This is a genomic window from Pedobacter sp. SYSU D00535 (assembly GCF_017355855.1).
Classification (GTDB): Bacteria; Bacteroidota; Bacteroidia; order Sphingobacteriales; family Sphingobacteriaceae; genus Desertivirga.
This window is the reverse complement of the sequence record NZ_JAFEWD010000010.1, coordinates 115,085-172,755: the sequence shown is the minus strand read 5'-3', so window position 1 is coordinate 172,755 and position 57,671 is coordinate 115,085. Positions and strand designations below refer to the sequence as shown.

Sequence of the window (57,671 nt, the reverse complement as noted above, 5' to 3'; positions counted from 1 at the left end):
CGAGCTTAGCGGCAAATCAAACGCAGTCACCGACGCAGGTGTTATCCGGATTAAGAACAATACTAAGACGCTGAAGGATGTGGTGGTTACAGGCAAGAAGAGCCTTATCAGCCAGGACATTGATAAGATCAGTTATGATATCCAAGCCGACCCGGATAGTAAAGGTCAAACAATGCTTGAAATGATTTCGAAGATCCCCTTACTTACCGTAGATGCCGACGATAATGTACAATTAAACGGCCAGTCAAATTTTAAGATCCTTATCAATGGCAAGCCCTCAGGACTGACCGCCAGAAGTCCGAAGGAGGCCTTGCGGAGTATGCAGGCGGCAAACGTCTTAAAGGTTGAAGTGATGACCATGCCTCCCGCGAAATATGAAAGCGAAGGAGTGGGAGGAATCATAAACATCATAACCAAAAAGCCTGCTGAAGGTTACAACGGATTAGTCGGTGTATTTCATAATACGCTGTTTGGCGGCGGGCCCTGGGTAAATCTGGGTATTAAAAAAGGCAGGTTTGGAATGTTCGGCTATGCTGATAGATATTTCACGGGCAACCCCGGCTACAGTTTTGAAAACAGCCGCAGGACGGTATCCCCACAATCCTACGATCAGTTCCACAGAGGTACATCAGACAGAAGCGGCAACGTCTTTTACTACAACACAGAATTTACCTATGAGCTCGATTCTTTGAACTTACTGACAGCTTCGTTCGGTCGGTACAACGAAGACAGTCGCCAGACAGCTGAACAGGAATTCAACATTTTCAGCAATGAGGGGACGATAAATTCCGATTATAATTTGTTTAGCGAAAACCAAAACGATTTTAGCAGTCTGGACTGGGGTGCCAACTATCAGATGGGATTTAAAGGGAATAAAGAAAGACTGCTTACAACATCTTATAAGTATGTAAGATCATCATCTAATGGTATCATCGATAATAAATTCAACGGAGGAAACTTACAGGACCTTTACCAGCAGAATGAGTCGGGAACTGAAGAACAGACCGCCCAGTTAGACTATTTTCATCCATTCAAAAAAATCACCGTCGAGGGAGGAATTAAATACATCACGAGGGAGAATTTCAGCAGATCAGATGCAACAACCGCATCACAAAATGACGATCTGCAGTATCTGCAAAACGTGCTCGGCCTATATAACTCTTACCAGATCAAGCTAAAGAACTGGGGCATCAAAGCAGGTGTTCGTCTCGAGCGGACAAATGTGAAAGCCGACTTTATGTTTGCTGATGATTTCAAAACGACTTATACCAATCTCATTCCTTCGTTTTCTATTCAGCGCAAGTACGGCGTCAGCAGCATCAATCTGGGCTATACACAGCGGATAGAACGACCGGGAATTGGTCAGCTTAATCCCTTCGTTAATAAAAATAACCCGCTGAACTACAGCTACGGAAATCCTTCGCTCCAGGCCGCCCTGACTCACAATTTCGAGCTCCGCTATAATCGTTTCAAAAAAGCTAATACCACCTTGTCGCTTAACTATGCATTCGCCGATAATACCGTTCAAAATGTAGTTTTCGTCCGGGAAGATTCGATCAGTGTTACAACCTTCAGCAACATCGGAAAATATGATAATTATGGGTTCAACTTCAATTATAAGTATCCGGTAACCAAGAAGTTCAACACCAGCTTCAGCGGTAATGTCAGGCTGCTTAGCTTTGAGGGAATATCAGAAGGGCGAAGCTTTAAGCGCGAAGGCCTGCAGGCATTCCTCGGAACTAACTATTCCTTCAATTCGGAAAAAGGCTGGAACCTCTCCTCTTCTGTTAATCTGGCTAGCCGCTTCATAAAGATACAGGGCGAGACGAGTGGCTATATTTCACATTCTCTGAATTTCAATAAGGACCTGTTCAAAAAGAAGGCTACATTCAGTATCAACTTGAAAAACCCCTTCCTCAAATACAGAAATGTGATTACCGAGCTAAGTACACCATCTTTTGCTCAATACAACAACAATCATAACTATACTCGGGGACTAATGGTCTATTACATCCAACGTTTCGGCAAGCTAAAAGAAAGCATCAAGAAGTCGAAACGGGGAGTTGTAAACGATGATGTAAAAAAAGAATCATCGACCGATTCGAACTGATGTCTTTATGAACTTTGACTTTGACTAAAAAAATACCGTTGAATGAACCTCTAATCTTTAATAAAGACATGCATAGATTGCTGGTAAAATACATTACAAAGCAAGCTACCGAATCGGAATACCTAGAGGTAAAAGCATGGATAAGGGAAAGTGAAGAGAATAAGCTCGTCTACATCCAGATGTATGAAGCATGGCATGAAAGCTTGGTTGCTAATAAGGAAGTCGTAAACGCAGATGCAGCTTATGACTTGTTTTTGAACAATATTAAACGTTCAAAGGCAGAGTATTGATTTGAGAACAAGAGCGCATCAGCATGTCGTACTCTGTCACCAAAATAATAAGCCCAATGCTGGCGCTACCAGCATTGGGCAGTATGTACCCGGTAACTGAGCCTATCAATAATTCCGAAATATTCCTGTCAAAACTGTTTCAGCAAGAATATGGCCCTTCATTTTCTTTAGCAGGTCATCTTTAGTCAGGCTTTCTTTAGACTCAATTAAGGTATCTAAAGCATACAATTTGAAATTGTAGTGATGGCTTCCTCCCGGCGGACAAGGTCCTTGATAACTTTTTCATTCCACCCATTTTGACCGTCAATCGCATTGATTTTTGCGATATCGATTTGTTCTGGAAGAGATGTCACTGATGCGGGAATATTATACGCTACCCAATGAACCCAGGTTCCATTTGCGTCGGGATCATCCATAATGATAGCGAAGCTCCTGGTTTTTTCTGGAACACCGCTCCAACTAAGTGGAGGCGAAACATTGGCACCGTCGCAGGTGTACTTCTCTGGAATAGTTTTCCCCTCAGCAAAAGCAGAGCTTATCAACTTTAGGCTATTTTCGGTTTGCGAGTTTGAAACGGTCGAGAAGCAGATTGAGATTATTAAAAGGATCGTTTTGAGAAGTTTTGGTTGCATAAGATTCAAATCATTTTTCATACAAGCCGATATACCAAAACTACGCCCTTCCGAAAAAAAGTAGGCAGCATGACGGATACTCGGTTGAACATAGTATTACGGTATCATAAACGGACGGCAACTGTGCGATTTTGATGTTGCTTTCATCACATATTAAAGCTGGCTCCTTGTATAATACCCCTCCCGTTTTTGCCATCTACGTTTTGATGCTGACCCTACGCTGGCTCGAAAAATGGGTGGGGTCCTGGAAATTGAGAAGCCCAATCAAAAGAAAGCCGTCAAATTATCGCAATTTAAACCATCGCAAATATGTTTATCACAGGCAGTTATACCCTATTAGAGTACCATAAAAGTAAATACTAATATTTGGTACTCTGATTGGTACCAGACAGATAGGGAAACTTTGGGAAAGATTGGTAGGCGTTAAAACAGAAACGCCTGTAAATTATCTGATTTACAGGCGCTTGACCCTCTTTGGGAGGTACTTTGGTGCGCCCACCTGGGCTCGAACCTAATTATGTAAATAGCAATAAATCAATACTTTATAAAGAAAGTCAAAACACAGGTAGTTACTTAGGTAACACCTAACTGACTGATACAAAGGTAAGAAAATACACTATAACAATTCAATATTACCATTTATCATACAACAGCGGACGGGAGTTGAGTAACGCGGTCCAATTTTCTGCGCACTGCTAAAGATGTTGTTTTCAGTTTCTTGATTCCCCAATCAGTAGCTCCTTGTTTGCCTTTAATTAATCTTTTAGAGATTTTAAAAAGTATCTTTAATAAGCAGTATCGTATCTTAAATAAAGGGGGCAAAACAAGCTAAAGAAATCGTTAACGCAAACAGCTATTAAGTTCTTATTTTATGGTTAATTCTAAATTAAGATCCAATTGAAAGCTCACGATCAATAGGATCTAAACCTTACCATTTCAAGCAGTGTAGGAAAATTATAGAATTTCATTAATTTAGTTACTTAAAAAGAAATGAGTATGTGTAGCCGCAATCTAAACTATGAACGCAGTTAGCCACCAAGCGGTAGGACCAGCTTTAGGTTACTACTATCAGGCAATATATGCACTCTTAACCCTATTTGACTCCCATAACTTAGGTGCATATATAAGTATTGAGACGTTCGATGATGTGTTTCTGAGTGACGGTTCAAAAAAAGAATTACATCAATTGAAGCACTCCGTAAGTGAGGATACCACCATTTCAATAAAAAGCGATGAACTTTGGAGGACGATAAAAGTCTGGTGTGATTATCTAAGTATCAATAACGCAAGTGATGGAATTTTTACTCTTTCTACTGTTGCAGCATTAGATTCAGAAAGTGAATTAAAAGTCTTGCTAAGCGACAACTCTCCAAGAGACAAGCTGGAAGCGGAATTAATTGCCGAAGCAATGCGTGTTATGGATAAAAGAAAAGGTGTCGCGATCGAAAACTCAAACAAATTATCAAGGGGAGAAAAGGAAGCTACTTTGCCCTTTGCGAAAAAATATAAAGGCTGTCAGGCATTCTTGGCTCTAAATCCTCAACAACGCACAGCTTTGTTGAAAAATATAAGGATGAAAACCGAATCGTTCACTGTTGCCCAGGCAACCGATGAAGTTTTGAAAAGAATTAGGCCCACTACAGATTCTAAAATTCAGCAATCTCTCGCTGAGCGAATTTTGGAGTGGTGGGATAGACAAGCTGTTCAGTCATTAACTGGCGAACGACATCAGTGCATATATCAGTCCGAACTACAAGAATTTATCACAAGAAAAGGTGCGGAACTTTATGATGATGGTTTTACTAATGATCTTCCAGATATGGAAATACCACCAATAATTAGCCCAAACCCTATTCAGAAGAAGCAACTGGAACTGATCGGGGCAAGTAAAACACAAGTCAACAGGTCTTATCAAACCGAAATTAGGGCACGTATTCAACGAGAAAAATGGATAGATGACAATCTTCCTGCAGCAAAGAAACTCGAAAAGTATGATCAATTGCTTATTCAAGAATGGTCCTATAAGTTTGACGAAATAGTTGACAAAAAAAACAACTGTACAGAAGATCAGATTAAAGAAGAAGGCAGATTGCTTTTGGACTGGACACATCACGAAGCACATCAACAGGTCGGAAAGATATCCAAATCATATGATAATCCAGATTTAATAAGGGGAAGCTATCAGATGCTATCTTCTTGTAAAAAAGTTGGGTGGCATTGTGATTTTCAAATGCTCTTAAATGCCGATACAGATGAATAAAAGCATTGACGTTTTTGCCGCAACTAATCCGGCGTTTTTATCCCTGGTGTTACTGAGTTTTATTGAAGGTTATAATGAGGAGGCCGGAGCAGGACTACCATTTCCCTTGGCGATTCTTCCAATACCGATCGTCTTATCAGGCGACCTTGATCCCACTTTTGACGGTACAAATATCAGAACCGGCTTTTATTCGTGGGTAAAGCAAAACCCAGGCATTGTCGTAAATCTTAATAATAGAATTAATGATTCAATTGAATATATACAGCCTGCCATATCTTATGGAGTTGCTAGGAAAATCATAAAAATTGATGACAAAGGCAGCCTTTGGGGCCTTTCACAAAATACAGCTAATATCTACGGGTCGTCAAAACTGGGACCCTTTTTCAAAAAGTCAAAAAGATTGGGGAATTGGATCGGCCAAATAAAATCAACTAAAACGGTATTTAACCTTTTGGGTTTAGAAGTATGAGTAGATGGAATATCAGCCACTTGGCGTTTTATAGTAAGAATAATCTTTGTCGGACGATAGAGTTCAACGTAAATGGTGTAACTATCATAACAGGAGCATCCAATACCGGTAAATCAGCGATAATAAGCGCAATTGATTACTGTCTGGGATCTTCAACATGCAACATTCCTGCATTTGTATCTGCGCGAGTAACCCACATTGCTACAAGATGGTCCGATGGAACAACGGCATTCATTGCCGCAAGAGAGCTTTCCAAAACAGGCAAAGCTTCGGGAAATATGTATTTTGAGTACGGATCTGATGTTGAATTGCCGGAGTTAGCAGCTGCACTTAGGGGGGCAGGAAATATTGAAGAGGTAAAGGGCTTGATGGAGAATCTCTTTGGATTCAAGGAGGTAAACGAAACGGATAATCCATTTAATACGAATAAAATTTCTATCCGCCAGATTACTCCTTTCATGTATCTGGATAAAAATGTCATAATCTCTGATACTACCTTGATGTATGGCTTAAACGATTCAAATGCATCCAAGCGTATTATTGATTCATTACCTTACTTTTTAGGGGCAATTGATCTTGATGAATTGGACGCTATGAACAGATTAAGGGGGCTAAAAAAAGGGGTAGAAAACGAAGAGAGGAAAAAGACGCTGTTTGAACAGCATCAGGTCGAGCTTTTAGAAAAATGCCGATCGCTTTTTGCTGAAGCTTCTCAGGTGGGTTTATATCGGATGAATGATGAGCTTAATGCTGCATCAAAAGAGCAGCTTATAGATAAGCTGAAAAACTTGACAAATTGGGAATATAAGGTAGTTAATTTCGAAAATGAGGATACGGTAAAGGCGCTACAGGAGAAAAAGACATCTGAGCTAAATCAGTTGAATGCACTTCGACGAAGAAAAACTGCAGCGTTACAGCTGAATACGACTACATCAGAGTATGATTCTGCCGTTGACAAACAGATATCAAAGCTTGATTTAGGTAAGTTCTTTCAGCACACGGAAGAAAAGTGCCCGGTGTGCAGTTCAGATTTCGCAGAGCCGAACGAACTTTCAAGGCTTATAGAAAAGTCAATTACAGAGCTTAAACGGGAAAAAGCTGTTGTTAAACAACATAGACCTTCTATAACTGGATTTGTTAAAGAGCTTGATGCGCATATTGAAATATTACAAACAAGCATCAATAAAACTGATGGAAATATTCGTAACCTAATCAAAGAATCTGCAATTGCTCAACAACAGTTGGTGTTGAACCAGAGTATCACCCGAGTTATTGGTAGAATTTCTTATTTCCTGGATAACCACACCTCTGTAGATGTATTTGATCAAAAAAAACTCAATGAGTATAATCAGGACATTAATCAAATAACTTTAAAATATGGTAAAAGCCAAAAAGAGGAGAGAATTGCACTAGCTGAAAGAAAAATCTCTATATATGCCACGGCTAATCTCAAAGACCTCCTAGGGGGATACCGATAGAAAATTGTGACGTAGATTTCTTTTCAAAACAGCCTAAGCTAGTCATAACTGATTCTGAGTCTCAGAAGAAAACCCAGTTTGAGAACATCGGCTCCGATGAGAATTATCTAAGTCTTCACCTTTCGTTTGCCTTTGCATTGCAAAGGTTTCTAGCTGAAAAGCAATCATCCGTTCCTGGACTTCTCATACTAGATCAGATCAGCAGACCTTACTATTCAAACAAAAAGGAAAGTGATGAATCTGACCTAAAGGAAATTGTAAACAGAGATGATGACAGTTCAGCACTGGAAAAACACTTTGATTTTATTTTTTCTCAGGTTGCAAGTCAAAGTGGACTTCAGGTAATTGTCTTGGAACATGCTTATTTAAGCTATCACGAAGAATATAAAAAGGCAACTAAATATCGATGGCCAAAGGTTTCCAACGACAAGTTGATACCATCAGATTGGCCTGAGAACTAAATGGAAATTATCGGTAATATTTGAATGACGCCCGCACTGAAAAAACACATTTATGACTACTATATTGCTTACCTTTACTAGAGACTAAATTTTGATCAAGCTATATTATCAAAACTCAGGCAATCAATTAGCATTAAATAAACCTTTTTATGCAACAAGCTAATAGCATTTGTTCGATTTCCTCGACTTCCCTTAAAAATTAAAGGCATTGACTACGTCTGTTGTTTTTTCTCAAAATCAAAAATATGGGCTGTTCCACCAGGCCAGTAGATGGCATTTATACTGATAAAGAAGAAATCGAAAATATCTTTAAGGTGGCCGTCGCCAACCACTTTGAACAGTTCGACCGTTTTATTGCCCCGCTCGACGCACGGACGACTTTTCGACATTGGAGGGAAGTTATTCGTAGTGTCGATGAATGGATCAATCTTCAATTTGAACTACCTGATCCGAAACTATTTCTAACGTTACCCATTAAAGGGACTAAAGGGGAAACGCTGAACGAATTTGTTAAAGTCTTGACACAGGTAGATGAATATTTTGGTAAGGAAGTGGGGTTTCGTTTTTCCATGCTCGCCGATAATACTGAGACTCTCCTCGATCGATATGTCGCGAAGGGGCTACTGAAAACACTGGGAGACGGCATCACCCTGGCTGACAGTAACAGTGCAAGTTGTTATTATCAGACCCGTCGCCAAGCATACGCCGGGATGCTCAATCTTATACCGGCAAGAGCAAAGGGTCAACGAAAAATCCAGCGTGTAGACCTCCTTTACCATTGCACCGAGTGTATCGATATCTGCCTCGTCGGCTATGGCCAGGCTTATTTTCATTTACTGGTAAATGAATGTCTCAATGATTATGAAATTACCGTCACGGGCGACTTGTTGAAATCGAATTATGTGCACCAGAACTTGGAGGGCTTTTACTTGGAGCCAGAGCGGCTTTCACTCTTGGATCAGCTGGAATTACGAGCAGCTCAGATTGGTGACATGCCGGCAATTATCAAGCCCCGTGGAAAGGTATTCTCTTTCAACGAGCTGGACGTGACTATGGCTATTTTCCGTACAGCTTTTCAGAAATACGACGTCGGACAGTTGCCGGAATATATGGAAATAAACCAGTTGTTCTTTAGTTTAGCACGCTTTTGTGATGATGGCTACGATATCGAAATGGATGAGGACGAACTGGACCAAATACAAGCTGGTTTAAAGAAGCTTAAGCTTAAACTGCGGGGAACGACTTATCAGGAACTGATGAACGATTATGCGCCATTCACTATTTTTGAAGGCAAGGCGTACAGCACAGTACCGCTGTTGCAACGATTTGCTTCCCGAACACTCAACCATGCACTAACACGCAAGCGCAGCTTTATCATCAATTCTGGCTTTGTTTTCGAGGATAAAGTGCAGAAAATATTGGAGAAGCATGGCTATCACTATGAAGGTCACAAACGAATTGCACGGCAAGAATTCGACTTAATAATGACGAAGAATGGTAAGGTTTATAACTTTCAATGCAAGAATAACCGAGCTAACACCGCTCGAGCCGGCTTCAATTATAAGCTGATCGCTCGTTATAATCGCTCATTGATTTACTATTACCGCAAAGCGATTAAAAATGAGGTTGATCGCGAACACTCGATCGCTGAAAAGACAGGTATCCATGACATCACTAATTTCGTAGTCTCGCGTTTTCCAGTGATAACTCGAGATTTCCATATTATCAATTTTACTGATCTGGAAGAATGGATAAGTAAGCAAAATCACTGAGCGAGCTTCCTACAATTAGCCGTATGCCAAGAGTATGCTACTAAATTAATCTTTATAACTAAATAGATTCTAGTGAAAGTTAAAAGACTCAAAATTAATAAGTAGTAAATAATTTAAAAAGTGCGTGGAACTATCTATCTACCATTTAATAGTTCCATTTTTACTGTCTATTGAATTTGCCACGATTTCACCTATCTGCCTGAACCCTTTCTTGTTACCTTCTATGGTGTAAGCTAAAAATTCGTCCCTCATCGCACCCAGTAACGTGATGTTATCTTCCGTAATAAAGCGATTGTTAAATGCAAAATTTACTCCTTGCCCATTAAATGGGACGCTCGGATAATAAACTGCATCAACCTCGAAGGGAATCTCAAAAAGAGCACTATTACAATAAGCGGAGGTTATGAGATATGTTAATGGGTCTTCATATGCAAGTTTACGAAACCGTTCAAATAAATATCGGTAAAGCATTACATTGGCTTCGCGAAAATCCCCGTCATACTTGTTAAGAAAGTCATCTAATACTGGCCCATGTTCTCTATCATATTTTGAGATACGTTTTTCAGGATCAGGAGAGGTAATTATCAGCGCCGAAAAGTTTCGTTTTATCTTCCAACGACCTATTGTGACATATAGTTTTTCACCCTCATTCCTTTCTTCCGTCCAATAATTTACTAACTCTATGTAAGAGGTTGGTCTATTCTCTCCGCAATAAAACTTCGATTGAAACGGCCTATTACATCGGGCAAAATTCCTTATAGCTGAATGTGGTGCTAAAGCTATCTCTGATTTAGTAGAATAAAATATGTCTTCCAAGTGAGTCCTCGCTCTAAACACTTCAATATCGCTATTAAAATTGTAAATAAGAACGGGTAACTGTTTTATTATTTTGTATGCCATAAATGCCTTTTCATAGGCAAATTCGTCTTTGGGATCAATGGCCTCTAACTTATCAATTGCCTTTTGTACATTATCAGGCGTCATAGTTGTCATTGGCTGGTTACAGCATTTGTTAAAACTTGTAGGCAATCTATTCCTATATTTATGATAAACTTACAAGAAGTTTATCATAAATATAGCCCCGGCTTTTTGTTAAGCCACTCGCCTAAACACAATCTCCTTAAAACACAAGACTTTATGACAAAAAATACTATCCGAGCGAAGCGAAGTGTGGAGATTTTTCTATCGGCAAACCAGCAGGGCATGGTATTGACGTTAGGCGTATTGTTCAGAAATTTGCTAACCAAAAAGCTCGGGAGAGAATTGATAGATTATTTAGATAGATTTCAGACGGTATTTCTGAGAACTGGGGCAACGGGTGAGCGGAGGCACGGAGCTCACTTGTTGTCCAATAAAGCGAAGCAGCTGAAAGAGGAACGAGTGGAGCGGCTGGAAGCTGTTGAGGTATCACAAATTAAACGACCCGCTTTTCTTAACAATTAATTTCTTTTTAAAATGGTAGCACTGATCTTAGGTGGCATGGAAAAAGGCCTCTTTCGTTTGTTTTCAATTGATATTTCGTCTTTGAAACCCAATCCAGAAAAATAAAGCTCGTCAAATATTTTTTGATTGGTGGGGGCAAACTCAGCCGATGCATCTTGGTTTTGAGCAATTTCTTCGAATAGCTTAGGGTTGGATAGAAATGCACCACAAACGTCCATCTCGTCTGAAGCATATGCTCTTCCGTGCAACATTCTTCTTTGCCTCAAAAACTTTTTGAATTGAGGAATTGGATTTGAATGAAGTCTTTTTAAGGCAAGAAGGAAAGCCTCCAAATCGTCAATATAGACGGACCATGGAAGATCTTTATCTTCATCAATATCCATCATTAAATTAAGATCTGATTGGACTGGTCCAAAGCGTTCAAGTGTGACAACAATAGAATAAATTTCATGAAACCGACTTGGATCGATAGTATATAAGGTCGCGTGGCTTTGTCAAAAACAGTAAATGGAGTATTTTCGAAGACCTTATCTTCAATCCTGAGACATTGATCATAACCATACTGTATCGACTCTTTAAAATCGGATTTCAAACGCGTAAATCCCTTAACTGGGTCACGGAACGGCTGTCTATATTTCGAAGCTTTTATTTCAATAATGAATGCAGCATTTTTGGATAAAATCAGAAGATCTTGTTCAGTATTCGGATTAGAATGATAATTTGTATAAAAAAAAGTTCGTGACTCTTTTCGAAAGAACTGCTTAAAAACATCTTCTGTTTTTCTCTCTAGGGACATATTTCTATGTTGGCGAAGCTTTTCCACTAAATTTGGCTTTGAAAGAAAATGTTGATAAAGAAGGCGAAATAAGGCAATGGGTACTTGTTTTTGATATACGTGTATATATTCACCGGACGGAAGCAGGACTATGGGCTTCTGATCTAAAGGATTTTGCTGAGCAAAGAACAGAAATTTGTCATCTTGCTTCGGAATGAAGGTCAATAGCCCCAACATTTTTTTTTACTTGATGCTTCGGAAAAGCAGTATAGTAATCATTTGGAACAAATTTAAATGCAGTGTAAGTGCAGTTTTTAAACTTATTCATCTGCTCATAAATATCTTCTGGCAGCTCTTCAATTCTTTCTTGGAATGTTTTATTGGTATTAAGCAGGAATTTAGCAAAATCATCAGTTTCTGCAAATGCCATAAGATCTTTATTCTTCCTTGCTGTTACTAGTTCAGAAAACTTATAAAAATCAGTTAAAAAGTTTATATCAAATCCGAATTCTTCCTCTATCTGATTTTCGAACGGTTGAAAAACTCGCTTTAACCTATCTAAATCTTGTTCCACATAACTCAGAGTACCATTTTCAAAATAAGTGTGAAATGATATGTAATTAATTACTTTTTGTATGCTTTCGTCATTCCTCTCTAAGTTGTCCAGATCGCCGACCGAATTATTCTGATAGAAATTTTTAATTTTTCGTAAATCTTTTGCCCACTTCTTAATTACAGGATCTGTAACCTCTATTTTTTTAGTACCAGTGCCGCTTCCTGTCCCGTTCAAAGCTATTAAATAGGTGAAGTCTTTTAGCTTCGAATCGAAATCATTAAGAGCCCCTTCTGTAGCCAATGGTTGGTTTTTAATAAAATATGTAAAGAAACCGATAAATTGTTCTTGCTCGTATTCTTCCACTTCTAATTTTAAGCAATTGGATAGAATCTGAAATTCTTGGTTAGTCAGATTACTGTCGGAAATAATTTCTTTAATAAAAGTACGATGTCAGTCAAGTATTTTAAAAAGAAGTGTTCAACACTGGAAGTATTAATCAGTATAGCAAGAGCCTGACTGTTAGTCAAGCTCTTGCTATAAGTATTATCCGCTTTTTATCAAGGATTCCAGCAATTAGCGTTTTGCAGGACTAGCCAGTTGCCAATTGAGTCTATGTGCTTGATAAGGATTATTTAAAAATAGCTTGAACTATTCATTCTCACTAATAAACCTCTCTGTGGCGGCAATTATCTTGTTCATATAGCTATTTAGCTCCTTTCTGCCATCGTAAATGTTGTGGGTGACCTCTGGCATTAGTGATATAACTATTTCAAATATTTCCTTTTCTTCAAAATCTATAATTGATCCCTCAAATTTGTCATCCGGCGTACATATGAAGCGATTGATCAAGTTAAAAGAAGGAGAAATGTTCTGCGGTAGGTAAGTGACCAGTTTAAAAAACGATTCCCGATTTACTACATCGAATACAAATTTGCAATTGAAGAACGTATCATCGTTTAACTTAATTTTTTCAATAAGGTCAGTCCAGTCTAATAATTTATTAAATAATGGAAGTTTTTCTATCTCACAATTTGCAGACCTCAACAATCGCGCGCAAGCTAATCTTTTAAAGACCTTCGTCAAATCATTAAAAATACTGTTCCTATTGTCCTCTCTATATTTATCTATTGCTAATTCTACTGACCAAGATTGTGTTTCGGATTTAAATTCGGTTGCTCGCTCTATTCCATTTTGGTAGTTTAATAAATAAGGACTGTAGTAATCATAGTGATCCCGATCATAATGATCACTGAATTCATTATACGGCCGGGTTAAAACATCAAATGAATAAATCTGACCGTCTTCAAGCGCCCAACCATCACCCAATTTATGTGCGATTATTTTTCCGTGAGTAGAAGGCTTTAAGTTTTTATCATACATGTAATCCAGAAACCAATTATAACCTCCGACTTTGTCATTAAAATAGACTGCTCTTATTCTTATAAATTCACCTTTAGGAAGCTTTATCCCTTCGATATCATTTATCCTACTATCTATGCTATGAAAATGGAAATCGACTTTCGACCCGATTCGATTCGATAAATGAAAATGATAGCCACGGTAATTTGCGATCCATTTATTAGGTGATTCCGTAGCATAAATTTCCCATGCTGAGTTACGGCTCGATATAGGGAAAAATCTTTGCGCGATCCTCCATAGCCTTGGAGTAGATAGTAATTGTTCAATTTTTACAGAGTCCCAATAAGTAGCTTGTATGTCGTTTTTTTCATTCTCGCTTATTTTCTCTAATCTAGTGATTACTGCTGCTGAAGGGTACGTATCACATACTAGCAAATACCCTTTTGCTTTGTGCTCAGTGCATGAATCAACGATGTCATCTAAATCATCTTTTCCAACAGCTCCTTTATCCTTGTGTTTGCATTGTATCAACCATGTTTTACTATCTGATAGAAATTCGCTCGCTCGGTCTTCAAAACATAAAAGGTCTTTTCCTCCATCGGGTCCTTTCCCACTCCATTGTACACGATAACCTTTTGTGAGTAATATTTCTCTTACTAGCAATTCGAGGTCATTTCCATCCTTCGATAATTCTTTAAAATCCAACATATTATTAGGCTGTGGTTAAATATTGGCAATATTATTTAAATGGGCCTTCGGTAATCATTGCACTTAATTTGACAAAGTCGATCAATGACATTTGATGCTCAATTTTTGATTGCAATGCTATAGCATCAGCTGAGAAATACGAGCTAGTTACTACAAGCCCGGCGGTCACGCGGTCGGCTAAGATTCGACCCGCCAAATGGCTTATAACGCTGACGCCGACAGGTCGATCAGGAGCATTTCGTTTACACTCTACATAAAACATTAAATTGCCTAGCTCACGATGATCAGCAATTATTAAGTCTTTTCCACCATCACGAGTTTGTTGTGTCAACTGGACTTTGTATCCACGCTCGTCGAAGAGCTCTGCGACCATGATCTCAAATTGTCTTGGAGTTAGCTGGTAAATCGCGTGAGGCTGACGCTTGATCTTATTGAGTATTCCAGTATTAATAACACGGATATCGGTAATGATTTTCGGCGCCTCTTCTACAATGAGGGTAGGCGTCTCCATCTCTTTTATAATAATCGGGTTCTGGTAGATGAATGGTCGTTCAGCGTTCGCAGAAAGTCCGAAAAAGATGTTTAAGGCCGATAAAATCGCACGTGGGTTTCCATTGAACTCGTCCATCATGCCGCGAATGGTCGAAACCATATCGGGATGTTCCCCGGTATGATGATCATAGATTGCCACCATCTTATTAACCTCTTGGTCCGTTAGTCGGCGCAGCCAAATGGAATGAGATAATTGTCCGAATACCTTTTCGTTGATCTGTTGTCGCGCTGATAAAATAACCCGAAGCCCGTATTTACGTCCCTCCCGCATAAGGCGTTCGATCCTTTCTTTTACTTTCGGTGATAGGATTTCTTCGAAACCGTCAATAATTAGTAGATCGGGCCGTTCATCATGCCTCGGAATTCGCCTGCCTAACAGGTATGGAAGCAGTGCGGATTCATTGGCTTCCACCTCGTAACCACTTCGAAAATCAATTTTTCCAAATCCAGGAGTGTTTAGGTTCTGAAAAGCTTTCAAAAAAGCTGTTTTACCAATGCCCGCTTCGCCGTAAACAATAGCATGACCATAGGCTATCAAAATCGTATCGAGATCGAAAAGCTCACGAGATCGGCTGCCACTTATCACCGGCCTAAGGTGCTCATCTAAGATGACATCAACAATCTTGCTATGGCTTTCTATTGACATACTTTAAAGGCATTTATGAAATAATTGTGTATATCAGGATATAACCCTCAAATCTAATAATAATATTTCCTTGTAATAGAACATAAGAGTCTGTGGTCAAATTCCAATTGTTTCGATCCGCTAAAAAAGCAGTTAGCTTTCAAAATTAGAAAGGGACCTACTAAAAGGCATTTTCTTAATAGCTAATATGTAATATGCAGAAGGGCTATACCAGCCCTTCATCTGCAAACGAGTAAAACCCTTCAGCTGTCACTATCAAATGATCTAACACTGCTATATCCAATAATTCTCCTCCATCTTTAATTTTTCTAGTAAGATTTAAATCCGCCTGACTCGGTCTCAAATTTCCAGATGGATGATTATGAGCCAGAATGATTGAACTAGCACATCCTTTTAAAGCAGTTCCAAAAATTAACTTAGGATCAGCTATCGTTCCCGCCATTCCTCCGGTTGAAACTTCAAATATTCCTAGAACCTTGTTTGCGCGGTTTAACAGGATGACTTTAAACTGTTCTTGTAATTCCATCTTATTCATATCCCAGTTTTGATACAAGATTTCATAGATGTCTTTTGAACAGCATATTTTTGGTCTTTCTGAAGCTTTGAACTTTGGTCTGTAAATAACTTCAATTTCTGATACCTGGAACAATGAAATTTGATTTAACAACGAATCTTTATTTGATTTTTGTGTTGTTGAGCTCGCTTTCAGCTCGGTTTGTAGCTTTTCCATAATTAGCTGATTTAAAAGTTAATGAATTAATTATGGTGCTACTGCAGGCTGAGGGCGATCAAGGGCAAAAGGAAAAGGAATAAATGGCTACGAGCGAGTGATCCGAGCGTTTATGCCGGAAGCTTTTGCCCGCTTCAGCAGCCCTCAGCCTAACTTTGTGCCGATGATTAATGAATAATCTCACGCTTTTCCGTTTTCAACAAGTCTTTTCATACCTGCATTTTCGAACTACCTTCGTAACAATATGGGAATGCCACTTAGAATTACTTTTCGAGATACCGACTACAGTTTTCAGGTAATAAATAAAGAGCCAGTTACTAAGAGCACAGTAGAAATACCGATTATTTTAAATGGGAAAACTGTGAATCTGGTAAAAGGGTCAAATGGATGGGTTATGAAAGAGGAGGTTTCAGGAATAGACCCCGAACTGATTCAAGCTATTGGTCGGGCAATAGAACTTCGGTTCAGACTCTAAAAAAGGACCGTTGACCTGGTCTCCGATCAGGGATAGAAGACACTACTAATGAGACCGGATCGCTTTTTACGAAAAGTAAAGTAAGCTATAGTGAGTCCAATAACCGTATAAATCCTTCTTGGTTTAGAATTGTTGATCTAGGGATTCGCTCTCCTTGTTGCCTTCATTCTCTTACATCTTCGATAATCAATCTCTCTGGATATCCAAAGGCAGCTCTATATAGAATTCCGTGCCTTTATTCACTTCGGTTTCAAACCAGACTTTACCCTGATGCATTTCAGTCATCGATTTTACGATCCACATTCCCAGACCTACCGACTCTTCGCCCATTAATCCCTCCCGGCCGGCTTTGGTATATTTATTAAACAGATACCGTTGAAGTTCCTTTGGGATCCCTATTCCATTATCACTTACAGGAAATAAAACCGTCTGCTCCAGTTTTTCAATATGAATCTTAATCACTCCGTCTTCTTTGGTGAACTTTACTGCATTGGATAACAGATTATTAAAAATCTGCGTAAACTTCATACTATCTATTTCTGCGAATATTTTATCATGAGAATGGGTAAACTCAACCCTCCTCGAAATGTGACTTTCTACTTTTTGATAAATGTTTATTACCTCGTTTATTTCCCAAACCACATCTACTCTTTCCAGGCTTAGCTCCACCACTTCTGTTTCCAGTGATTCATTTTTAAGCAGACTCTTGATAAGATCAATATTTCGCTTACATATCTTATTGATAATGGCTGTCCATTCATGGACCTTTTTATGTTCTTTGCCCGGGAAGTGATCATTGATACTAGAGCTCAGCATTTGAACGATGCCAATCGGTCCCTTCAGATCATGCGCCGGAATTTCCAGTGTTGAATCTTTCCAGGAGTTAACCCTTTGCATGTTGAAAATACTTGTCTTCCTGGCCGCATCATCTTCGAGTATTCCGCCTACATATTGCAGTTCATCGTCTTCAACGACAGGATAGATTTTTAATCTGGCCCAGCGCTCGGTATTGTCGGGCCATATAATTCTGAAGTCTAAAAGGGAGCGATTTTTACGCTTAGCGAACTGCTTCAAGGTGATCTTAACGTATTCCCTATCATCAGGATGGACGATGTCCAATAGATGGCCAGATTTAAGCTCGAAATCTTTTCGATCTCTTTTTGTGATTTCTTCGAAGGCGGGATTTATATATTCAATTTTGTCAGTTTGGACGTTATAGAAGAAAAACAACTCATTTGCCTGCTCTGCTACTTGCTTCAAAAAATCAAACTCTGTTTTTTTCTCCATGATACGTCCGATTAAATTTTATTAACCCTCAAACTTTTCTTTTGTTCCTAAACTAAATGGTAGAGCTGAATTATATCATATCCTAAGAAGCGACTAGATTTTTTAACACGCTTCAACGACGAGAATTATTATATATTCTTTCACCATAACTACTCTCCATCTTGACAGCTGAGTATGAGATATGCAGGATTCCAACGATGAATGGTAAAAACGCTTAAAATAAAAAAGAGCCTTTCGGCTCTCTCCCAAAACAATACTATTTTATCTATTTCTCTTGATTTTTCAGTTCAGTCACTTCTCTTCTGATGTCAGCGGCGAGTGTCTTTATTTCTTGCATTGCTTTTCGAAGACGAGTCCCGGCTGCGCCGTTTTGCTTGTCGTAGAATTTCTCAGCATCTCCTCGGGATGAATTAAATAAGTCTTTAAGATGATTAAATTTTTCCATGTCTGTGATTTTAGAGGGCTAGTATACGTTATTTCAATTTTATGCAGTGTAGTTTCTAGACTAACCAGAATTGATTTAGTTGACTCGTGTTACCAGGAGGGTGATCGCGCCCCAGCTTTTAGAATAGCTTCTATAGGAGTGAATTTACCTCGACACAATTTAAGTCTCTGAATGCATCCCTAAGACGTTCCACAAATCTCTCTTCTCCTTTACGTAACCAGACTCGGGGATCATAATATTTCTTATTCGGAAAATCTTCTCCTTCGGGATTGCCGATCTGAGTTTGTAAGTAAGGTGCTTTTGATTTATAGTAATCGTTAATCCCCTCCCAAAAAGCCCATTGCATATCAGTATCGATATTCATTTTTACTGCTCCATAAGAAATAGCTTCGCGAATTTCCGCTCGCGTCGAGCCAGAACCACCATGAAACACAAAGTTGACAGGCTTCTCGGCTTTCAGGCCGAATTGCTTGCGGATATGCTCTTGCGAGTTTTTAAGAATGACCGGCTGTAACTTAACATTTCCGGGTTTATACACGCCGTGCACATTGCCAAATGCAGCTGCAATGGTAAATCTATGGCTGACGGTGGCAAGTTCGCTATAAGCGAAGGCTACTTCTTCAGGCTGCGTATATAACTTTGAACTATCTACATCTGTATTATCTACACCGTCTTCTTCCCCCCCTGTTACGCCGAGTTCAATTTCAATTGTCATTCCCAGCGCTTTCATTCGCTGCAAGTATTTCTTGCATGTCTCGATATTCTCTTCAATAGGCTCTTCAGAAAGATCCAGCATGTGTGAGGAGAATAGAGGTTTGCCAGTCTGCTGTTGAAAATGCTCACCTTGAGTCAGCATTCCATCAATCCACGGAAGGAGTTTTTTTGCCGCGTGATCCGTATGAAGAATCACGGCTACCCCATAATACTTCGCCAGCAGATGTACATGTTTCGCTGCTGAAACAGCTCCCAAAATACAGGCTGCATAGTTTTCGTTATTCAGCGACTTTCCAGAATAAAACTGTGCTCCCCCGTTTGACAGTTGTATAACTACTGGCGAATCAACAGCCCGCGCTGTTTCCATTACAGCGTTGATTGAATTTGTGCCAATAACATTTACTGCAGGCAATGCAAACTGGTGCTTTTTGGCACATTCAAATAATTCCTGCACAGCGTCACCGTACAAAACGCCTTTGTAATTCTTTAAATTCATTGTGATTTTCTATTCAGCTTTTTTGTCTCCGGATGTCTTTATCTTCCGTAATCATCTTGTACTCTTACAATATCGTCTTCATCTGATGGGCTGTCGAAATCCGTATGCTGCCAAATTTCCGCGAGTATAGCGTAGGAGTCTAGTCCTACAAGCCTATGTCTTTCTCCTTGTTGAAGTTTAACGTATTCTCCAGGTCCTATCTTTATAACGTCCTTTTCCTCGTCTGTCTCACTTTTCACCACGCCGGCTGTGCCCTTAATCACCTTCCATATTTCTGCCCGTCTTAGATGGTACTGCCAGGAAAGCCGTTTTCCCGGCGCAACTATCAAAATTTTAGGACTCAACTTCCCTGATATCCTCAGGTCGCTTACATCCACAGCGTCGAAGAAAATTCTGGCGAAGTCCTCGGCTTGATCCTCACGAATTACAAAAAATCCGCCCCAAGGGCGCGTTTTGTCGGATTCTTTAATACCAAGACTATGGCCTTTCAGCATTGTTTCAACTTCTGTAAATATGTTTTCTACCATTTTTCAGTTCATTATTTGATTAACATTCTTTACTGTTTCCTCCATGGCGGTTGCTCTTTTTATGATTTCAATACATGCCCTGCTATTGTGGTAGGGACATTTCCATAAACCAACCTTATCCTGGTTCATCATAACGGAACCATCGTCTAAAACACCCCAGGTCCACTCGCCATTTTCCTTATCGAGAATACTGTTCTTAATAAAGTCCCAGACTTTTAGAGATCTATTTAAAAAAAACTCGTTCCCGGAGAGCTGGTACGCATTGAAAAAACCGACCATTGCCTCAGCTTGTACCCACCAATGCTTTTCTGTTATTAAGTGATGGTCGGATGGCGCAAATTCGTAATACAAGCCTCCTTTTACTTCTAAATCAAACCCTTCTGCTGCTGCCTGAGTCAACGCTATGGAGGCATTTCTGACTTTTAGAATCAAGTCCTGGTCTTCGATCGCTTCGGCCGCTTCGAGCAGAAGCCAGGCAGCTTCGATATCATGACCATATGAAATGATGTCAGATTTTTTAGTCCAGTTTTCATCCAGGAAAAGTACTAAGTGCCGCGTCTCTGGATCGATGATGTGGTCAAGAAAATTTCGGATAAGGAGTTGAATCTGCCTTTTTAAACCTTCATTTCTCCAAACAAGATAGAGTGTTGTGTAGGCTTCCAAAACATGTAAATGAGTGTTCATTGTCTTCTTCTCATTGGCGTCTTTAAGGCTTAACCGCAAGTCCGGCAACTCATCCCATTCGCGAGTAAAAGCTTCAAAATAACCGGTTTGCCTCCTGTCAAAAGCCTTATCTACCAACAGCTCATAAAGTTGAATTGCCTTACTTTTTGCATCCTCATTTTTGCTGGCGATATAGTATTCGCTCAAACCGTAAATGGTAAACGCTATTGCGTAAACCTGTTTCTTCGTATTCAGTAACTTTCCCTCTGCGTTCACGGTCCAGAACACTCCCCCAAACTCCTCATCGATCAGGTGCTCCTGAATATAATTGTACGCCCTGCCAGCAGCTTCCAGATAAACTTCTTTTGCCTCCAGATTATACGCAGCAGAAAAAGACCAAAGGATGCGGGCATTCAGCACCGCTCCCTTTGGTGCGGTATAATCACCTACATTATCGTTGTCGATTTTTCCAATAAACCCGCCGTTGATGTTGTCTGGAGCGTACTGCAACCAATAGTCCAAAATATTGTCCAACTCTTGTTTTACCTCTTTTTTATACGCTCGCAACCGGGAGCTTAATTGAATCGTCGACATTGAAATAATGCTTACCGCTTATTTATTTGTTATTGTGATTTTTCTTTACCAGCCATCGCATGCTGCCTGGCTTCTATCTCTTATTCTTGTCAATGATGCTGTAGATCGTTTCCACTGATTTTGCCGAACGCAAGCCATCTTCAGGAGTATTAATGGCATAATCGAGCAGCTGATCAATGGTAGAAAGAGCAACATGCTGACGGGTATCAGAAGAAGCATAATAGATGAATACTCTTCCGTCCTCGTCGGCGATCCACCCATTGCTGAAAGCCACGTTGGAGACATCCCCAATTCGCTCTCCTCCTTCAGGGGCGATGAAGTAACCGGTCGGCTTATGGATCACTTTTGCGATGTCGTTAAGATCCGTCATAAAAACGTAGAGGACATAGCGCAGGCCCGCCGCCGTGTTTCGTACGCCATGAGCCAAATGCAACCAGCCTTTTTCGGTTTTAATAGGAGCTGGTCCTAAACCATTCTTAGCTTCGTACACCGTATGGTACTGCTTCCTGTCGATCACGATTTCCTCCTCAATTACTGCGTTTTCGATGGTATCACTTAAGCCAAAGCCTATTCCTCCCCCCTTTCCGGCCTCAATGAAACTATCCTGAGGACGGGTATAGAAAGCGTATTTGCCATCAACAAACTCAGGGTGCAACACCACGTTCCGCTGTTGTGGCGAAGGTGTTTTCAAATCTGCCAGACGCTCCCAAGTAAGCAGATCTTTGGTGCGCACAATTCCACACTGGGCAACTGCCGCACTTTGGTCACCCTCAGGCGCAGAAGGATCGCGGCGTTCAGTACAAAACAGGCCGTAGATCCAGCCATCCTCGTGCTGAACCAATCGCATGTCGTAAATATTGGTATCCGGCTGATGGGTCTCGGGAATCAAACAGGGATACTCCCAGAACCGGAAATTGTCGATACCGTTATCACTTTCCGCGACAGCGAAAAAAGATTTCCGATCATAGCCTTCTACGCGGGCTACCACCAGGTACTTTCCATTCAATTTAATCGCTCCCGAGTTGAAGGTGGCATTGATCCCGAACCGCTCCATCAGATAAGGATTAGTTTCCGGATTCAGATCATAGCGCCACTCCAGGGGAGCATGAGCTGCTGTTAAAATAGGACTTTGGTAACGGGTAAAGATGCCGTTTCCCAGCTCTTCCGGCTGATTAGGTTTACTCAACAGCGCCTCATGTACTCGGCGAAGTGTTCTTAAACGCCTTTCAAAAAATGTGTTTGTCAGTAGTGATTCTTTCATTGATTTATATTCCTTTCTATTCAAGGAGGGAATTATGTTTGATTTTACTTCTGAAACTCGACCACTTTTCCGGTCTCCGGGAAAGCTGGCATATCCGGGGCATCATCTGTTGCGGATACCTGAGGTTCCTCGTTCAACTTATCCCACCAGGTCTTCTTTAACACAATTACCAAAACCGTGAGAATTAAAACGGTTACAGCTAATGGTGCCTTCATGCCAAGGATTAAATACATGGGCAGTACGGTGAGACAAAGCTGAGCAGCGATTCCAATCACCACGTTGAACATATCCAATTTGAAATTTTTATTTGGTTGAAATGAAGGATTCTGAGTCTTTATCTTTTGATAAACGGGATTCCAAAACCCCCAGGGACGAACGGTTTTATAGAAGTTCAACAAGATAGTCTCATCGGTGGGAGGAGCAGTATAAGTTCCTAGTATACAACCTGCAACAGAAATCAAAAACAGTAGTGGCCAGACGTAGAGCGGCAAGACGTCAGTAAAAATAAAAGGAAACACTAACGCCGCTGTAATCCCTGCAGCCATACCCCAAAAGAAGCCGTGCGCATTGAACCTCCACCAGTACCATTTTAGTACATTCGAAGCAATGTAACCTCCGTAAAGAGCACCTACGATCCACTGGAGAATACTATTCACATCTTTTGCAAAGAAGCCGAGAATTACTCCTATTGTCACCACTACAACACCAACGAGATAGTTAGCTGTTATAATTTTTTGAGTAGAAGCTTGCGGATTTATGTATTTGAGGTAAATGTCGTTCACAACGTAAGCTTGTGCAGCATTCAGCGTTCCCGAAAAAGTGCCCATGAAAGCACCCAGCAATCCGGTTAGTACTAGTCCTAAAACCCCAGCCGGTAAAAAAGTATTGATTGCCGCCGGTAAAATACGTTCAAAATCAGAACCGCCTGTTTCGCTGGTGATATCTAACTGACCAAAATACAACAGAGCTAAAACAGTAAGACCAATAATCATGGAGTACCGGATAGGAAGCAGAACAATAGAAACGAAGCCGGTCATCTTAGAAGCCTCTTGTGGTGAACGCGTCGATAACACTTTTTGCATATCATAACTCGGGGATGGTCCAGCCATACTGGAAAGAACACCTTTGAAGAGCATCATCATAAAGAAGATACCGAACAGGCCGAAGCCGTCCTCCTCAATCTTTTGGTTCGCCGCAGGTACAATACTACTCCAGTCTAAATCCAATTGCCACCCAAAAAACGGATCGTCCCACCCTGCCGGGACTAATAGTTCCTTACCGTCCAAATGGGTTACTGCAGTAAAGGCAATAGCCATACATCCCACTGTCATTATCCCATATTTAATCGCATCTCCTAATACAATGCTGTGCATTCCTCCAAGAATGGAGTAAAACATGGCAAATAATGTGAAGATTATACCATAAAAATGAGGCACGTAAGCTGCGGGTATATAAAAGGGTAAATACGGCTGGACGACGTCCCATGGAATAAAAATTTCCATAAACTTCCCTAATCCTACAAAGCCATAGGCGAGGAATCCGAGACAACCAATCAGGGCGAAGGCGACTACAATATTATGAGAACCTTTTACTCCCTTGCCCTCTAATCCAAAACGAGTTGCAAGCCATTCAGCCCCGGTATCCGCATTAGAACGGCGCAGCCACTTCGAAAGGTACATCATATTAAAGACCTGATTGAAAACCGGCCAAAGCCATGGAATCCAGATACTCTTAAAGCCATATACAAAACACAGGGATACCATCCACATTGTGCCACTGATGTCAAACATGTCAGAAGCGTCGCTTAACCCCAGCATGTACCATGGTAATTTCTTACCTCCCATCAAATAACTTTCCTTGTTCTGGCGTGCTTTATTACGGTAGTACCAGCCAATCATCACCATCATGATGAGGTAGAAGACGATCATTGAAACGTCAATAACTGTTAAATTCATTTTCCTAAATCGAAAGTATTTTGTTTATAAAGGTGAGCTGAGTATAACCGCAACCTGAAGTACGAATTTCTATAACCTGCTCTTCTCTCTGTTCTCGATGCCAAAAGTCAGCCGTAGCAGTGGTTTAATTTGACTAAAAAAAGGTGCTCGAATGTTTATAAAGGAATAAAAAAGCTTTCAAAAACGACATTCTTAGGACATCATCTGCAATAATTAAGGCCACAGCTAAAACAGGACCCCTCATAGGTCCTGTTTATTTTCCGTTGGACTAATTATTTTATCTTCCCTATTCTCAAGCAAAGTCTCTTGCTCATCTATTGCGGATGCTTGTACATGGGCCGCTTCAATTCATTTGCAAACATCACGTAGGAACTACTCTTAAATTGGAGAAAATCTGCTTCTGCCGAGTGGTTCTTGTAGGGGGTCCAATAGGAGGAAGTTGTATTAGCCCACACAAGCACGTATGCCATTTCTATTTTTTGCGCTTCCATACTTGCAAGTAACTTCTCCGTGTACCATTTATTGTTCGTCAGGTTCTGCTGTCCGGTTTCAGTAAAGGCAGCGATTTTACTCTTTTGCTTGGCGTAGTCGGAAACGATTTTCAGCTTATTTGAGATTGTTGTATTAGATACATTTGCATTTAGGCCATAATTATCTGTGCCCAATATATCTACAAAACTATCCCCAGGATAAAACTCCAGGTATTGCGTCAGGGTCGTATAATCTCCTCCCGGAGACCAGCAATAAAGGAAATTGCGAACCCCCAACTCATCTCTTAGGTAAGTAACAGTAAACTGAAATAGTTCCTTATACTGAGCCGGAGTACAATGGCCTTTCCCCCACCAAAACCAACCACCGTCCATCTCATGAAATGGTCTGAATATTACAGGAACTAGCTTTCCATCCGCTGCAATAAGTGATTTCGCATAATTCGCAACTTGTTGTAGGGAACCTTTGAATACTTCATGGTGTGATCCCCCTGGAAGAATTCTGCTTACCGCTTCAACAGGCGACTCATTCCAATTAAAGCTACCTTTTGAAACAGGATTACTATAGTGCCAGGAGTAGGTGTTAATCCCTCCCCTATTGTAAGCTTCGATAGTTAGTTCTTTTGCAATTTGCCTCTCGTAATCAAACCAACCACCTTCTGCCCAGCCGGCGATGTAGTTGAAATCATGACCGTAAACTACCGGATATGAACCCGTAACCTCCTTCACATCCGACTTTTCTTTCGAAACTGCCGGAAGGTGCTGTTCGTTTGCCCACGAAGTTGAAGAATTAATAACCCCCCTTTTGGTGGCATCCTGGTGTCCAAAAAGAGTGTGTTTCCTGGCTACCGTTTGCATGTTATAAAAAAGCCATGCAGTTTCATCGGTCGCGCTCTTGTCTACCAAGCCTGACTTGATGGTGGAAAGAGCCGGCACAACTTCTTCCTCCACTGGAGGCTTTTGTACTGTATCTACTCCTTCTTTCTTTTTACATCCAATAAAAAACAGCAGCGAAATAAGTGCAGCGTTTCGGATAAATCTTAATCTATTTAAATACATCATCTAGCCCCTGTCTTTATAATTAAACCGCCCGTGAGTACGCGCAGCATTATCGTTTTATCAATCTTAACATCAAAACATCTTGCCCCGGAATACTTGCTTTCAATATTCCCTTAGTAGTGCCCATGTCTTTCTTAGTCCATAGGTTTCTTATTCTATAGGTATCCTTTTTGGTGTTTAACTCCCGTTTGGCAAAAGAGTCCTCTACAGAATGGTCAGCCCACTTGAGTTGTAAAGGCTTTGGCGATTTTGATCTATTCAGGAAGCAGATCGCCCAGTCACCATTCTTCAGAGGTTTATACCAGGTTTCAACACTATCCAGAGAGCTTGATTTAAAACCTTGTATTCCAAGTTCGTCCTGATCGATTGCAATCACTTCCCGGTTTGTCAGAACATCTTTTGTTTGCGCAGACATAGATCTTAAATCGTTCCCTGCAATGAGAGGAGCAGCAAGCATAGCCCACATAGAGAAATGGGCGCGCTCCTGATGAACCGGCATTCCGTTTCCAACTTCCAGCATATCAGGATCATTCCAGTGGCCTGGTCCTGCAAACTCACGCAGACCTTCCTGTTTATCTAAGATTTGCATTACTCCCCATGACTTCCAGGTGCCGTGATCTTCTACACAATCAAAACAGTTGTAAATATCACCGGTCGTTCTCCACAAATGACCTACTGTTTTGCCCCACTCCCAGGGTTTATCATCACCCCACTCACAAATACTCAGCACTATCGGACGACCAGCCTTCCGTAACGCTGCTGCCATAGTCTTATAAGCTCCTTCGGCCTTAAGGCCCTCTGTATTGCACCAATCATACTTCAAATAGTCAATACCCCAGCTTGCATAAGTCTGCGCATCCTGAAACTCATAACCCCTGCTACCTGGTCTTCCGCCACAGGTTTGAGAACCAGCATCAGAATAGATACCTAACTTCAAACCTTTCGAATGCACGTAGTCTGCAAGTGCTTTCATCCCCGAAGGGAAGCGTTGCGGATCAGGATGAATAAAGCCGAGGCTGTCGCGGTCGCCATGCCAGCAGTCATCGATATTTACATAAGTATATCCGGCATCTTTCATTCCCGACGACACCATTGCATCTGCAATTTCACGGATCATCTTCTCATCCACATTACAGCCGAACTTATTCCAGCTGTTCCAACCCATTGGCGGCGTTAGGGCCAGCCCTTCAAACTTTGTATAATTCTGAACATAATTATTCCCCTGCGCCGAAACCGTTACGGAAAAGAGGATAGCTAAGAGTGTGTTTAAAATTTTTTTCATTACTGTCTGTTCTTGTACATTTCTCGTTTTATTTCATTTGCAAAAGCTGCATACTTGTCGTTTCTTCTATCCAGCTGCCTGATCCATCTTGTCAACTGCGTTACTAATGATCAGATACTTAAATCATACTTTTATCGGCAGATTGTAGAGCGGAATAATCGTCCGGTCCAGACAGAACCGGACGATTTAGATTATTTTACCAGGAGGACATTATCGAGGTAAAAAGTAGCAGGATCACCGTTAACCTGCATAATAAAATCATCTAGATTGGAAACCCCTGCCCCCTTGAATAAATCGAGGTCGAACTTGAAATAGGTCCATTTATTAGCAGGGACGTTAATTGCCTGTGTATTTGCCCAATTGAAATTGAAGCTTATTACCTTATCAACCTCTGCTCCCTTGATCCAGAAGGTAACATACTTGTAAGGAGCAAGACTAACCGCATTCTTCATATGCAGCTGTAATCCACCCCAGGAACCGGTATATTCTGCTTTTAAAGAATTTGATCCGCTTATGGAAAAAGCGTTCGAAGTACTATATCCTATGCTCCAACCCCAATAATCAACATTGGCAGGCTGAGACTCTGTAAAAATTGGATATGCATTTGGAAGGTAAACGAACTCCTGCTCAGTCACTCGCGTTCCCGACGAGTTTGTGATTGAAAGCTTCGCTCTGCTTTTAGTGCTTGCGGGCATTTCGAGTACCAGCTCTTTCTTTGATTTTGATACAATTGTAGCGGCATCCGTTGTACCATCGATTTGCACCTGACTTACATCTTCAAGGTTAATTCCTGTTAGTGTTACCCGCGTGCCTGCGTCTACCTCTATCGCTGAAACCTGACTGACAGTTGGCAACGCAATAACTTTGAAAGGAACTTTGACAACTTTGCCTGCCCTATTGGTAAATATAATATTTTGAGGGCCGCCCCCTGCTGTATCAGGAATCCGGAATACAAGGGCATTCTCATTGTTGAAAACAGGATTAAAGCCAGCCGGAACACTGTCTTTTTCGAATACGACGCTTTGAATGCCGCCTAATCCAGAACCTTTTACGATTAGAACGTCACCGCCCGAACCTTCTCCGGGATCTATTTGACTCACATTAAGGTCGCCGGGCTCCGCTTCGTTCATCCCGTTAGGATCCTTTTTGCAAGCGGTAAAAACAAGACTGATAGCTGCTATTGCCACTATGTGTTTGGTCCGAATATATTTTAAGAAGTTCATCTCTATTTTTTTTAGGTTAATAATAGTTTACAGCTGGTTGTGATAGTAGAGGGTTCAATAGAACCTCTGCTGCTGGAACCGGCAGAAACAACTGACTCTCTGATGTGAAGTAGCCTTTTACGTCAGCATGGTTAATCGTCCTTACTCCGTTGCTCGTTGTATATTCACCGCGCTCCTGCTTTTCCAAAATTTCTTTTGCTTTAGCAAAACCCTGGCGCTGAACATCGAACCAGAACTCCCCCTCGAAGTTAAATTCGATCATCCGCTCATGCAGGATCATGTCCTTTGTAATCGAGGTTTTGTCGTTGGTGAATCCCGCTCTTCTCCGAACCTTATTGAAAGCAGCCAGAGCTGTCGCGTCCGAGGTAGAAGCATTATCAGCGAGAACCGCCTCTGCATAAATCAATAGGATATCAGCGTATCTTAATACATATGTGAACATATTATTGCTGACACCTATGACCTTCGTTACAGCGTCTCCAGGTCCAACAACGTATTTAGCTGTATTTGTACGGGTAGCTGTGTAGCTTCTTTTTGGATTATCAGTAGTTAATGTATCGTAAGTGAAACCGTTCGGAAAATTTTTATTTTTCCAGTCAGCCCGATGGAAGCCGTGCTCCATAATGCTCTTCCTTCTTAAATCGCCTGGTTCAAATGCAGTAAGTAAATTGATTGAAGGCACGACAGAGGAATACCCTCCGGCCCCAATGGGATCAAGCAGCGCTCCGGGACCAACATTCGTTTGTACGTGATTTGCAGACGACCAATCTCCATTTTCGATCCACTGAAAAGCAAAAAGAGACTCAATATTTCCGTTTGCCGCTGCAGTGGAAAACATCTGGTAATAGTCCGGATACAGGTCGTATTGCCCGGAGCTGATCACCTCCCAAGCCTTCGTCTTCGCATTTGCGTAATCTTTCATGTAGAGGTATACTTTCGACATCATTCCTTTTGCTGAGTACGCATTGACGCGAAGTCTGGGAACCGGAGTAGTTAGTGGAAGTCCGTTCTCAGCTGCTTTTAAATCCTCTATAATGAACTTTAGTACATCCGCTTGCTTATAACGAGGAACATTGAAGCTTGAACCGGCTGCCAGGGCGACAGGATCTGTAACGATCGGCACGTCTTTAAACACGCGGGTGAGATAGAAATATGCGACCGCCCGCATAAACTTTGCCTCGGCTATTCCCTTGTTCAAGAAGTCCTGGTCCCCCAGATCCGCCTTTCTGTCTTCAAAAGCATTAATCAATATGGTCGACACACCTGCTACTTTGTAGAACGAACGCCATGCCCGCATCACTTGTGCATCGGTTTCCGAGACGGTGAAATTCATATAAGGAGCGTAATCCCCGGGGCCGGAGGTGATCCCCGTGCCACCCATTATATCCCCAATACTTAGCCATGCTCTATCCATAAAAGGCTGCCAGGCTGCTCCGTATAGTAATCCAGTAGCTGCGTCAACTTGTGCCGCGTTAGTATAATAGGTTTCTAAAGTTGGAGCATTCGGATCAGGTCTTTCTAAAAAATCTTTACTGCAAGAAACCATAAAGGTTGCTGCGGTAAGAAGGGCAAATAACTTATGTTTCATTTTTGATTTTGTTAAATTGGTTAGAATATGATGTTAGCGCCAATTGTGAAAGTCCGAGGATTTGGGTAGTTACCATTATCCACATTAGACATCAGGGCATTATTATTATAAGAACCCAACTCTGGATCTAAACCGGTGTATTTGGTGAAAGTGTACAGGTTTTGGCCCAGGACAAAAACCCGTGCATTTGAAATCTTAGCTTTGCTTATTAGACTTTTTGGAAGGTTGTAACCAAGCGTCACATTTTGAATCCTTAAATAGGACCCGTCCTCCACGAACCGTGAAGAAAGAGCGACGTTATCTCCGTGCCATTGGTTGTACCTTGGAAGCGTACCTGCAGGATTAGAGGGAGAATAACGATTGTTGAAAACGTCTACTGACTGGTTGTGATACACATTGTAAGAACCTTCAGTCAGCAAGCGGGTGAAGTTGAGAATATCGGCTCCATAACTTCCCTGAAGGAAGAATGACAGATCGAAGTTTTTAAAGGTAAAGTTATTCGTTAATCCGAATGTGAATTTAGGATTGGGGTTTCCGATAGCGGTTACATCATAAGAATCGATTTTACCGTCGGGACTTCCTTCCGGACCACTGATATCCCTATACTTTACATCACCTATCCAAATACCCTTAGGACCCTTTGTGATAAGCGGATTTTTGGCGCTATTATCTATATCCTCTTCTGACCGATATAGTCCATCGGCAATGTATCCGTAGAACTGCCCAACTGGCTGTCCAACCACCGTTCTTGTAACAATCCGGTCAGCGTTTAGCGCATCTGTAGCGGCAATAGTAATGGCGCTGGTGCCCGCGTTTAGCTCCTTCAAAACGTTCTTGTAATGAGTAATATTGAAAGAGGTCCTCCATGTGAAAGCGCTTTTTTGGATATTATAGCTGGTTGCTGAAACGTCTATACCTGTGTTCTCCATCTTACCAGCGTTTGTAATTGGCGACTGAATATCATCCCAGGCTGTTCCAATACCGGTATATGCTGGTAAACTGGAGGGTAAAAGCATATCGGTGGTCAACTTCCGATAAACATCCACTGTCAACTCCAACTTCTTATTGAACAATGTGGCATCAACAGCAGCGTTGTAGGTATTAACTGACTCCCACTTCAAGGCTGGGTTAGGAACGTTACTTGGCCAACTTCCTGCGCCAAATGCTCCTGTTTGCTGTCTGAGTCCTGCAGTATATGCATTTGAATAGTTTGTAACTCCCCTGCCAACAGCACCTGCACCCAATCTAAGCTTCAAATAGTTCAGGACGTTTAGATTGTCGGCGAATTTCTCGTTCGTCACAGTCCAGCCTACAGACACCGCCGGGAAGTAACCGTACTTATTATCGGGACCGAAGTAGGACGTCCCGTCTCTTCTAAGAGATACGTTAAGAGAGTATTTATTGTCATATGTATAACCTGCCCGACCAAAGTAAGAAGCCATGGCCTGCTCACTTAAACTACCACCAGTTTCTTGTCCTACAGTTGAGCCTGCACCAATAGACTGGAAATTTAAATTTAAGTCTCTTCTTCCAGCGCTTAGTCCATCCCATTTTGACTCCCAGGCCTCTTGTCCTAGTTGTGCTGAAACGTTGTGCTTGTTGAAGGTTTGATTATAGCTCACATAGTTAGTTATGCTCCAGAATGAAGCAATCCCTCTGGACATATTAATCCTGCTTACGGGAATTATAGCCGTGCTGCCATATGTTAGCTCAGGTTCGAAGAAGTTGCTTTCGTTCACAGAGTAATCGATCCCCACCTGAGACCTGAATGAAAAGTTCTTATTGAACTGTACTTCGCCGTAGAGACTGGCGAGTGCCTTAGCCTGAATGTTACGAATATCTCTCAGGGATGCCAGGGCGATGGGATTCCGATTATTTCCGAAATTATAACCACCGATTTGAACTGCGGGGGCAAATTGGCCGTTCACAAATATTGGGGCCGCCGGGCTGTTGGAAACTGCAACGCTGATTGGGGTAGCTGATCCGTTGGTTAATGATACTTGTTGGTTCGAACGAGTAAATGTTGAATTTAGCCCTACCTTGAACCAGTCTTTCACTTGCTGGTCTAAGTTAACCCGGACAGCATATCGTTTTATACCCGAACCAATGACAACGCCTGACTGATTAAAATAATTTGCGGAGGTATAATAGGTCGTTTTATTGGCTCCTCCTGAAAAAGCTACCTGATGCTGTTGGGTAGTCCCTCTTTGAAATAAGGCCTCCTGCCAATTCGTTCCCTCTCCCAACACGCCTGGCTCCCGGTACTCAGGAATAGGCACATAGGGATTTTCGTTAACCGTTGCAATCTCTTCAAGTACCTCATTTTCATATTGGGCAAACTGTCTTAAATTCATCATGTCCAACTGCCTTTGAACCTGAGAAACACCAGTAAAGACGTCGTATGATATTTTCGATTCCCCAACTCTTCCCTTTTTTGTTGTAACGATCACTACTCCATTGGCTGCACGTGATCCATAAATGGCTTGGGCCGACGCATCTTTCAGAATATCAATAGAAGCGATGTCGGCGGGATTGATATTCGCAAGTGGGCTTTGAGTTGTCTGAGCGGCTCCAGCACCTCCCTCATTGTAATTGGTACCAGGAGCTCCACCAATCGGAACACCGTCAATTACATATAAGGGTTCGTTGCCATTTACTGAAGTCACTCCCCTTACCCGGACGGAAACACCGCCGCCAGGTTGACCGCCGTTCGTGTTAATAGTTACTCCTGAAATTTTCCCCTGGATGGCCTGATCTATACCTGCCACAGGAGTATTTTTAATGTCCTTTTCAGACACCGAAGCAATCGAGGAAGTTATTTCAGCTCTTCTTGCTGCCCCATAACCAATAACTACTACCTCGTCCAGAGAAGTTGTATTACTGGTAAGCTGAATGGTGTATTCGGAACCGGAAGTAATTGCGACTTCCTTTGTATTCATCCCTAAGAAGGAAACAACTAAGGTTTTACTTCCTGCTGGAGGAGTAAGGGTAAACTTACCATTTATATCTGTTACCGTTCCAACTTTAGTTCCCTTGACGTTAACTGTTACGCCTGGAAGAGATTCTCCATTTTCGTCAGTAACCCGACCAGTGACAACCCGATTAGTTTGAGAATATGCACTGAGGACTGACAGCATGGTCACCAGCAGGCATAGGAATGGTATAAACTTCTTATAATTATCTTTTTTCATTTTGATTAGCATTTTTCGATTTTTTCATAATTGGTTTGATTGATCATTGTAACTGTTTACCTCATACTTTCATTTGTTTAGTTAATTAGTTATTAAATTTCCAGATGACTTGGCTTAGTCGCTTACTATCGAGATGTACAGTGTAACCTGATAACTTCGGCTAGTAATTGGTCGTGAAGTAAAAGTAGATGAGGCGAATTGCTGCTTTTTAAAAGAAATAGGCACCCAAATGTTAACCAACAGAAAGTCGCTAATAATGAGGAAATTAACACTAAAAACAGGAATCAAAGCAGTCAATAAGGTGCCGTTTTATAGTATTTTAACTGAAAAGTTTGAAGTGTTTTTTAGTGCCCGAGCGGGCGGTGGTATAGCCAAGACGAATTATGAATTTCACAAATCGGTTATCCTTTTCGATGCTTTTGCTGGAAAGCAGGAACTGCAGCGCCAATAGCATTAAAGGTAGGCTTGTGAGGTACTGAGAGGACAAAAAACAGTTCTATGAACGTGAATTCACTCGCCTCCAAATCCATGGGCTGGATGAAAGTTACGAGTTAATTTCTCCATCCCCAGGCCCTCGGAGCAGCATTGTCATTGAACAAGGCACTTCCATTACCCTAAAAAAGGCGAAGTGTCGTTCGACTACCTCGCAGCAGCTTTTAGGCCTGTGAAATGTAACATCCGCTATTTTTAGGATCACTCACTAGCACTCACATCCTTACTTTGCAGGTACTTCGATGGTACAACCCCAAACTCCGTTTTAAAAGACTTCACAAAGTTCCTCGCAGTTTTAAATCCTACTTTATACGAAACTTGTGAGATAGTGAAATCGCCTCTCTCGAGTAGCTGAACGGCTCGTTTCATTCGGTAAGATTTTAAAAACTCAAGCGGCGTCTTTCCTGTAAGATTAAATATTCTTTTATAAAGCGTTACTCTGCTTACATATAAAAGAACACTTAATTCATCTATCGAGAAGTTGGTATTCGAGATATTCTTTTCTATAATCTTAATGGCCTCCTGCAAAAACTTCTCATCTGCCGATTCGATTTCCACATCTGCAGGTTTTACCTCCACCTGTCGCTGGTAAGTCTTCCGAAACGATTCCTGCTGCTTGAGAAGGTTACGCAATTTGGTCTGCAGGATTTCAAAACTGAAGGGCTTCGTCATATAATCATTCGCTCCCGAGCCTAGTCCTTCCAGGTGGCTCTGTTCGCCAGTATTAGCGGTAAGTAAGACCACCGGAATATGTAGTGTCCGGTTGTCGTTCTTTATCTTTTTACAAAGTTCAATCCCATTCATTTCTGGCATTGATATATCCGTTACCACTATGCTGGGATGATAAAATAAGGCCTTCTGCCAGCCCTCCTTGCCATTGCCGGCCTCGATCACATTAAAATCTTCCTTCAGGTTGTCTTTTAAATAAAACCTAAAATCCGCATCATCTTCGACTATAAGTACAGTAAGTTTTTTAGTGGAGACCGGAGAATCTTCAGGTTTTACCAGCTCAACGGCTTCGCTGTCTCCTACTATTATTTCTTCCAGGGGTTCCTCAGTTTTAGCGTCGATTGTAGGACTGGCTGATGGTAAAAGTAGTGTAAAGCAACTACCAAGGTTTACCTCACTTTCTAGAAGAATATCGCCACCATGCAATCGTGCGAACTCTTTGGCTATTGATAAACCTATTCCACTTCCCTGGTTTATGATGGCGTCAGGTATTTCGTTCTGGAAAAAGCTTTCGAAAATCTTCGCTTGCTTGTCCCTTTCGATTCCAATTCCCGTATCCCGAACTTTTATTTCCAGCTGTTTGTCCGTTGTAATATCTACTGTGACACTTACCCTGCCGCCTTCAAGAGTAAATTTGAAAGCATTGGAGAGTAAGTTAAATAGGATACGCTCCACTTTATCCTGGTCAAACGAGATGACCAGTTCATCAAAAGCAGAGTTGAAGGTGAGCTGGATTTTTTTCTGTTCCGCTATGTCTTTAAAGGAAAAAGCAATTTCCTTTACAAACTTTACAATGTCGCCCGAGCGTTTCTGGAGCTTGAGTTCCTTAAGTTCCATTTTCCGGAAATCCAACAACTGGTTGACCAAATGCAGCAGTCGCCTTGCATTTCGCTTAATCACAGCAATTTGATCGAGGGTTTTAGGATTTTCCTGATTCTGTTTTAGCAGCTTTTCAATAGGAGCTAGTATGAGCGATAGCGGGGTCCGAAACTCATGACTGATATTTGTTAAAAACTTAATCTTCAAGGCATCCAGTTCTCTGTATCTCATCGCTTCGAGACGTTCCTGTTCAATCAGTCGTTTTGCTTCCGCCTTCTCCTGATCGATCACCCTTTGCATTTCTAAACGATCCTGCTCTGCTGCAAATTCGCTCTTCAACTTCCTTATACCCCTTTGTCTAATAAGATATAAGCAACCAAAAAAAGCGAGCGCATATAGCGTGTAGGCCCATGACGATTTGTAGAAAGGAGGAAGTACACGCACCCGGAGTTCAAGCGGATCCTCTGTCCAGCCTCCATCTGGAGATGACACTCTTACTTTAAAGGTATAATCGCCCGCGTCGAGATTGGTATATGTTGCTTTCCGTACACCGGTTTCAGCAGTAGTCCAGGTCCGGTCAAAACCCTCCATCATATATTGATGTTTTACTTTGTGCGGCTCCAGGTAGTTTAAGGCAGCGAAGGCTATCGTGAAAACGTTCTGATGACTTTTTAAAATCAGCTCTTTAGTGTCCAATATCGATTGGTCAAGAACTACGTCACCATCAATAACTTCCCCAACCTTAACTGACTTGTTAAACAATTGCAGGTCGGTTATGAATAAGGGACTTCTGTTTTTATTGATCTTGATTTTAGCCGGATCAAAGATGTTAAAGCCGTCGGCGCCTCCAAAAACGAGCTCACCGGACTTTAGTTTAAGGGAAGCAGCTCTATTAAATTCCTTTCCCTGAAGTCCGTCACTTTCATCAAAATTGGTAAACTTCAGCGCGAATTCGCGCCCGTATTGTACGGATGCCTTTGATAAGCCATTAGACGTGCTAATCCAAAAATTCCCTCCCTTATCACTTTCCAACTCCTGAATATTATTATCTGGGAGACCGTCCGCCACAGAATAATTAGCAAACTTCTTCGCTCGGGGATTATAAATACTCAAACCCTCTCTCGTTCCTATCCAAATATTCCCTTTGCTATCTTCGCGAAGACAATTGATGGAATTGTGAACTAAGCTATTCCCGTTTTCCCCACGGTTGACAACGTGAAAAAACTTGCCCGAATTATAGGGCAGAACACTCAGTCCATAGCCGGTACCAATCCATATATTTCTTCGCGAATCTTCGAGGATACAAAAAATATAGTTTGAATTGAGGTGTCCCCCTTGTACGTTGAAGGCCTTAAAGCGCTTAGTGTCCTTGTCAAAGAGATTTAAGCCCCCACCCATCGTAGTAATCCAAAAGCGACCTGAAGAATCTTCTAAAATTGCCGAAATCCTGTTGTCGCTTATACTTGTAGCATCCGTCGGGTTGTGCTTGAAGTGATGAAATTTCGTTCCGTCGAAATAATCAAGACCGCCCGAGTAAGTTCCAACCCATAGCTTCCCGGCTTTATCAAAATACGTACACACGACAGCATCATGTGCCAAACTATTGGGATCTGATGGTACATGCTGGTAGGTCTTAAATGTCTGCAGCTTCCTATTATAATGGGTCAAACCTTTCCCATTTGTAGCTATCCAGAGATTGCCAGCCCTATCCTCAACAAAGTCGTTTATATCGTTATAAACTAAACTATTAGGAGATCTGGAATGTTTTACCAGTCCAAACTTTACAATTCCGGGATGGAAATAATTTACTCCACGTTTATACGTACCTACCCATAGTGTACCCAGGTCGTCGTAATAAATAGAGGACAAGTTATTCTGACTAATGCTTTTTTCGTTGTCCTCCTGGTTAAAAATGTAGCCGACCTTTCGGTTTGCCTTATCTATAATGTTCAAGCCGCCATGGTCTGTGGCAATCCAAATCTTTTTATTTGCATCCTCGATAATACCTGAGACAATGTTTGAGCTCAGACGATAAGGAAACGAAGTTTTATTTATCGTCTTGACGGTTCCTGAAAGTTTATCGACATAAAACACTCCCTGGGAAAACATACTGTCGTACACCCATAGGTCCCCTTCACTGTCGATAAAGATCTTATAGGTATCGTTTTTGATTTTTATTTGCTTGCTTACCAGCTGGACCCGTTGTACCGCCTGCTCCGTTTTTCGATCTATCCTTTCCAATAAGCCATCAACATGTATTAGCCAGGGCTCATCGTTGGGGCCAAATCTGAGATCAATAATTGGGGATGAAGAAATGGTAGTCCTGTCCCGGAGAATATGTTTGATGTAGCTTGTAGTTTGCCTTCTAGGATCGAAGCGATATAGCCCGGTCTTGCCGGAAATAAACCAGAAGTTATTTGACTTATCTTTCCTTACCACCTTTATCGTGTTATCGGGAATGCTTAGTTTTCGGAGTTCCTGGTCAACCCGAGGGGTAAAGCGATCCGTTTTAGGGTCATAAACATGAACGCCGACTCTACTCTCTACCCACATCTTTCCTCCTGGACCCTCGTTAATACTCCGAATATCGTTGTCTCCAACAGTAGTAGAATCAGAGGATTTATGTTGATAAAGCTTGAATGAAAAACCGTCAAAACGGGCTAAGCCAGCCACAGTACCGAACCAAATGAATCCTTTTTGGTCCTTATAAATGCAATTAATCTGATTATGAGGAAGTCCGTCTCTAACTGTCAGATGAGAAAACTGATAGCCGCCCTGCTGGGCCAGAACAAGAGCAGGTGTAACTATACACGCTAAAAAAAAGATAAATCTCGAAAACATAATTCAGGTTATACTTTATTCCGAAGACAGATTCCATCACCTGTAGCAATAATTGGTATACGCGATAATACACCAACGGTTACCGATCGTCTTCATTGCAAAAAAGAAAATATGTACGGACAGCCTTGCTGTCCTTCTTTATCAAATTTTCAAACGCAACACCTTCCCCACTCTCCGGAAAGTTGAAAGGAACGGAAGTCTATCTTCATGCATCATCAAAACTAAGGTCAAACTACTGACGCTTTTGATAAAAACTATGCAGGTAAATGTTAAGCTGATGGGTTGTAGACAAGGCCCTGTGCTTCCTATAAAAAAAGCAGGACCTTTGGGAGAGGCCTGCCTTGCTATATAACCAATTATTGAGGAGGGACATTGTGTTGATGGAACTGGGGGGCCGTCCAAAAGGACGGCCGACTAGCTCGAAAAAACTGTCTCGGTGGAAAATGTTGAATTTCAGAAAAGTGGCCCTTACTAGCGTTCTTTGGTAATGATTGCGGTCCATCCTCCACCGGGAGAAAGTTGGATCCGCATTTTGGCCTCTTTTGAAATAGTGGAGGTCTTCAGTATATAATCTTCGCCGTTGCGGTCTGCGTTGATGCCGTCTGCAAATACTTCAGCTTTGTGCACCCCGTTGCCAAGGAAGGAAAGATCAAGTTCCAAATAGCGGGGAGTCCAGTTTGTAAGTGCACCCACGTACCAGATGTCTCCTTTCCTCCTCGCGACTGCAACAAACTCTCCGACTTTTCCAGCGAGTGGTACGGTTTCGTCAAAGACAGTAGGAATTCTACTTATATATGTGCAGGTTTCCTGCTCTTTAATATACTCAGTAGGACTATCTGCAAGCATCTGGAGCGGAGCTTCATATGCCACGTACATAGCTACCTGATGTGCTCTGGTACCATGACTCATGGGTCTCGAATTGGAGGGATAGAAGTTCCCCTTAGTGACATTGCGAAGTGCTCCTGGCGTATAATCCATCGGCCCTGCCAGCATTCGGATAAAAGAAACAGTCACATCGTAAAGAGGAACATCGTCATTGGGCGCCCATTTTGAATTTTCCAAGCCCTTCACGCCTTCGTAGTTTACCACATTGGGGTAGGTTCGCTGAAGACCATCAGGTTTATAAACGCCATGTAAATCAATCAGCAGCTTATGCTCTGCTGCTTTTTGGGCGATGATATAAGTAGAGTTGGTCATCACCTGATCATCCCGATCGAGGAAATCTATCTTAAAACCCTTTATCCCCAACTTCGAGTATTTTTCAAAAGCATTGTCCAGGTCTTTCCACAACGCTCGCCAGGAAGCCCAAAGAATTAAGCCAACATCTTTGCTTCTCCCGTATTCAACTAACTCGGAAACAGAAACCTCAGGATTTAGCTTGTTAAGATCTGTGGGATCACTCCAACCCTCATCCAAGACAACGTACTCCAATTTGTTGGCTGCGGCAAAGTCTATATAATATTTATAAGTAGCATTATTTATACCTGCCCGAAAGTCAACGCCGGTAATATTCCAATCGTTCCACCACTCCCATGCTACTTTCCCCGGCCGAATCCAAGAAGGATCGGAAATCCGCGAGGGCTCTGCTAACTTCTGTACCATATCATTATTTAGCAGATCTTTATCTGCTCTGGTTATTACTACCGCCCGCCAGGGGAATTTCACTGGTCCATTCACCTTGGCGATATAGTTAGCTCTTCTTATGGGAACGGAATTAAATAGCCTGTATCCTCCAGGCTCCTCCTGTTCCGGATATCCGGCAAACCGGGCACTTAAAGAATTAGCTCTCCCCTTTACTACAAGCATACCCGGATAATTTTCTAAGTTCACATCAAGCACCGCTGCTTTCAGGTCATTTCCCAGATCGACCAGCAAAGGAAGAAAAGCTAGAGAGTCGCGGTGTAACTCCGAAAGCTTCTGTCGAGTATATAACGCCTCGAAAGAATGGAGATACTTGTCACCCTTCACGCGTGGATCATTAACATAAGGAATAAATACCTTATGGTCAGACCCGAAATTAAATTCAGCCGTTTCAGAAGTAACATTATATGCCGTTAAATTTTTGCTTACCAGCCGATAGGCCGCACCGTCGTTATAAACCCTTACCTGCAACCCAAATCCGCCGTCAAAGTCGAGTGTAAGAAGATTATAGACGTCCTGGACACTCTTTTTCTTATAGACCGGCGTCTCAAAGGAACTGGCTACTTTTTGCACTGCTGCCTTTAAAACCTTCGGATACCGTCCAATGATCTGACCATTGCTGAGGCGCAATTGGATAGCTGATGGGAGAATAATCGCTTTTCCATCAGAGTGTATACTCCATGTCATTGTTTCCTCTAGCGCTAATTTCACTACGATTCTCTTATCAGGCGACTTCACCAAATACCCCTTAGCTTTTCCAAATGAGCAAGTAAAAGCGAGCAGAAACAGAGAAAATGTTATAAAAAGAGATTTAGACTTCATACTACTTATAGAGTTTCAGGGTCCTGGCTTCTTTCTGAAAAATAGTCTCGGGAGCATTATAGTACCTGAGAAAGTTGTTGGCGGAAGCATGACCTTTATAAGGCGCGTAAAATTCCGTAGTCCCGTCCTGATGTTTATAACCTGCATTCCTCCAAAGCAGCACGTAGGCCATCTTATGATCCCGAAGAGCGGGCTGAAGTACTTGCGTAAACCAGTCGGAATAGGGTATTTTATTAAATCCGATCTCTCCAACTGCTGCAAGTTTATTTCTTTCCCTCGCAACATCGTCAATTACAGACAACGAGTGCTTTAATTTAGTGACAAACGCCGTGTCTACCGCCTGGCTGCTGTGCTGATAAGTGTCAAATGATAAGACGTCAACAAACTCATCTCCCGGGTAGCGTTCTAGAAACTCCGTTTTGGTCCCAAATTCTGTACCCGTATTATATACGATGATCAGATTGTGCAGTTGCTTATCCTGTCTTAAATAGTTAACCGTAAATCGAAACAGGCGTATGTATTCCTCCGCAGTGCAGGTTTTTGCTCCCCACCAAAACCAGTGCCCCGTCAGCTCATGGAAAGGCCTGAAGAGGATCGGTATGGATTCCCCTTTTTTTCCCTTTAGATCAGACAAGAAAACTGCCACTCTATCTAATTGCTGTAAGAATACTTCATGTTTTGTTCCTCCGGGGAGGATCGAGGCAACTGATCCTGGAGCAGCGTCCCAGGCTGACTTACCCGTTAGTGGGTTATTTCCATGCCAGCTGAGTGTGATGACACCTCCTCGTGAGTATCCCTTTTTAATGAAGCTCTTCATTTTGTCGAAAGGTACGCTGTCAAGATTCAAATCTGCGCCGATCTCAAGATGTCCCAGTTCCCACCCGTACAAGCTGGGGTAATCACCCACAACATCTTTTATATCTGATTTGCCCTTTTGGTATTTCCAGTTTACTCCGTAAGCCAGGGCATCCTGATGCCCTAGCAGGTAACCCTTTTGCCGGATTTTGAATAAGTTCGAGAACAGCGCAACTGTTTCCTTTGTAGCCCCAGGATCTGAAAGACGAGGCTGTGCATTTAGTACTGACCAAATAGCCAATACCATAATTAAAAGTGTGTATTTTAATTTCATAGTGTTAATTCTTAAACATCCCGCCCTCACTGTTAAAGTCAAACCTAGTCTCGCTTATTTTTCTGAACGAAAATAGAGCAAGGGAACAGCGAAATCGTTTAATACTAATGATCCAAATGTTAAGAGAGCCTTCCCGAAGCCGATCAGAGAAGGAAATATTATAAATATTAAGAACAACCTCTAAACTTCTTAAACGAAGAAGTGGGTTGCTAGATAGAGTCTTACTGCAGTACACCTGTTGCTACAGATGGCAGGCCAAACAAGTTCTGACAGGGGTTATCACTATTGAAATAGAAATGGAGACCCAACGACTTCGCTACCGGCCCAATATGCTGTAAGAACAAGTGGTAGTTGGCTATTAAATCTGCTGATGAAATATATTTGAACTCGTCGAGGGCTACGTGAAGTTCCTCAAGGGTCATGGCGGCTTGTGTCTGACCGCAGCTAAGAATATTTTCAGTAAGAATTGCTTTTTGCTCGCCGGACAAGCCCATGTAGAAGCATTTAGCTAGATGACACTCATATCCCGTGTAAGTTGATCGAGCTTCGGGACGTTCTAAAATAAACAGGTCGAATGCCCTGAACGCAACAAAATCAAAGAGTGAATAGGAGTACCTATTTGAGAAGTCTGATGTAAAATGCGTCCTTAACCTGTAGAATATAGGTGTAAAGTTGTAACAAACCGTTTTAATGCCCGCTTTTGCAATATTCACGAGGCTCTGTTCATATTTCCATAAAAAATCATCCCAGTCCGAACTTTTTAGCTTTATACTCTGGTGAACAATCAGGTTATCTACAATGCACCATTGTTGCCCCTCCCTTAGCATCCGTTCATATTCTGCTTCAATGTCTTCTAACGACCAGATCTCTCCGGGAGGAATATGTCGCAAAGAACTAATAGATGTTTGAGTATCCTCATACTGAAAATGTAAGGGATAATTAGGGATATTATATACAGCGTTTAACATCGTGGTAAATTTGAATCTACCGACTTGGAACATTTATAGGCTCGTCGGTAGGTATTGGTTATTCAACTAGAAATTAAATGGATAATACGTCCATCATCACTAGTAAGTCATCTTCAAGTTTGATTGAATGATTGTTGATTGCTTCCTCAATATCTGTCAGACAAACTTTGTTGGCTTGAATCCCCACCATTTTCCGACTTTCGCCAGCAATAAGGGCTTTAACAGCCGCGTAGCCAAGCCGACTAGCTAGTACTCTGTCGAAGCTTGTTGGGGAACCCCCGCGTTGTAAGTGGCCTAGAATAGTCACCTTAATGTCGTAGAAACCAAATTTATCTTTTACTCTCCTCGCTATATTATAAGCTCCGCCGTTCTTCTCACCTTCAGCAATAATTACAATACTAGACGTTTTGTTACTGGTAGCCCCTTCTTCAAGCTTTGCAATCAGTTCATCAATCGCAGTGTCCTTCTCTGGAAGTAGGATGGCTTCAGCCCCTCCGGCAATTCCCGCATGCAAGGCAATACATCCTGAGTCCCGACCCATTACCTCTACAAAAAACAATCGATCGTGAGAGGCAGCCGTATCTCTAATTTTATCTATGGCCTCAATCACCGTGTTTGTAGCTGTGTCATATCCGATGGTGTAGTCTGTACCGAAGAGGTCATTATCAATAGTTCCTGGTATTCCAATAATGGGGATATCAAATTCGCGAGATAACAATTCCGCACCTGTAAACGTCCCATCCCCTCCTATTGCCACCAATGCATCGATACCCGCATCTTTAATATTTTTGAAAGCAAAAGCTCTCCCCTCTTTAGTTTTGAAGTCTACACAGCGAGCAGTCTTCAGTATTGTTCCCCCCTGCTGAATGATATGACAGACAGAACGAGCGTCCATGTGGATGAAGTTTTTATCAATCATCCCCTGATATCCATGTCTGATACCAACAACTTCAATCCCTGAATAAATACTTGTCCGAACTACTGCCCTTACACAGGCGTTCATTCCAGGCGCATCACCGCCAGAGGTAAATACCCCGATTTTCTTAATATTCTCGTTGTTACGGTGAGTCCTAGCCTTAAAGGTATTGCCAGCTTCACTCCGGTTATTAATTGAATTCATTTTATACGAATAGGACCTCTTTAATGAACAAGGCCTTTTTGCTTGCCATCTTTACAAAAACTATTTTCTCAATTGTCCCCTTTAGACCTGCGCAAAAGTATGCTCCAGGACTGCGGCTATCATTTATAGTTAGGGCCGCAAATGTTAAATTCTCCTGAAGAAGCAGGTTACATTGTTAGCAAAGCGGGCCAAGCTGAGCTCAATTTGATTGGACAGAAATGTATTAGCCTCAAGTTTCTAAAGAAGGAGGAATTTCTCCTTAAGCAAAAGAGTCCGCCAGTAGGAGAAAAAGTCGGTTGTGATGAGCACAACCGACAGAAAGTCTTTGGTCATCTATACTCAGTACCACCATTTGAGTGATGACTGTTATTTTAAAGAAGGCATTTCATCCAATGTTATAACATAGGAGTGATTCATAATTTTCCTCCAGATAGTTAGACTATTATGTGTGCGTTGTCTGGTGTAATCTCCGTACCAGGTCATAAACCAGGACCAACCGGCAGCATCTGCTACCAAATTATCGGGATCAGGGTTTGAACCGCACTCTGTTATAGCTACCATTTTTTTGCCACCGTAAAGTGCATTCATATTATTGAATTCAATGGACTGGGAAGTATGGTCTCCCTGCTTATAAATATCCCTTCCCACTATATCCACATAACTATCCCCGGGGTACCAGGCATCGTCGTTGGGCTCGCGTGTCCAAACCCAGATCATATTCTTCAACCCGTGATAATTCACCATCCGATCATACATCACCTGATAAAGCTTCTTACAAGCCTCCGGACCTTTAGCTCCCCACCAAAACCAACCGCCTGCTGCTTCGTGCAAAGGCCTCCAGATAACTGGGACGTTTTGGCTCTGTAACTCTTTAAGGAGCCCCGAGATGTGATCTATATCACTCATCATTGCGTTATATTCAGGAGAGCCCGGAGAAAATATCTTCGAAACATCGAAAGTGGTTTTATCGGCATAAAATTCTTCAGTTTGACGGGAAGGATCTCTCCAGTGCCAAACATAAACGGGAATACCATTCCGATCCCACCAGGTCTTAGCATCACGAATGCTCGTACGATCATCGTACCATGTATAACCTCGGTTAGCATGCATAAAATCTAAGCCCATAATAGCTGGCTCCTTTCCTGTGTTTTGCTTCAACCAATTAGTCTCATCAAAACTATTTAAAGTCATTACGCCTGAGAGGATCTTCTTCCCGTAGTTATTCCGCAGGAATTGATACACGTTATTAGCTTGTGCAGTCGCCCCTACAGTTACCAGGGAGGTATTTATATTGAATCGGCTCGCCGGGTCAATCTCTTCTAGCCTTAAGAAATCAACTTGGATATACCCCCAGGAATTGTTGATAGCGATTGTATGGGTTCCTGCAGTGAGTTTAAATGAATTGACGACTTTATAGTCGACGTAAGCAGTATTAAAGGGGGTAGTGAAATTAGAGGAAACCCCGTCAATTGCTACAATATTGGTCTTTTCTCCGTGAGGTGAGGCAGCATTGAGGTAAACATTGTAATATCCATCAGCCGGGATACTGACTTGAAAGGATATACTTCCGGAGTTTTGCTCGACAAAAAAACCTCCAGACCGGTTAGCATCGGCCACTGCAACTGCTCCACCTGCTAATGTCCCTTTCTCAGCCTCTAATATCGGCCCAGAAAGCGGAGGAGTTGTCGTCCCCCCACCCGGCTTCGCTGAAATTGATTCGTTTAATTGTTCTGCATCTGAAGTTTCTTCCTTTTGACAACCTACGAGTAGCATCTGAAAAAAGAGGAAGCCAAGGAGAAGGCTTTTAAGATTTTGTACTTTCATAATGTTATAATTTATAGTTGTTAATTGGTGGCTAGTTTCGCGTCTAATGAGACATGAACCGCATTTAAACTGAATAAAAGGCTGCGATTCTACACCTGCTGGAATTCCAGGAAAAGGTCTCTATAGGAGAATCTGGAATCCGGTTTTAATCGGTTGTCAGGTCAAAAGTAGAGGGGGAAAAAGGTGCTATTTGTTTAGAAAGTACGCTGAGAATGTAAAACTGGTGGGGAAACTAACAAATGGACGTGGCAAGAATAGGTTTACAAAAAGAACGTCGGTTCGAAAATCGATGTCTAGATTTAGGTATTCGGGTAAATTCAAAGGATCAACTGCAGCTATTAGATCTTCTGGGTAGGCAGGTTTCCCCCTCAACAAAGTCATACCAAAACTATTCTTAGTTAGCGAAGTTATTGGCTAAAAGAGAAGAACTATGGACAACCCTAATTGGAGAGGTAATCCTGATTCAGACAGGATCAGCTTACATCAAGACTATGAAGTCCGTTACTGGACACATAAATGGAACATATCGAAGGAGCAATTGAAAGAAGCACATGATAAAGCAGGCAGTAGCGTGGTAAGAAAGATTCACGATGCGCTGTGCGAGCTTGGATATATGCAACCGAAGAACCTGGAGGCATAATGTGATTTACCCTAACAGGGATGTACTCGCCTGCTGCCCGCTCAGCAGGCTTTTTGATTGAAATATGGCACTTGACAAGTACAAGCAGAAACGTGATTTGAGTAAAAGTTCAGAGCCCACTGGTGGCAAAAGCGACTCAGACAAGCTTGTATTTGTGGTACAAAAGCACGCGGCATCGCACCTTCATTATGATTTCCGTCTGGAGCTGAGAGGCATTTTGAAGAGCTGGGCGATCCCAAAAGGCCCTTCTTTAAATCCCAGCGATCATCGGTTGGCACAAGAGGTCGAAGACCATCCCTTCGATTACAAGGACTTCGAAGGTAGCATTCCGGAAGGCCAGTACGGGGGTGGGACCGCCATCATCTGGGACCAGGGAACCTATGAACCGGCCGAAAAGATCAAAGGGAAAAAGGAGCAGGAACACTGGCTCCTCTCCCACTATTATAAAAACAGTCTGCACATCGTTCTGAAGGGCAAAAAACTTAAAGGGGAATTCTTGCTCGTCAGAAACAGGGAAAAGGGAGAAAACGCTTGGCTGCTATCGAAGGTAAAGGATAAGCACGCTTCCGACAAAGACGTTAGAGACAAGGACAAATCGGTGGTTTCGGGACTTAGCATTGAAGAAATGGCGGAGAATATAAGTGCTCCGGCGTGGCAAAGCAACCGGAGCAAGGCAAAGCCCCCCGGGAGTAAGAAGAAAACAGGTTCAATCAGTAATGACAGCAGCTCTGAACCCACTTTTCCGGGGGCTATTAAACCAATGCTAGCGACGCTGAACCGGGAGGTCGAAAATCGTTCAGAGTTTTTATATGAAGTCAAGTGGGACGGCTATCGAATCATCAGCTACGTAAAAGATGGTAGGGTACGCCTGGGGTCGCGAAGTAATTTAGACTATACAAAAAAGTATCCTGTTGTTGTGCAGGCATTGGAGGATCTAGGACATGAGGTGATATTAGACGGAGAAATGGTGGTATTCAACGAAGAAGGCGCACCGGATTTTGATGCGCTGCAATTGTACAACGGGGATACTCGCCCGATCTACTACTGTGTATTTGACCTCCTTTGGATGGACGGCCACAACCTGATGGATTTACCTTTGATACAAAGAAAGGCGCTTTTGGAGGCGCTTTTGAATGGTAACCAGATCTTGCGGTTCAGCAAATCGTATGAGTATGGCGAGATGCTCTACCAGGAGATGCTGGAAAAAGGCTGGGAAGGGATCATCGCCAAACGAAAGCACAGTCCGTATATACCGGGGGAGCGCGGAGAAAACTGGTTGAAGGTGCCCACGCAAAAGCGACAGGAGTTTGTTATCGGAGGCTGGGCAGAGTCGGAGAAAGGACGCTTGTTCCGGTCCTTGCTTTTTGGCGCTTATAATAAAGACGGTGGATTAGAGTGGATAGGTCGTTCTGGAGGAGGCTACAAAGAGAAAGATATGCCTGCCATATTGAAGATGCTAAAAGCAATTGAAGTGCCTCACTCTCCTTTTATCAATCCCGTCCTCGATACCAAAGGGGCCACTATCCATTATGTAAAACCAGAGCTCGTAGCCAACTTTGCCTTTGCTACCTGGACGAAATCAGGAAGGATTCGAAAGCCCGCGACTTTTCTTGGCTTTCGGCAGGATAAGGATCCAAGATCGGTTGTACGGGAGATTCCGCAGGAAGAGCTGAGCACAGACAAAACTTCGGTTAAAGACATAGAAACCGCTCAAAATACACCCACCTCTTCGGAAGAACACCTGTACCTGAATGAAGACAGCAACTGGAAAAAGCTGGATAAGATGGAGATCGAGGATCAACATGACCTGCCGGTGGAGGGAGTGCCTGTCACAGTTCACAACCTTGCTAAAGTTCTATGGAAAGACGAGGGTGTCCGCAAGGCAGATCTTTTGAGCTACTATGCATCGATATCGACTTATATTTTGCCGTATCTAAGAAACCGACCTCTTTCTTTGTACCTGAAGCATATCGCTCCAACTGCCCCCGGGGTGTACATTAAGGACATGGAAGGCCGGCAACCTGAGTTTGCAGAAATCTTTTGTACTGAACGAAAGCATAAAAAAAGAGGGAAAAGAAGTACAATTGACTACCTCATTTGCAATAACACCGCCACTCTTTTATATGCAATCAACCTTGGCGCTATTGACTTAAATCCCTGGTCATCTACATCTATAAACCCTGAGTATCCGGATTACATAACGATTGATTTGGATCCCTCAGACGAGGACTTCGCGAAAGCCGTCGAAACTGGATTAGTTACCAGAGAATTATTAAACGAACTGAAGATAACAAGCTTCATTAAAACCTCCGGTAAAACCGGATTACATATTTTCATCCCCTGTTCGGGGTTTGATTTTCGGTTGGCGCGAAAAATTGGTAGCAGTATTTGTGACGAAGTCCAGCGGCGCATACCAGAAATAACAACACGTGAGCGATCTGTTGAAAAAAGAGGTGATCTACTATATATTGACGATAGTCAGAACGACTTCGCTGATACTATAGCTTCTGTCTATTCGGTTAGGCCTTATCACCTGCCCACAGTTTCTACCCCCTTGGAATGGAAAGAAGTAAATTACAAACTGAACCCTGCAGATTTTACGTTGAAAAATATCATAAAAAGAATAAAGCAGAAGGGAGATCTTTTTGCAGGACTATTTGATCAAAAGGTAATAGCATTAAACAACGACCGTCTGCGAGTTCTTTTGCATGATTCTTTCTAAAATCAATCCTTTGATGTTGAGAAGGACCAACCTCGCACGTTCTGAATAAATTCGAGCTTTATTAGCTTTTGTCTTATCTCCTCCGGAAGTTTTTCTGGCTCATCTGTACCGTAAAAGGAACTGGTGGTTGTGATGTGGTGTTCCATATGAAGTAAGTATTGAAGAAAACGGTCGAACTCCTCGTTACTTAACTCTCGGATAATTTCAATAAAAGCAGATTTAACCGCGGGCGTTATTGGAGGGGTTGCACCGTTTGCAGCCTCGTTTAATTCCTGGCTCGCTGCCTCTGGTATCCTTTCGCTTATTTTACCTATTACGTATCCTACGTCGACCATTTGAACTTAGTTTATAACTGAAATATCAGATAAGTATGGATTGTTTTGATGTGTTAATCAGGGTTGATATCGCTTCAAGATCTCACGTGATTCAATTCGTCCAACTCTCCCGGTTAAGTTGGTTAAGACTCTAGACCGGGTGAAACTTTGATGATGCATCAATTGAAAGTTGATACTAGGTAAAGTTGCCCTCTTTTTTGAATCTAGAACGCGCTTCTTCTCACAGACAAGCAACAAAATTGTTAAATTTTTCCTTATTAGATCACTTCGGCAGATTGCCTCATTTGGCTGCGATAGAGGCAAAATATTTGAGCGCGGGCGAGCGAGGCAAGGCTTTGCGGCAAAAAAATACTAACCGGAGCGAAGCGGAGGTTTGGAGATTTTTTTGTTGAAACCTGAAGGGCACGGCCTTGCTCGCTGAAGAGGTATAACTTTGCCTCAGCAAAAGCCAAAATGAAGTTTCGAGGGGTGATTTTTATCTTGACTTGAATTTTGTGATTCTTAATTTCCTTTCAAAAAAGATAAGTTAGGACTGCGGAAAATGATGGCGCTTATATTATTTCTGCATTCTCCACCCGTCATCATACAACACAAAATTAGCCTTATGGCTGCCCTTTTCATCCAGCTTCCTTTTTGACAGCTTCGCAAACGGAGTAACGTTCTTATAAGAGGTCGTATATTCCACCACAGCCTTTTTATCACCATCTGACATCTGTATACCGGTAACTTCTTCTATAGCCTCATCAGCTATTTTAACCCTTTGTATATTATCTTTTTTATCCTCTTCTGTTTGCGGGACCAGGTACGTCTTTCCTCTTTCCGTGAACGTGATCAGCGGTTTTCCCGCATCCCCTAAACTTTGCGTCCGTTGGACAGTTAAAAGACCTTCGCTCTCCAATCCCGCATCAAGCATTCTTTTAGCGTACATAGGGTCTGAAACAAATATATTGTAGGTAGCAGACTGGGATTGATGGCTCTCTTGCAAGAGTTTCAAGGCTTTCTCACGATCTAACTTTTCCGATGAGCAGGATACAATTATAAAGATTGGTAGTAAGCAGGTTAGAATATTTTTCATATAAGTAGGTTTATGGAATAACTAAGATATAGAATTGTGCTTTTATTAAAAAATGCATGAAAATTAAAGAAGCCCTCTCGGGCTCCTGGATTACGACAAAGACAATTTTCGCTTACGCGATTGCTTTTGCTTCGGCTGCTCCGGGTCGGCATCCTTCTTTTGGGCTTGCTTTTGAGAGGCTTTTTCTCCGGTTGATTCAGACTTTCCGTAAATCTGAACGTTCTGCCTTCTTACAGAATGCATCTTCTGATCGTAAACGTTTATGTTCTTGAATTGCGGGACGGCTTCGATGAAGAACTTCAGCTCTTTTTCACCCTGCTTCATCGTCACTTGCTGCACATTTCCTTTTTCGAGGGACTCCAGGAGTTGTTTCTTTTGTTCGGGATCAGCAAGTTCCTTAATAGGAAAATTACCCAAGGTCTTTTCCAGATCGTAGCCGTAATGCTCGTTGAACTGTTTTAATTTGTGATTGCCTTTATCATCCGCATTCTCAAAATCCAGTTTGAGCCATGCGCTGTACTTTTGCCCCTCTTTGTTCATGAGGTCTTTGAAAACGGATCGGCCTTCCAAGAGATTAAACGCCTCCTTTGCTGTAATGCCGTTCCCTTTATTCACATAAAAGGATTGGCTTTTTTCTTCCTCCGGTTTTCCGTTCTGCAGTTTAGCATCCATTCGGTTGAAGAAATACATTTCTGTGGAATCAGATTTTTTGAAATGGAGGGTGTAATTCATCTTGTTATTGAAATGAGGAATCTGCAGCTGGAGCTGGAATTCTCCTTTTTGTTGTTCAATGTTTTTCTTCAGCTCCTCGTTAAGTTTGTCTCCGAATCCAAAATACTTTAAGCTGGATTGAAGGAATTCTAAATTTTGCGTATTCATAGATGTTATTGATTTTGAGTATTGAATGTCTTTATCCTCATGCTGCGCTGGTTTGACATCTAAAATTTTTTTCAGGTGATAGATAGCGTCTGACACATACCCGGTTTCTATTATCTCCCAGGCGGAGGTATTATCATGAGCATACTGCAGGGCATCCAGATGGCTGGAAAAGCAGTTTACATCCCACTTTCCCTTAATGACTGAGTCGGGGGCGTATGCAAACCACTTTTTCCCCTGCGAGTACTCACTTTCAAAATAGTCGCGCAGATTAGCAGCGTTTTCATGATCGAATTCCATCTTCTATTGCTTTATTAATCGCGCCTTACCATTTTCCTTTGCTTTCACTTTTAAGTACAAATTTCGGGCTCCGTTCTTTTCGTAAATCTCCGTGAATAGTGCCTGGCCTTTCGCAAGTGGAAACTTGTCGAAGGTGAATACATAAAGTCCCGAGCCTCCGGCTGTGATAGTATTTTTTGATTCTCCAATGGCTTGCGTTGGATAGATTTCCCGCTCCTGGGTAACTGTCCTTTTCGTGGTTTTGAGATCCCGGACGTAGAAGCGGACGAAATCGAGATCATAGTTAATGCTGGAATTGTTCTCGATTTTTAGTTTATAAAAGAGAGTATTTCCCAACACTGATATCTGTCCGAGTTCGGCTTTTACTCTGCTCTTTCTGTCGCTGCTCACTACATTTCGGACTCTACCTGATGCTAGTTTTGAGCTGACTTCTTCTTCTGGCGTTTCCCGTCGGGCATCTGCTGCTACAGTTTCCTGGCTGTTAGCCAAACGATAAAACCGACCAGCCCGGCCATAAGAGAAGGCGACGGGGAAATGATAATCTTCCCCGTCTTCTGTTGTTATACGAATCTGGGAGGGGAGAAAGCCTTTTGAGGCTTTAACAGTAAGCACATTATCACCTTTAACAGCAGCAATGAGATGACGACCGGCGTTTACCGGGTTGGCAATCCTCGCAGGAAATTCTATTGCAGTTGTTTTATTGTGGCTGACATAAACAGTATCCTGAGCGCTGACTAGATTCGCTATGCAGATCAATGTCAGCATTATTAGTGATTTGAATGTTTTCATAGCTGATGAATTAGTTTCGTTGACTATTATCTCTGAGGAGCAGCTGATATCCCGCCTTCAACTTCACTCGTACCTGTTTGACTTTGCGACTGAACAAACCTTTTGCGGCTTGAACTCCTGCACCGGCTACCTGTGCAGATACAGAGGGATCCATTGTCATGATCTGCAAACTTTGCACTGCTTCCTCGACTCCCTTTTTCGATGCATCACGCGTTATTGCTCCCGGAATGTATAGACCTTCCAGCCCGTCAAGATCAAAGGCAGAAAGAGAGACCGGAAGAATGGAATTTTTATAGCGGAGAGTGGGGATATCGATCTTTAAACGCTCATCATCAATAGAAGCAATCCCGTAAACAAACTCGTTTCTCGGAATTAGCGTACCTCTAACGTAAATGCTGTCCAGCAAACGCAATTTTATTACAGAACCGGCTACAATTTCCTGATCCTGGTGAATGGTTGCTCCAATGGCGTTTCCGCTGATTTCCGCATATTGGGCATTAATATTTCGGGCCAGAGCATACAGACCTTGTTTCTCCTCCTGGCCGTCTGCTACATGAACAGAAAAAGTTCCGGTTGATCTCTCCATTAAATTCTCCTTTTGTTTTTCTCGCACCCTTGATGGATTTTGAATTTCAAGTACCTTTTCGAGTATAGAGTTTAGTTGAGCCATTTCCTTATCATCCTCATTCCCTTCCTGTAAGCTTTGCATTAAGTTTTCAAGCCGGTTTACGTCTGCACCCATATTGGAAGCTTGTTGATTGGCAGCGATGCGAGTTGTGGAGTAAGGTTCTCCCGACGATTGTGTAGTTCGGTTCAATTCAGTGGTGATTTGTGCCAGCTTTTCGTTGATCTTCTGTTCGTTGGGATCAACCGCGCCTGCGTCTTCGGGAAACGCAAGCCCTTTAAAAACTGATTCTTCATCAGCGTTTGCCGACTCTCTCGCTGAAATCTGGTAGATGCTGAATTTATCATTCTTCTCCTCCAGGTTGAACTTTGCATCCGGAAGATCCGTGTTAAATCCTTCTTTTGACTGCTTCGCCAGGTCTTTGTCAGGCATTCCTTTTCCTCCTCCTAATGCCCAGAAGGCCATCGTCATAAAGGGAAATACCAGTAGTGGCAACACCATTAAAAATTTCCGTTTCCTTAGCGTTTCCGCCGATAGTTGCTTTTTCATAGCTATTGATTTTAAATGATTAATTATTGGATTGAATGGAAGATGAGATACAAGCTTATGGCGCCAAAAAAGGCGCTGATAACAAGCAGGAAAATTTCTTTCTGAACTTTCGAGAAATTTGCTGTTTTAACATTCAGCCATCCGGCTATCGAAAGTTGAAGTTTAATAATCTTTTCAGCGATTCTTTGAGCCAGGTCTTCCTGCTTGCGGCTTAGCTTTTGGTCATTAAGGTTTTTCACAAATAGCATGACTACTGGTTTTGAGCGGTAGTATCCCTGTTATTTATCGTCTTCCAGCGCTCGATGAGAAATCCATGCGGATTGTTATCGGATCTGGTGACGTTTCTGAGAAATCCTTCCGTGATCAGAATTCTTGTAGCAGTAGATGTGGCTCTGATCAGTTTTTGAGTAGCGAAACACCGGAAGAAATAAGGGTACTGATTGACATCCAACTGGACACTGTCTACCTGGATCTCCTGGCTGATATTGGCGGAAATTAAGTTGGAATAATAGCCGTTCTCCTTCAGATTATCGTATTGAGACTTAGCAGAGCCGTCGGCAAGGTATATCGCCTTACTTATGTTTCCTTCTATCACTTTATCGTCCGGGTCGAGAGAAAAGAAATACTCATGGAAAGTTTTCACGTGATCTTTCGCTTCTACCTGAATATTATCCTTTCTTTCCGCTGCAATCGCTTCCAGAATTTTTCCGTTGGCCAGAATGTAGATCCGGCTTTGAGCTGTCGAAATTGCCTGATAGCTTTTTACAAGGGAGAAGCCTGCAATAAGCATGCAGACTAAAACCATTATGATACTGAAGGTCCTGACGTGTCGGAACGCTGTATCGATATTTTTGAGTTGTTGAAACATGGTATTGATGTTTTAGAGGTTAATTTCCTGAAAGCTTATCGTGCTGGAATTTTGAGGAATTGTCTTTCCCGTTCTGGAAATACCCGGATGAATTTGAAAAGGCTGCCGTTCCCTGTGTCATCCTTCCTCTTTGATCTCCAAGAGTATCTGCTATCATTCCAGAACCAGAGCTTGCGGTTGATAGTACACTGTTAGTGGTATTGCTGACCAGGCTGTTTACTTTTTGAAGAAGTGCATTTCCTCCGCCTGCATGAACTATATAGTTGGCTATACTCGGGACTGTGAAATAGCCTATGATTCCAATGACCATAAAAATCAGGTAGGCCGTATCGGTCGAGCTGAAGAATGTATCGCCGGAGCCTTCAACCTGTGAAATATCCAGCTTCAGCATGTTTTCCTGAATTTTCCCGAGAATGGAACCGAAGATATTGGATACCGGCAGCCAAAGGAAAACATTCACGTATCGGGCGATCCAAACCGTTAGCGTATGCTGGAATCCATCATACACTGCGAACCCAAAAACCAGAGGCCCGAGGATTGCCAGTACAATGAGATAAAAAGTTCTTATTGTATTTATGCATAGAGCGGCGGCTTCGTATAAAACTTGCAGGACTTCGCTCATCCACTGCTTGATGGAGTTTCTGAAATTGTAAGACTGCTTATCCATCCAGAACCTGATGTCGTTGCCAATGCTTTCGAACACTCCTTCCTCCTCACCGGAGTTATCGGGATGGGTGTACTTGTACCACTTATCGCGGTCGCCAGAGCCGTCTTCACCCACATACATTTTCCAGGTGTCGCTATTCTTAATCGCATCCGCTTTTTTCTTTAGTAGAGCAGCAATCGCTTTATTGGAATCTTTAACCATACCACCGGTAGCGGATACAATAGGTCGGAGAACGCCATTCATCATTGATAGTACCGCAGGGAAAAGTATTACCGCCATTCCCAGAGCAAAGGGTCGGAGCAGCGGGTAGAAGTCGATTGGCTCCGCAGCTGCGATTTGCCTCCATACTCTGGCTCCGATGTACCATAGCGCCGCAAATCCGGCTATTCCTCGGGCGACACCAATGAGTTTACTACAAAGGGGAATCATATCGTCGTACACCTGATCCAGCACAGATTGCAGGCCCTGGATATCGGTCGCTGTACCTTGACCAAAGGACTTTTGAGGCAAAGCCATCCCTGTAATCATCAAAATGATGATTAAAATTTTCAACGTTTTCATAATGTCAGCTTATTGATTTATCTGATAGAGCTTTTTGCTTGTCGCGATATCCTGCTTTTCTCTGGTTCTTTGAATCACCAGAATATTCGTCTTCCTATTGAAGTCCCGGAGGAATTGGAGCTTATCTTCTGTATCAGCAAAGATTCGGTCGATTGCTTCTAATCGTTCATCATCGCTCATGCTAAGTTTTGAGGCGGTAATAACGGTAGCAAGCTCATCCAGATTTTGCAGGGTCTGATTAAACAGGTTGGCATATACGTCTCCCAGATAGTTAATCTCTGACGAGCTAAATGTTCCGCTGTTTTTGAACTGGTTAAAGGCCTGACGGTATTCCTTTACAATATTCTTTTGGTGATTGATGATATCCGGCACACGCTTATAATTCTTGATAGCAGGATTTACAGCCAGCAGGCGACTTATAAAAGCATCGTGCAGATTGAAATTCCCCTCCGAAATATCCTTGATGGCAGTATAGCCTTTGCTGACTATCTCATAACCTTTCTTCATGTCTGTCAGGATATTCTTTAGCTGCGTCAGCTTCTCGTAGTTGAGTAATAATTGCTGCACTTCGACTGATTGTGCCTTTGCAGTAAAACTTGCTGCTATAGCAATGACTATCAATATCGCTTTCATGATAAGTTTAATTTGTTATTCCGTAGATCTTCTTGGAAACTGTACTATTCTGTTTTTCCTGCTCCCTCTGCAGATTCAGCACTTTTATCTGCCTTATGAAAGATTCAGTGAACTGGTATTTGTCACGCATGTCTGAATGAAGCTTATCAATACGTTTCAATCGTTCGTCGTCTTTCATTTCCAGTTCTCCTGAGCTTATCACCGCCAATAGATCCTCTACGTCCCTAGCGCAGTCTGAAAGGACTTTAGACCGTACGCTTTCGATATAGCTTTTGTCATTGCCCGACTTTATAGCCTCCCTGTTAAGGGAATTATACCCCTTGATAATCACTGCTTGCCAGGTAAGAATTTCCCGGATGTTTTTATTGTTCGCTACTGCAGGTTTCACAACTTTCAAGGATTCGAAAAATGCCGAGTGCAGGTCGAATTCTCCTTTTGTGAATCCTTCGATGGTTTTCAATCCTTTGTCGGCGATCTCGTAGCCCTTGCTCAAATGGTCCGCATACAGTTTTAAGGCTGCTAGTTGCTGTAACAGGTATTTCTTTTGTGTCTCTTTCTGTCTGAAGAACTCATCCCAAGTTTGAGCTTTAGCCATTGAGGAAAGAAGTATAAGAAGGAGGATTATTGAGACTCTCATATCAGTTAGAAATTTGCAGTCCATACAATCTTTGAACCTCCTGAATTTGCTTTTGCCCTTTTGCCCGCTGCAAGCTCATTAGGATATTGTTTGTATTGAATTGCTTCAGGTCGGTGTAATTTTCGTCGATCCGATCGGCAGCCTCATTTATCAGCTCCAGTCTTTTAGCATCAGTCATCTGAGTCTTGAAAGAGTTTATTATCAAAAGGATCTGGTCAAGGTTTTTGGCGCTTTCATTAAGAATCCCGGTGTAAACATCATACATATAGTCCAATTCCTCCGGCTTAAAATTTTTGTCCTGTCTGGCCAGGTACCAGGCTTTCTTATACTCCTCCACTAGAAAGAGCTGTTTTGTCGTGATTTCTTTAATTCGCTGGTAGTATGATATTGCAGATTTCACCTTCCATAGGTCTGTATAGTACTTACTGTAGAGCTCCCTTTGCCGCTCTGTCCATTGTGAGATTTCGGTGAGCTTCAATTTAGAAAGCTGATTTTCCATCACCTTCTGCGCATTTTGCAG

General features: G+C 42.0%; 50 protein-coding genes (2 of these 50 running past the window's edge). 12 read left to right on the top strand and 38 right to left on the bottom strand.

Going from position 1 to position 57,671, the window contains the following annotated elements; all coding sequences use genetic code 11:
• Nucleotides 1-2,110, top strand: partial view of an outer membrane beta-barrel family protein gene (locus tag J4N23_RS16955; RefSeq protein WP_207428969.1) — the 3' portion only. Its footprint begins 278 nt before the window's first position; only the last 2,110 of its 2,388 coding nucleotides appear in the window; its start codon lies beyond the left edge, outside the window; the stop codon is at nt 2,108-2,110.
• A gap of 68 nt (nt 2,111-2,178) precedes the next feature.
• Nucleotides 2,179-2,400, top strand: coding sequence for a hypothetical protein (locus J4N23_RS16950; RefSeq protein ID WP_207428968.1), 222 nt, complete (start codon nt 2,179-2,181; stop codon nt 2,398-2,400).
• Nucleotides 2,401-2,505: 105 nt separating this feature from the next.
• On the opposite strand, the gene J4N23_RS21295 is transcribed toward J4N23_RS16950, so the two are convergent.
• Complete coding sequence (locus tag J4N23_RS21295) at nt 2,506-2,628, bottom strand: hypothetical protein (RefSeq protein WP_370527290.1); 123 nt, start codon at nt 2,626-2,628, stop codon at nt 2,506-2,508.
• Complete coding sequence (locus tag J4N23_RS16940; protein WP_207428967.1) at nt 2,616-3,032, bottom strand: YbhB/YbcL family Raf kinase inhibitor-like protein; 417 nt, start codon at nt 3,030-3,032, stop codon at nt 2,616-2,618. Before J4N23_RS16940 ends, J4N23_RS21295 begins: the two co-directional genes overlap by 13 nt.
• A gap of 1,018 nt (nt 3,033-4,050) precedes the next feature.
• On the opposite strand from J4N23_RS16940, the gene J4N23_RS16935 reads away from it, so the two are divergent.
• From J4N23_RS16935 to J4N23_RS16915, 5 genes are all read left to right on the top strand, one after another.
• Nucleotides 4,051-5,292 (top strand): ABC-three component system protein, encoded by a 1,242-nt coding sequence (locus tag J4N23_RS16935; protein WP_207428966.1) that lies wholly within the window; start codon nt 4,051-4,053, stop codon nt 5,290-5,292.
• Nucleotides 5,285-5,761, top strand: a complete 477-nt coding sequence (locus J4N23_RS16930) for a three component ABC system middle component (RefSeq protein ID WP_207428965.1) — start codon at nt 5,285-5,287, stop codon at nt 5,759-5,761. Before J4N23_RS16935 ends, J4N23_RS16930 begins: the two co-directional genes overlap by 8 nt.
• Complete coding sequence (locus J4N23_RS16925; RefSeq protein ID WP_207428964.1) at nt 5,758-7,239, top strand: hypothetical protein; 1,482 nt, start codon at nt 5,758-5,760, stop codon at nt 7,237-7,239. The genes J4N23_RS16930 and J4N23_RS16925 overlap by 4 nt, the downstream gene beginning before the upstream one ends.
• A complete protein-coding gene (locus J4N23_RS16920; protein WP_207429013.1) occupies nt 7,230-7,700 on the top strand; it encodes a DUF3732 domain-containing protein in 471 nt (156 codons plus the stop codon). The genes J4N23_RS16925 and J4N23_RS16920 overlap by 10 nt, the downstream gene beginning before the upstream one ends.
• 245 nt (nt 7,701-7,945) lie before the next feature.
• Entirely contained in the window at nt 7,946-9,472 is a 1,527-nt protein-coding gene (locus J4N23_RS16915) for a hypothetical protein (RefSeq protein WP_207428963.1), read from the top strand.
• Between the two features lie 138 nt (nt 9,473-9,610).
• Here J4N23_RS16915 and J4N23_RS16910 read toward each other — a convergent pair whose 3' ends face one another.
• Nucleotides 9,611-10,456 (bottom strand): hypothetical protein, encoded by an 846-nt coding sequence (locus J4N23_RS16910; RefSeq protein ID WP_207428961.1) that lies wholly within the window; start codon nt 10,454-10,456, stop codon nt 9,611-9,613.
• A gap of 153 nt (nt 10,457-10,609) precedes the next feature.
• Between J4N23_RS16910 and J4N23_RS16905 the strand changes: the two genes are divergently transcribed.
• Nucleotides 10,610-10,915 carry a hypothetical protein gene (locus J4N23_RS16905; protein ID WP_207428959.1) on the top strand — a complete coding sequence of 102 codons (306 nt, stop codon included), beginning with the start codon at nt 10,610-10,612 and terminating at the stop codon, nt 10,913-10,915.
• Here J4N23_RS16905 and J4N23_RS16900 read toward each other — a convergent pair.
• From J4N23_RS16900 to J4N23_RS16875, 6 genes are all read right to left on the bottom strand, one after another.
• A complete protein-coding gene (locus J4N23_RS16900; RefSeq protein ID WP_207428958.1) occupies nt 10,912-11,301 on the bottom strand; it encodes a hypothetical protein in 390 nt (129 codons plus the stop codon). The two genes, J4N23_RS16905 and J4N23_RS16900, sit on opposite strands and share 4 nt — an antisense overlap.
• Complete coding sequence (locus tag J4N23_RS16895) at nt 11,301-11,927, bottom strand: hypothetical protein (RefSeq protein WP_207428957.1); 627 nt, start codon at nt 11,925-11,927, stop codon at nt 11,301-11,303. Before J4N23_RS16895 ends, J4N23_RS16900 begins: the two co-directional genes overlap by 1 nt.
• Nucleotides 11,890-12,609 (bottom strand): hypothetical protein, encoded by a 720-nt coding sequence (locus tag J4N23_RS16890; RefSeq protein ID WP_207428956.1) that lies wholly within the window; start codon nt 12,607-12,609, stop codon nt 11,890-11,892. The genes J4N23_RS16895 and J4N23_RS16890 overlap by 38 nt, the downstream gene beginning before the upstream one ends.
• A gap of 285 nt (nt 12,610-12,894) precedes the next feature.
• Nucleotides 12,895-14,313 (bottom strand): restriction endonuclease, encoded by a 1,419-nt coding sequence (locus J4N23_RS16885; protein ID WP_207428955.1) that lies wholly within the window; start codon nt 14,311-14,313, stop codon nt 12,895-12,897.
• 31 nt (nt 14,314-14,344) lie between these two features.
• Entirely contained in the window at nt 14,345-15,511 is a 1,167-nt protein-coding gene (locus J4N23_RS16880; RefSeq protein ID WP_207428954.1) for a restriction endonuclease, read from the bottom strand.
• Nucleotides 15,512-15,716: 205 nt separating this feature from the next.
• Nucleotides 15,717-16,241, bottom strand: a complete 525-nt coding sequence (locus J4N23_RS16875) for a RadC family protein (RefSeq protein WP_207428953.1) — start codon at nt 16,239-16,241, stop codon at nt 15,717-15,719.
• A gap of 250 nt (nt 16,242-16,491) precedes the next feature.
• On the opposite strand from J4N23_RS16875, the gene J4N23_RS16870 reads away from it, so the two are divergent.
• On the top strand, nt 16,492-16,716 hold the full coding sequence (locus J4N23_RS16870) for a hypothetical protein (protein ID WP_207428952.1): 225 nt from the start codon (nt 16,492-16,494) through the stop codon (nt 16,714-16,716).
• 186 nt (nt 16,717-16,902) lie between these two features.
• On the opposite strand, the gene J4N23_RS16860 is transcribed toward J4N23_RS16870, so the two are convergent.
• The 12 genes from J4N23_RS16860 to J4N23_RS16805 all read right to left on the bottom strand — a co-directional run bounded on the left by J4N23_RS16860 (nt 16,903) and on the right by J4N23_RS16805 (nt 33,489).
• Entirely contained in the window at nt 16,903-18,003 is a 1,101-nt protein-coding gene (locus J4N23_RS16860; RefSeq protein ID WP_207428951.1) for a PAS domain-containing sensor histidine kinase, read from the bottom strand.
• A gap of 265 nt (nt 18,004-18,268) precedes the next feature.
• On the bottom strand, nt 18,269-18,448 hold the full coding sequence (locus J4N23_RS16855) for a histone H1 (protein WP_207428950.1): 180 nt from the start codon (nt 18,446-18,448) through the stop codon (nt 18,269-18,271).
• Nucleotides 18,449-18,578: 130 nt separating this feature from the next.
• A complete protein-coding gene (gene fbaA / locus J4N23_RS16850; RefSeq protein WP_207428948.1) occupies nt 18,579-19,658 on the bottom strand; it encodes a class II fructose-bisphosphate aldolase in 1,080 nt (359 codons plus the stop codon).
• A gap of 38 nt (nt 19,659-19,696) precedes the next feature.
• On the bottom strand, nt 19,697-20,185 hold the full coding sequence (locus J4N23_RS16845; protein ID WP_207428947.1) for a phosphoheptose isomerase: 489 nt from the start codon (nt 20,183-20,185) through the stop codon (nt 19,697-19,699).
• Between the two features lie 3 nt (nt 20,186-20,188).
• Nucleotides 20,189-21,442, bottom strand: coding sequence for an AGE family epimerase/isomerase (locus tag J4N23_RS16840; RefSeq protein ID WP_207428946.1), 1,254 nt, complete (start codon nt 21,440-21,442; stop codon nt 20,189-20,191).
• A 73-nt stretch (nt 21,443-21,515) separates the two neighbouring features.
• Nucleotides 21,516-22,703, bottom strand: a complete 1,188-nt coding sequence (locus J4N23_RS16835; RefSeq protein WP_207428945.1) for a glycosidase — start codon at nt 22,701-22,703, stop codon at nt 21,516-21,518.
• A 44-nt stretch (nt 22,704-22,747) separates the two neighbouring features.
• On the bottom strand, nt 22,748-24,658 hold the full coding sequence (locus J4N23_RS16830) for a sodium:solute symporter family protein (protein ID WP_207428944.1): 1,911 nt from the start codon (nt 24,656-24,658) through the stop codon (nt 22,748-22,750).
• Between the two features lie 314 nt (nt 24,659-24,972).
• Entirely contained in the window at nt 24,973-26,208 is a 1,236-nt protein-coding gene (locus J4N23_RS16825) for a glycoside hydrolase family 26 protein (RefSeq protein ID WP_207428943.1), read from the bottom strand.
• Nucleotides 26,209-26,254: 46 nt separating this feature from the next.
• Nucleotides 26,255-27,487 (bottom strand): glycoside hydrolase family 27 protein, encoded by a 1,233-nt coding sequence (locus J4N23_RS16820; RefSeq protein WP_207428942.1) that lies wholly within the window; start codon nt 27,485-27,487, stop codon nt 26,255-26,257.
• 191 nt (nt 27,488-27,678) lie between these two features.
• Nucleotides 27,679-28,710 carry an IPT/TIG domain-containing protein gene (locus J4N23_RS16815; protein WP_207428941.1) on the bottom strand — a complete coding sequence of 344 codons (1,032 nt, stop codon included), beginning with the start codon at nt 28,708-28,710 and terminating at the stop codon, nt 27,679-27,681.
• A 16-nt stretch (nt 28,711-28,726) separates the two neighbouring features.
• Nucleotides 28,727-30,298, bottom strand: coding sequence for a RagB/SusD family nutrient uptake outer membrane protein (locus J4N23_RS16810; RefSeq protein ID WP_207428940.1), 1,572 nt, complete (start codon nt 30,296-30,298; stop codon nt 28,727-28,729).
• Between the two features lie 20 nt (nt 30,299-30,318).
• Nucleotides 30,319-33,489: a TonB-dependent receptor gene (locus J4N23_RS16805; protein ID WP_242689266.1), complete on the bottom strand. Its 3,171-nt coding sequence runs from the start codon at nt 33,487-33,489 to the stop codon at nt 30,319-30,321.
• Nucleotides 33,490-33,745: 256 nt separating this feature from the next.
• On the opposite strand from J4N23_RS16805, the gene J4N23_RS16800 reads away from it, so the two are divergent.
• Nucleotides 33,746-33,940, top strand: a complete 195-nt coding sequence (locus J4N23_RS16800; RefSeq protein WP_207428939.1) for a hypothetical protein — start codon at nt 33,746-33,748, stop codon at nt 33,938-33,940.
• A gap of 242 nt (nt 33,941-34,182) precedes the next feature.
• On the opposite strand, the gene J4N23_RS16795 is transcribed toward J4N23_RS16800, so the two are convergent.
• From J4N23_RS16795 to J4N23_RS16770, 6 genes are all read right to left on the bottom strand, one after another.
• Nucleotides 34,183-38,370 (bottom strand): hybrid sensor histidine kinase/response regulator transcription factor, encoded by a 4,188-nt coding sequence (locus J4N23_RS16795; protein WP_207428938.1) that lies wholly within the window; start codon nt 38,368-38,370, stop codon nt 34,183-34,185.
• 471 nt (nt 38,371-38,841) lie between these two features.
• Nucleotides 38,842-40,833, bottom strand: a complete 1,992-nt coding sequence (locus J4N23_RS16790; protein ID WP_207428937.1) for a glycoside hydrolase family 97 protein — start codon at nt 40,831-40,833, stop codon at nt 38,842-38,844.
• Between the two features lies 1 nt (nt 40,834).
• Nucleotides 40,835-41,962: a glycoside hydrolase family 26 protein gene (locus tag J4N23_RS16785; RefSeq protein ID WP_207428936.1), complete on the bottom strand. Its 1,128-nt coding sequence runs from the start codon at nt 41,960-41,962 to the stop codon at nt 40,835-40,837.
• Between the two features lie 221 nt (nt 41,963-42,183).
• Nucleotides 42,184-42,930, bottom strand: coding sequence for a mannonate dehydratase (locus J4N23_RS16780; RefSeq protein WP_207428935.1), 747 nt, complete (start codon nt 42,928-42,930; stop codon nt 42,184-42,186).
• 73 nt (nt 42,931-43,003) lie between these two features.
• Nucleotides 43,004-44,050 (bottom strand): 6-phosphofructokinase, encoded by a 1,047-nt coding sequence (gene pfkA / locus J4N23_RS16775; RefSeq protein ID WP_207428934.1) that lies wholly within the window; start codon nt 44,048-44,050, stop codon nt 43,004-43,006.
• A gap of 366 nt (nt 44,051-44,416) precedes the next feature.
• Nucleotides 44,417-45,874: a glycosyl hydrolase gene (locus J4N23_RS16770; protein WP_207428932.1), complete on the bottom strand. Its 1,458-nt coding sequence runs from the start codon at nt 45,872-45,874 to the stop codon at nt 44,417-44,419.
• Between the two features lie 430 nt (nt 45,875-46,304).
• On the opposite strand from J4N23_RS16770, the gene J4N23_RS16765 reads away from it, so the two are divergent.
• On the top strand, nt 46,305-46,514 hold the full coding sequence (locus J4N23_RS16765; protein ID WP_207428931.1) for a DUF3606 domain-containing protein: 210 nt from the start codon (nt 46,305-46,307) through the stop codon (nt 46,512-46,514).
• A gap of 64 nt (nt 46,515-46,578) precedes the next feature.
• Complete coding sequence (gene ligD / locus J4N23_RS16760; protein ID WP_207428930.1) at nt 46,579-49,236, top strand: DNA ligase D; 2,658 nt, start codon at nt 46,579-46,581, stop codon at nt 49,234-49,236.
• A 2-nt stretch (nt 49,237-49,238) separates the two neighbouring features.
• Here the strand turns inward: ligD and J4N23_RS16755 are convergent, their stop codons facing one another.
• The 11 genes from J4N23_RS16755 to J4N23_RS16705 form a co-directional block, all read right to left on the bottom strand.
• Entirely contained in the window at nt 49,239-49,571 is a 333-nt protein-coding gene (locus J4N23_RS16755) for a hypothetical protein (RefSeq protein WP_207428929.1), read from the bottom strand.
• Between the two features lie 556 nt (nt 49,572-50,127).
• Nucleotides 50,128-50,646, bottom strand: a complete 519-nt coding sequence (locus tag J4N23_RS16750; RefSeq protein ID WP_207428928.1) for a hypothetical protein — start codon at nt 50,644-50,646, stop codon at nt 50,128-50,130.
• 90 nt (nt 50,647-50,736) lie between these two features.
• Entirely contained in the window at nt 50,737-51,822 is a 1,086-nt protein-coding gene (locus J4N23_RS16745; protein WP_207428927.1) for a hypothetical protein, read from the bottom strand.
• Between the two features lie 3 nt (nt 51,823-51,825).
• Nucleotides 51,826-52,611, bottom strand: a complete 786-nt coding sequence (locus J4N23_RS16740) for a DUF4138 domain-containing protein (RefSeq protein ID WP_207428926.1) — start codon at nt 52,609-52,611, stop codon at nt 51,826-51,828.
• Nucleotides 52,612-52,621: 10 nt separating this feature from the next.
• A complete protein-coding gene (gene traM / locus J4N23_RS16735) occupies nt 52,622-53,785 on the bottom strand; it encodes a conjugative transposon protein TraM (RefSeq protein WP_207428924.1) in 1,164 nt (387 codons plus the stop codon).
• Nucleotides 53,786-53,808: 23 nt separating this feature from the next.
• The gene (locus J4N23_RS16730) at nt 53,809-54,033 is read right to left on the bottom strand and encodes a hypothetical protein (RefSeq protein WP_207428922.1); all 225 of its coding nucleotides are present in this window, start codon (nt 54,031-54,033) and stop codon (nt 53,809-53,811) included.
• A gap of 2 nt (nt 54,034-54,035) precedes the next feature.
• Entirely contained in the window at nt 54,036-54,653 is a 618-nt protein-coding gene (gene traK, locus J4N23_RS16725) for a conjugative transposon protein TraK (RefSeq protein WP_207428920.1), read from the bottom strand.
• A gap of 19 nt (nt 54,654-54,672) precedes the next feature.
• A complete protein-coding gene (traJ, locus tag J4N23_RS16720) occupies nt 54,673-55,881 on the bottom strand; it encodes a conjugative transposon protein TraJ (protein ID WP_207428918.1) in 1,209 nt (402 codons plus the stop codon).
• A 9-nt stretch (nt 55,882-55,890) separates the two neighbouring features.
• Nucleotides 55,891-56,514, bottom strand: a complete 624-nt coding sequence (locus tag J4N23_RS16715) for a TerB family tellurite resistance protein (protein WP_207428916.1) — start codon at nt 56,512-56,514, stop codon at nt 55,891-55,893.
• 7 nt (nt 56,515-56,521) lie between these two features.
• Nucleotides 56,522-57,109, bottom strand: a complete 588-nt coding sequence (locus tag J4N23_RS16710; RefSeq protein ID WP_207428914.1) for a hypothetical protein — start codon at nt 57,107-57,109, stop codon at nt 56,522-56,524.
• 43 nt (nt 57,110-57,152) lie between these two features.
• Nucleotides 57,153-57,671 carry the 3' portion of a conjugal transfer protein TraI gene (locus tag J4N23_RS16705; protein WP_207428913.1) on the bottom strand. Its footprint extends 174 nt past the window's final position, so 519 of the gene's 693 nt are visible here — the last part of the coding sequence; its start codon lies beyond the right edge, outside the window; its stop codon occupies nt 57,153-57,155.

Excerpts from the sequence above, each read along its gene's own strand:
- J4N23_RS16840 (WP_207428946.1), bottom strand. The coding sequence starts at position 21,442 with ATGTCGACGATTCAATTAAGCTCCCGGTTGCGAGCGTATAAAAAAGAG.
- J4N23_RS16710 (WP_207428914.1), bottom strand. The coding sequence starts at position 57,109 with ATGGCTAAAGCTCAAACTTGGGATGAGTTCTTCAGACAGAAAGAGACA.
- J4N23_RS16885 (WP_207428955.1), bottom strand. The coding sequence starts at position 14,313 with ATGTTGGATTTTAAAGAATTATCGAAGGATGGAAATGACCTCGAATTG.
- traM (WP_207428924.1), bottom strand. The coding sequence starts at position 53,785 with ATGAAAAAGCAACTATCGGCGGAAACGCTAAGGAAACGGAAATTTTTA.
- traK (WP_207428920.1), bottom strand. The coding sequence starts at position 54,653 with ATGTTTCAACAACTCAAAAATATCGATACAGCGTTCCGACACGTCAGG.
- J4N23_RS16755 (WP_207428929.1), bottom strand. The coding sequence starts at position 49,571 with ATGGTCGACGTAGGATACGTAATAGGTAAAATAAGCGAAAGGATACCA.
- fbaA (WP_207428948.1), bottom strand. The coding sequence starts at position 19,658 with ATGAATTTAAAGAATTACAAAGGCGTTTTGTACGGTGACGCTGTGCAG.
- J4N23_RS16765 (WP_207428931.1), top strand. The coding sequence starts at position 46,305 with ATGGACAACCCTAATTGGAGAGGTAATCCTGATTCAGACAGGATCAGC.
- J4N23_RS16780 (WP_207428935.1), bottom strand. The coding sequence starts at position 42,930 with ATGTTAAACGCTGTATATAATATCCCTAATTATCCCTTACATTTTCAG.
- J4N23_RS16820 (WP_207428942.1), bottom strand. The coding sequence starts at position 27,487 with ATGAAAAAAATTTTAAACACACTCTTAGCTATCCTCTTTTCCGTAACG.
- J4N23_RS16915 (WP_207428963.1), top strand. The coding sequence starts at position 7,946 with ATGGGCTGTTCCACCAGGCCAGTAGATGGCATTTATACTGATAAAGAA.
- J4N23_RS16730 (WP_207428922.1), bottom strand. The coding sequence starts at position 54,033 with ATGCTATTTGTGAAAAACCTTAATGACCAAAAGCTAAGCCGCAAGCAG.
- traJ (WP_207428918.1), bottom strand. The coding sequence starts at position 55,881 with ATGAAAACGTTGAAAATTTTAATCATCATTTTGATGATTACAGGGATG.
- J4N23_RS16845 (WP_207428947.1), bottom strand. The coding sequence starts at position 20,185 with ATGGTAGAAAACATATTTACAGAAGTTGAAACAATGCTGAAAGGCCAT.
- J4N23_RS16855 (WP_207428950.1), bottom strand. The coding sequence starts at position 18,448 with ATGGAAAAATTTAATCATCTTAAAGACTTATTTAATTCATCCCGAGGA.
- J4N23_RS16795 (WP_207428938.1), bottom strand. The coding sequence starts at position 38,370 with ATGTTTTCGAGATTTATCTTTTTTTTAGCGTGTATAGTTACACCTGCT.
- J4N23_RS16905 (WP_207428959.1), top strand. The coding sequence starts at position 10,610 with ATGACAAAAAATACTATCCGAGCGAAGCGAAGTGTGGAGATTTTTCTA.
- J4N23_RS16790 (WP_207428937.1), bottom strand. The coding sequence starts at position 40,833 with ATGAAGTCTAAATCTCTTTTTATAACATTTTCTCTGTTTCTGCTCGCT.
- J4N23_RS16935 (WP_207428966.1), top strand. The coding sequence starts at position 4,051 with ATGAACGCAGTTAGCCACCAAGCGGTAGGACCAGCTTTAGGTTACTAC.
- J4N23_RS16825 (WP_207428943.1), bottom strand. The coding sequence starts at position 26,208 with ATGATGTATTTAAATAGATTAAGATTTATCCGAAACGCTGCACTTATT.
- J4N23_RS16880 (WP_207428954.1), bottom strand. The coding sequence starts at position 15,511 with ATGTCAATAGAAAGCCATAGCAAGATTGTTGATGTCATCTTAGATGAG.
- J4N23_RS16740 (WP_207428926.1), bottom strand. The coding sequence starts at position 52,611 with ATGAAAACATTCAAATCACTAATAATGCTGACATTGATCTGCATAGCG.
- J4N23_RS16770 (WP_207428932.1), bottom strand. The coding sequence starts at position 45,874 with ATGAAAGTACAAAATCTTAAAAGCCTTCTCCTTGGCTTCCTCTTTTTT.
- J4N23_RS16785 (WP_207428936.1), bottom strand. The coding sequence starts at position 41,962 with ATGAAATTAAAATACACACTTTTAATTATGGTATTGGCTATTTGGTCA.
- J4N23_RS16950 (WP_207428968.1), top strand. The coding sequence starts at position 2,179 with ATGCATAGATTGCTGGTAAAATACATTACAAAGCAAGCTACCGAATCG.
- J4N23_RS16925 (WP_207428964.1), top strand. The coding sequence starts at position 5,758 with ATGAGTAGATGGAATATCAGCCACTTGGCGTTTTATAGTAAGAATAAT.
- J4N23_RS16805 (WP_242689266.1), bottom strand. The coding sequence starts at position 33,489 with ATGAAAAAAGATAATTATAAGAAGTTTATACCATTCCTATGCCTGCTG.
- pfkA (WP_207428934.1), bottom strand. The coding sequence starts at position 44,050 with ATGAATTCAATTAATAACCGGAGTGAAGCTGGCAATACCTTTAAGGCT.
- J4N23_RS16910 (WP_207428961.1), bottom strand. The coding sequence starts at position 10,456 with ATGACGCCTGATAATGTACAAAAGGCAATTGATAAGTTAGAGGCCATT.
- J4N23_RS16930 (WP_207428965.1), top strand. The coding sequence starts at position 5,285 with ATGAATAAAAGCATTGACGTTTTTGCCGCAACTAATCCGGCGTTTTTA.
- J4N23_RS16900 (WP_207428958.1), bottom strand. The coding sequence starts at position 11,301 with ATGATGGATATTGATGAAGATAAAGATCTTCCATGGTCCGTCTATATT.
- J4N23_RS16800 (WP_207428939.1), top strand. The coding sequence starts at position 33,746 with ATGAGGAAATTAACACTAAAAACAGGAATCAAAGCAGTCAATAAGGTG.
- J4N23_RS16940 (WP_207428967.1), bottom strand. The coding sequence starts at position 3,032 with ATGCAACCAAAACTTCTCAAAACGATCCTTTTAATAATCTCAATCTGC.
- J4N23_RS16870 (WP_207428952.1), top strand. The coding sequence starts at position 16,492 with ATGCCACTTAGAATTACTTTTCGAGATACCGACTACAGTTTTCAGGTA.
- J4N23_RS16750 (WP_207428928.1), bottom strand. The coding sequence starts at position 50,646 with ATGAAAAATATTCTAACCTGCTTACTACCAATCTTTATAATTGTATCC.
- J4N23_RS16745 (WP_207428927.1), bottom strand. The coding sequence starts at position 51,822 with ATGGAATTCGATCATGAAAACGCTGCTAATCTGCGCGACTATTTTGAA.
- J4N23_RS16875 (WP_207428953.1), bottom strand. The coding sequence starts at position 16,241 with ATGGAAAAGCTACAAACCGAGCTGAAAGCGAGCTCAACAACACAAAAA.
- J4N23_RS16810 (WP_207428940.1), bottom strand. The coding sequence starts at position 30,298 with ATGAAACATAAGTTATTTGCCCTTCTTACCGCAGCAACCTTTATGGTT.
- J4N23_RS16860 (WP_207428951.1), bottom strand. The coding sequence starts at position 18,003 with ATGGAGAAAAAAACAGAGTTTGATTTTTTGAAGCAAGTAGCAGAGCAG.
- J4N23_RS16715 (WP_207428916.1), bottom strand. The coding sequence starts at position 56,514 with ATGAAAGCGATATTGATAGTCATTGCTATAGCAGCAAGTTTTACTGCA.
- ligD (WP_207428930.1), top strand. The coding sequence starts at position 46,579 with ATGGCACTTGACAAGTACAAGCAGAAACGTGATTTGAGTAAAAGTTCA.
- J4N23_RS16830 (WP_207428944.1), bottom strand. The coding sequence starts at position 24,658 with ATGAATTTAACAGTTATTGACGTTTCAATGATCGTCTTCTACCTCATC.
- J4N23_RS16815 (WP_207428941.1), bottom strand. The coding sequence starts at position 28,710 with ATGAACTTCTTAAAATATATTCGGACCAAACACATAGTGGCAATAGCA.
- J4N23_RS16895 (WP_207428957.1), bottom strand. The coding sequence starts at position 11,927 with ATGTTGGGGCTATTGACCTTCATTCCGAAGCAAGATGACAAATTTCTG.
- J4N23_RS16835 (WP_207428945.1), bottom strand. The coding sequence starts at position 22,703 with ATGAAAGAATCACTACTGACAAACACATTTTTTGAAAGGCGTTTAAGA.